34 protein-coding genes and 1 pseudogene are annotated in these 47065 nt (G+C 43.1%); 14 read left to right on the forward strand and 21 right to left on the reverse strand.

Annotation, left to right across the window (positions count from 1 at the left end; all coding sequences use genetic code 11):
• Window positions 1–124: 124 nt before the first annotated feature.
• The 8 genes and pseudogenes from F6K63_RS17680 to F6K63_RS17715 form a co-directional block, all read left to right on the forward strand.
• Window positions 125–736 (forward strand): annotated as a pseudogene (locus F6K63_RS17680) (zinc ribbon domain-containing protein); the annotation flags it as partial.
• A 46-nt stretch (window positions 737–782) separates the two neighbouring features.
• Entirely contained in the window at window positions 783–1052 is a 270-nt protein-coding gene (locus F6K63_RS17685; RefSeq protein WP_008191471.1) for a DDE transposase, read from the forward strand.
• 123 nt (window positions 1053–1175) lie between these two features.
• Complete coding sequence (locus tag F6K63_RS17690; protein WP_008191468.1) at window positions 1176–2810, forward strand: amidase family protein; 1635 nt, start codon at window positions 1176–1178, stop codon at window positions 2808–2810.
• A gap of 1022 nt (window positions 2811–3832) precedes the next feature.
• Window positions 3833–4717 carry an SDH family Clp fold serine proteinase gene (locus F6K63_RS17695; protein ID WP_287312784.1) on the forward strand — a complete coding sequence of 295 codons (885 nt, stop codon included), beginning with the start codon at window positions 3833–3835 and terminating at the stop codon, window positions 4715–4717.
• A gap of 545 nt (window positions 4718–5262) precedes the next feature.
• Window positions 5263–7863, forward strand: coding sequence for an endonuclease MutS2 (locus tag F6K63_RS17700; RefSeq protein ID WP_287312785.1), 2601 nt, complete (start codon window positions 5263–5265; stop codon window positions 7861–7863).
• A gap of 247 nt (window positions 7864–8110) precedes the next feature.
• Window positions 8111–8698 carry a DUF3038 domain-containing protein gene (locus F6K63_RS17705; RefSeq protein ID WP_287294286.1) on the forward strand — a complete coding sequence of 196 codons (588 nt, stop codon included), beginning with the start codon at window positions 8111–8113 and terminating at the stop codon, window positions 8696–8698.
• Between the two features lie 297 nt (window positions 8699–8995).
• Window positions 8996–10936, forward strand: coding sequence for a DUF4335 domain-containing protein (locus F6K63_RS17710; RefSeq protein ID WP_287312786.1), 1941 nt, complete (start codon window positions 8996–8998; stop codon window positions 10934–10936).
• A 402-nt stretch (window positions 10937–11338) separates the two neighbouring features.
• Window positions 11339–12115, forward strand: coding sequence for a class I SAM-dependent DNA methyltransferase (locus F6K63_RS17715; protein ID WP_287312787.1), 777 nt, complete (start codon window positions 11339–11341; stop codon window positions 12113–12115).
• 320 nt (window positions 12116–12435) lie between these two features.
• Here F6K63_RS17715 and wecB read toward each other — a convergent pair whose 3' ends face one another.
• Together wecB and dacB are read right to left on the reverse strand one after the other, a co-directional pair.
• Entirely contained in the window at window positions 12436–13602 is a 1167-nt protein-coding gene (gene wecB / locus F6K63_RS17720) for a non-hydrolyzing UDP-N-acetylglucosamine 2-epimerase (RefSeq protein WP_287248672.1), read from the reverse strand.
• Between the two features lie 47 nt (window positions 13603–13649).
• Window positions 13650–15236: a D-alanyl-D-alanine carboxypeptidase/D-alanyl-D-alanine endopeptidase gene (gene dacB / locus F6K63_RS17725; RefSeq protein WP_287312788.1), complete on the reverse strand. Its 1587-nt coding sequence runs from the start codon at window positions 15234–15236 to the stop codon at window positions 13650–13652.
• A gap of 171 nt (window positions 15237–15407) precedes the next feature.
• On the opposite strand from dacB, the gene F6K63_RS17730 reads away from it, so the two are divergent.
• On the forward strand, window positions 15408–15824 hold the full coding sequence (locus F6K63_RS17730) for a ribosomal maturation YjgA family protein (protein WP_008191443.1): 417 nt from the start codon (window positions 15408–15410) through the stop codon (window positions 15822–15824).
• Between the two features lie 124 nt (window positions 15825–15948).
• Here the strand turns inward: F6K63_RS17730 and F6K63_RS17735 are convergent, their stop codons facing one another.
• Both F6K63_RS17735 and F6K63_RS17740 read right to left on the reverse strand, forming a co-directional pair.
• A complete protein-coding gene (locus F6K63_RS17735; protein WP_267872132.1) occupies window positions 15949–16080 on the reverse strand; it encodes a hypothetical protein in 132 nt (43 codons plus the stop codon).
• Between the two features lie 4 nt (window positions 16081–16084).
• The gene (locus F6K63_RS17740) at window positions 16085–17059 is read right to left on the reverse strand and encodes a 2-keto-4-pentenoate hydratase (RefSeq protein ID WP_287265342.1); all 975 of its coding nucleotides are present in this window, start codon (window positions 17057–17059) and stop codon (window positions 16085–16087) included.
• Between the two features lie 639 nt (window positions 17060–17698).
• Between F6K63_RS17740 and F6K63_RS17745 the strand changes: the two genes are divergently transcribed.
• Window positions 17699–19348: a response regulator gene (locus F6K63_RS17745; protein ID WP_287267753.1), complete on the forward strand. Its 1650-nt coding sequence runs from the start codon at window positions 17699–17701 to the stop codon at window positions 19346–19348.
• 520 nt (window positions 19349–19868) lie between these two features.
• On the opposite strand, the gene F6K63_RS17750 is transcribed toward F6K63_RS17745, so the two are convergent.
• From F6K63_RS17750 to F6K63_RS17790, 9 genes are all read right to left on the reverse strand, one after another.
• Window positions 19869–20618, reverse strand: a complete 750-nt coding sequence (locus tag F6K63_RS17750) for a filamentous hemagglutinin N-terminal domain-containing protein (protein ID WP_287267751.1) — start codon at window positions 20616–20618, stop codon at window positions 19869–19871.
• A gap of 805 nt (window positions 20619–21423) precedes the next feature.
• On the reverse strand, window positions 21424–21582 hold the full coding sequence (locus F6K63_RS17755; RefSeq protein WP_287267749.1) for a hypothetical protein: 159 nt from the start codon (window positions 21580–21582) through the stop codon (window positions 21424–21426).
• A 734-nt stretch (window positions 21583–22316) separates the two neighbouring features.
• Window positions 22317–25904, reverse strand: coding sequence for a right-handed parallel beta-helix repeat-containing protein (locus F6K63_RS17760; protein ID WP_287312789.1), 3588 nt, complete (start codon window positions 25902–25904; stop codon window positions 22317–22319).
• Between the two features lie 364 nt (window positions 25905–26268).
• Window positions 26269–26703, reverse strand: a complete 435-nt coding sequence (locus F6K63_RS17765; protein ID WP_008191437.1) for a helix-turn-helix domain-containing protein — start codon at window positions 26701–26703, stop codon at window positions 26269–26271.
• 499 nt (window positions 26704–27202) lie between these two features.
• Window positions 27203–27982 (reverse strand): 16S rRNA (uracil(1498)-N(3))-methyltransferase, encoded by a 780-nt coding sequence (locus F6K63_RS17770; RefSeq protein WP_287312818.1) that lies wholly within the window; start codon window positions 27980–27982, stop codon window positions 27203–27205.
• A 636-nt stretch (window positions 27983–28618) separates the two neighbouring features.
• Window positions 28619–30019, reverse strand: coding sequence for a TldD/PmbA family protein (locus F6K63_RS17775; protein ID WP_287312790.1), 1401 nt, complete (start codon window positions 30017–30019; stop codon window positions 28619–28621).
• A gap of 403 nt (window positions 30020–30422) precedes the next feature.
• Complete coding sequence (locus F6K63_RS17780; RefSeq protein ID WP_287312791.1) at window positions 30423–31049, reverse strand: hypothetical protein; 627 nt, start codon at window positions 31047–31049, stop codon at window positions 30423–30425.
• Between the two features lie 200 nt (window positions 31050–31249).
• The gene (locus F6K63_RS17785) at window positions 31250–33316 is read right to left on the reverse strand and encodes an AAA family ATPase (protein ID WP_287312792.1); all 2067 of its coding nucleotides are present in this window, start codon (window positions 33314–33316) and stop codon (window positions 31250–31252) included.
• Entirely contained in the window at window positions 33313–33561 is a 249-nt protein-coding gene (locus F6K63_RS17790) for a hypothetical protein (protein WP_008191425.1), read from the reverse strand. Before F6K63_RS17790 ends, F6K63_RS17785 begins: the two co-directional genes overlap by 4 nt.
• A 358-nt stretch (window positions 33562–33919) precedes the next feature.
• Here F6K63_RS17790 and F6K63_RS17795 point away from each other — a divergent pair, with 358 nt between their 5' ends.
• Window positions 33920–35044, forward strand: coding sequence for an SGNH/GDSL hydrolase family protein (locus F6K63_RS17795; protein ID WP_044495733.1), 1125 nt, complete (start codon window positions 33920–33922; stop codon window positions 35042–35044).
• A 98-nt stretch (window positions 35045–35142) separates the two neighbouring features.
• A complete protein-coding gene (locus tag F6K63_RS17800; protein ID WP_131826842.1) occupies window positions 35143–35583 on the forward strand; it encodes a surface-adhesin E family protein in 441 nt (146 codons plus the stop codon).
• 128 nt (window positions 35584–35711) lie between these two features.
• Here the strand turns inward: F6K63_RS17800 and F6K63_RS17805 are convergent, their stop codons facing one another.
• From F6K63_RS17805 to hetZ, 7 genes are all read right to left on the reverse strand, one after another.
• Entirely contained in the window at window positions 35712–36626 is a 915-nt protein-coding gene (locus F6K63_RS17805; protein WP_008191421.1) for an MvdC/MvdD family ATP grasp protein, read from the reverse strand.
• Between the two features lie 506 nt (window positions 36627–37132).
• Entirely contained in the window at window positions 37133–37327 is a 195-nt protein-coding gene (locus tag F6K63_RS17810) for a hypothetical protein (protein WP_287312793.1), read from the reverse strand.
• Window positions 37328–37509: 182 nt separating this feature from the next.
• Complete coding sequence (locus tag F6K63_RS17815) at window positions 37510–38397, reverse strand: AEC family transporter (protein WP_287312794.1); 888 nt, start codon at window positions 38395–38397, stop codon at window positions 37510–37512.
• A gap of 118 nt (window positions 38398–38515) precedes the next feature.
• Window positions 38516–40780, reverse strand: coding sequence for a transglutaminase TgpA family protein (locus F6K63_RS17820; RefSeq protein ID WP_008191415.1), 2265 nt, complete (start codon window positions 40778–40780; stop codon window positions 38516–38518).
• Window positions 40752–41042, reverse strand: a complete 291-nt coding sequence (locus F6K63_RS17825) for a pentapeptide repeat-containing protein (protein ID WP_353737179.1) — start codon at window positions 41040–41042, stop codon at window positions 40752–40754. Before F6K63_RS17825 ends, F6K63_RS17820 begins: the two co-directional genes overlap by 29 nt.
• A 203-nt stretch (window positions 41043–41245) precedes the next feature.
• Window positions 41246–42349 carry a hypothetical protein gene (locus F6K63_RS17830; protein ID WP_287312796.1) on the reverse strand — a complete coding sequence of 368 codons (1104 nt, stop codon included), beginning with the start codon at window positions 42347–42349 and terminating at the stop codon, window positions 41246–41248.
• Complete coding sequence (hetZ, locus tag F6K63_RS17835; RefSeq protein WP_287250160.1) at window positions 42342–43505, reverse strand: heterocyst differentiation protein HetZ; 1164 nt, start codon at window positions 43503–43505, stop codon at window positions 42342–42344. Before hetZ ends, F6K63_RS17830 begins: the two co-directional genes overlap by 8 nt.
• 68 nt (window positions 43506–43573) lie before the next feature.
• Here hetZ and F6K63_RS17840 point away from each other — a divergent pair, with 68 nt between their 5' ends.
• Both F6K63_RS17840 and F6K63_RS17845 read left to right on the forward strand, forming a co-directional pair.
• Window positions 43574–44092 carry a hypothetical protein gene (locus F6K63_RS17840; RefSeq protein ID WP_008191405.1) on the forward strand — a complete coding sequence of 173 codons (519 nt, stop codon included), beginning with the start codon at window positions 43574–43576 and terminating at the stop codon, window positions 44090–44092.
• 327 nt (window positions 44093–44419) lie between these two features.
• A complete protein-coding gene (locus tag F6K63_RS17845) occupies window positions 44420–46420 on the forward strand; it encodes a glycoside hydrolase family 10-like protein (protein WP_044495731.1) in 2001 nt (666 codons plus the stop codon).
• Window positions 46421–46463: 43 nt separating this feature from the next.
• Here the strand turns inward: F6K63_RS17845 and F6K63_RS17850 are convergent.
• The coding region (locus tag F6K63_RS17850; RefSeq protein WP_287263543.1) for a DUF4351 domain-containing protein at window positions 46464–47065 on the reverse strand (602 nt) is incomplete at its 5' end.

The raw sequence follows: 47065 nt of genomic DNA on the forward strand, positions 1-47065 counted from the left end.
ATAAATGTTGGGAATTAGTTTATGCTTTGATGCGTTTAAGTCGTCATAAGCTCGATAATTATTTACGAGGTATGAGAGCTATGAAGCTTATACAGTCTACTTTTTAGCTCTCATGTCGCCCCCCCAGACATTTTTGACCTTTTTTAGTGAGACTTCTGTTGGTAAGATTGGGAATGGTGACTTTTCTCGGGTTCAGCGACTTTGTTCCCATCTCGATTGCCTTTTGTCAAAAATAAGTAAAGCAAAAGGCAAGCAGAAATATCGGATGAGAAAAGCGGCCAGACGGATAGTCATCAAGATCAAAAATCTGATCAACGAATTACATCACAAAGCTGCCCGATTCCTAGTAGATAACTTTGATGTGATACTGCTTCCTACTTTTGAAACTTCTGAAATGTCCAAAAAAGGAAACAGAAAAATCAGATCTAAAACGGTTCGCAACTTACTATCATTTGCTCACTATCGTTTCAAAGAGTTTCTCAAGCATAAGGCTCAAGAGACAGGGAAGTTTGTAGTTGACGTCTGTGAAGCTTATACCAGTAAAACTGTTAGTTGGACTGGCGAATTAGTAAACATTGGCGGTAACAAGACTATTAAGTCAAGAATTGATGGTCAGGTAATGGATTGACCTTTGGTCACGCTTCGCGAACGGGACATCAATGGCGCGCGAGGAATTTTTCTTCGCGCTTTGGGAGATACCCCCTGGCTGAGAAATCAGCTTGCATTGGCGGGCTAAGATGTACTTTGGTAGATTTTGGTAGCTAAAAAGTATCGGTAAACGAGTGCTCGACAAAGTCAAACAGATGGGCAAGGCGGTCTCGCGGTTGTATCTGATTTGGGTTGATGGAGGCAATAGTTGTGAGCCTTTGATCATGTGGGTCATGGATTTGTGCGGTTGGATGGTACAATTCTTACTCCGACCCCAACAGACCAAAAGCTTCGTACTGCTTAAAAAGCGTTGGGTAGTGGAGCGCACTTTTGGTTGGCTGATGGGATGCTGTCGATATGGTCAGAGACTTATGAGTTATTGGCTCAAACATCAGAGACATTGATTTATCTGGCTATGATACGGATCATGGATCGCCGCTTGGCCTAAAATTTGACCTCTGATCACTTGTGAAACATCCTCTTAGTTCAATCAGTAATATTCTTGATGCGGCAATTTCAATTTATATATGAAACAAAAACTGACCTGGTGGCAAATAGCTAAACAAGGGCTGACTTATCTTTTCATGTTAGGTCTGAGTACTTTTCCCTCAGAGGCAGTCGCTGAGACCTTTCGTCTCAGGGAAGCAACAATCGCAGAGATTAACCAAGCTTTTGAGAAGAATGCACTCACTTCCGAACAATTAGTGCAACTTTATCTCAATCGTATTGAAGCCTATGACGATCAGGGACCGAAAATTAATGGGCTAATTTCTATCAATAACAATGCCCTTAAAGAAGCAAGGGAGTTAGACCAAGAACGCCAGCAGAAAGGACCGCGAAGTCCTTTACATGGCATCCCCATCATTCTGAAAGATAACTATGACACTACCGATTTACCCACAACAGGAGGATCGGTGCTGCTGGAAGGTTCCTTACCCCCCGATGATGCTTTTACTGTTAAGAAGTTGCGAGAGGCAGGAGCCATTATTCTTGGTAAAGCAAACATGAGTGAATTTGCTGAATCCTATGGTAGGCTAGGTTACAGTTCCCTTGGGGGACTGACACGCAATCCCTACAAATTAACTCGTGATCCTTCGGGTTCGAGTGGAGGCAGTGGGGCTGTAATTGCGGCAAATTTTGCTGTTTTAGCCACCGGAAGCGATACTTCAGGCTCAATTCGTGGCCCTGCAGCAGTAGCAGGTCTTGTCGGTATCAAACCCACTCAGGGACTGGTTAGTCGAGATGGTATTATCCCCCTAACCCTCTCCTTTGATAGTGCAGGCCCTATGGCTCGAACCGTGACAGATGCAGCGATCGCTTTGGGTGTAATGGCAGGGGTTGATCCCAATGATTACCGTACCCTGGAAAGTGTTGGGAAAACATATAAGGACTACACCCAGTTTCTCAATAAAAAAGCCCTAAAAGGGGCAAGAATTGGGGTGGCGATTGATTTTCGGGGTGGGAACCCTGAGGTAGATGCTGCAACTGATGCAGCAGTTGCTAAGCTGAGGGAATTAGGTGCAACAGTTGAGTCGGTGGATTTCTCTCCCAAATTGGAAAACCTCTGGCCTTTCATGGAAGAGGTAACAGAGGCTGAGTTTGAACCCCAGATCGATAGTTACCTCAAAAACCTCCAGCTTCCATTCCCTGACACCCTGAGGGAAATGTATTCGATGAGCTTATCTAACCCATTAGTCAATTCAGAACAGGCTCTCAATCCCGGTCGCGTCGGAGGGTTTGGAGAGTCTTTAAAGCATCCAGAACTGGCTGATACCGAATATCTTTATATTCTCCATTTCGAGTTTCCCAGGGTTCGCCAGGAGATTTTATCGATTATGAATGCCCAAAATCTCGACGCGATTATTTGGCCCACCATGACTTGTCCTGCCGGTCCGCTCTATAATGTCGAGGATCCAACCTATCAATGTGCCTCAAATGACCCCTACATACCAGGGTACTTAGCCAATGTTTCTGGTTTTCCCGGCATTTCCGTGGCAATGGGCTTTACTGAGCAGGGATTACCCCTAGGACTGACTTTCTTTGGTAAGCCTTACAGCGAGCCTACCTTACTGGGATTCGCTTATGCTTACGAACAGGCAACCCAGTTTCGGCGACCTCCAACAACCACTCCCGCTTTGCCTGGTGAAAATTTTGACTATTAGTGGGTAACTGAGATGTTTTGATATCTAGGCAAGTACAGACCAAATTACAACTAACTGAGTATCAATGTACTAATCAACGTACTACTAGTGCTACTTTAGAGGGAATCGGAACTATTTTAGATGACCTGATTCAGCAATCTAGTAACCACCAATAAATCAATCGAAATCATCCACAAACCCCTACGAGTTATTGTAGGGGTTTTTATAGCACTAAGCATTAAGATGTTTGACATTTATAAACTCCGAAACCTAGTCCTAGGTTACTTTTGACTTCTGACTTCTCACTTGAGACTTGCGCGTAGCGCTATATAATCTCTCCAACCTCCGGAATGTGGGTTTAAGCATTCAGCCACAAGACTTAAGATTTCCTTGGGATTTTCGGAATTAGTAGGAGAACTCCCACAATCAAAACTTTAATTAGTAGTGGCGCACAAACAAGGCTGATAAACAGGCAAATTATCACAATTAATAATGATGCCACTTTCAAGATTTCTTCTGTAGTGTTCAGAGAAAGGTAAGTAGCTACTGCGGCAATCACCAAACTGATTAGTAAGGGCATATACTCAAGGGTTGAGTCACTAAATACTTATCAGGGTTAACCCTTAACTTTTATGACTGAGATTGGCTTTTTGTAACAAAACTTAACTTAAGTTAATTTACAAGAGTTTTGGCGTTGCTTAAACTACAGTTGATAGGACATACTATGATCAGGGCTTGCTGAAGACTTAAACACAGTCTGGGTTTCTCTAGCAAGGCATCAGCCCGTAAAACGTCAGCCGTCAGCCGTCAGCCGTCAGCCGTCAGCCGTCAGCTTATTTTATTCAACAGCTGTTAGCGTAGCTTGGTCATTCGCATAGCATGGCCCAAAGGCAAAGGCCAATGGCACCTCAAGTAGCGTGGGCGCAGCGCATTAGCTGAATGGTTACCGCAAAACCGAGCCAAAAAGACTAAAAATTAGCAATAAACCATCCTAAGCACGGGAAAACTAAAGGGTACAACTACTAGATAGCTGTAAGTGAGCGATGAACTTTAGCTTTAACTTTTTTGATCTGTTCTGGATTTTTCTGATCATCTCCTCGTTGCAGCCCTTGTGGCAACGTCGCCAGATGCAATTTAGACGTTTTCGAGCTTTGCAAGAATTCGAGGAGAACCGCAAAAGTCGGTTAATTTTACTGATTCACCGACAAGAGTCTATTAGCTTGTTTGGCATCCCTGTGTCCCGCTACATATCTATTGAAGATTCTGAACAAGTGCTCAGGGCAATCCGTCTAACTCCACCAGATGTTCCTATTGATCTTATTTTACATACTCCTGGGGGATTGGTGCTGGCTACAGAACAAATTGCTAGAGCTTTAATTCGTCATCCTTCTAAAGTTACTGTCTTTGTACCCCACTATGCCATGAGTGGTGGTACTATGTTAGCCCTAGCCTCTGATGAAATTGTGATGGATGCCAATGCTGTCCTTGGACCAGTTGACCCTCAACTAGGGAATACTGCTGCTGCTAGCATTCTAAGAGTTGTGGAGCAAAAGCCCCTTGAGGCTATTGATGACCAAACCTTGATGATGGCTGATTTGGCAAGTAAAGCCATTAAGCAGGTGCAACGTTTCGTGCGAACGTTGCTGCTAGACGATATCCCTAAGCAGAAGATTGACCCAGAACACATCGATAGAATTATTGACTTTCTTACTACTGGTCAAATCACCCATGACTGTCCGATTACTGTCGAGGAAGCCTCTGAACTAGGTCTACCTGTCACGGTTGGTCTACCTAAAGCTATCTATAAACTAATGGATTTGTACCCCCAACCTCAAGGTGGACGTCCATCGGTACAGTATATTCCTCTGCCCTATAAACCTACTCCTACGTTACCGGATACCACCAGCAGACCGTTATCGGACAAGTAGTAGAAATTTTTGATAATGGTGGAATGATGAGATAATCGGGTGAGGTGGATAAACTCAATTGCTCCACTCAGGACTCAGGACTCAGTAATCATTACTCGTACTGGGGCTAAAAACCTTAGGGAAGCCCTACCATACGATTAAACCATCTGAAGAAGGAGAATTTAGGATAAATCTGGCAGGGCATACATCAACTTATCCCAGCATATCCCAATTTGGTTTTTTTTTGTCTTTTTCAGATGGCAATTAGTAATTAGGTAAGCTATGATATATCATTTATCAGCAATCAGCTAGGAGCAATCAGCCATCAGCCATCAGCCATCAGCCATCAGCATATGCGCTACGCGCACGCGTGCGCGTTCAGCAATCAGCTATTCCCATTAGCCGTAGGCCAGGCTAAGGGAACGAGACTTTTGAATAAAATAAGCTGACGGCTGACCGCTGACTTCTGAATACTTACGTAATTGGTAATTTGATCAATCTTAACTTTCCCAGTCCTAACCGAATTATAGGATAATACAATTGAGGTATGCGTTTGTCTCTGAGCCTTGATTCAATCTGAAACCTTAGAACTACTGGAATGGTCCCGCCTGTGCCAACACCTGGCTACCTTTGCGGCTACTAAGCTGGGAGCCTTTGCGGCTCGTTATCTCCACCCCCCAGCAACTCAACGGGAAAGCCTAGACCTGCTAGCCCAAACCAAAGAAGCCTATCAACTGGAAACGAGTTTAGACACAGGACTAACTTTTGACGGCATCCAAGATATTGGTGAATCTCTGGATCGGGCAGAGCTCCAAGGCATTTTGTCTGGTGAGGAACTATTAGCGATCGCAACAACCTTAGCTGGTGTGAGGCGTCTACGGCGGTTTATTGAAGACCAAGAGGATGTAGAAATTCTGAAGGAACTGGTGGCTGACAGCCGCACCTACCCAGAACTTGAACAAGAAATTCACCGTTGTATCGATGACCGAGGCGATGTAGCTGACCGGGCAACCCCGAAGCTGGCAGGGATTCGGACTCAGATGAAATCATTACGAGACCGAATTTATGAAATCCTCCAGGGGATTGTCCAGCGTAAAGGGGGCGCATTACAGCAACAGTTAATTACTCAACGGGGTGATCGGTTTGTACTCCCGGTTAAAGCTCCCCAGAAAGATGCTATTCCTGGTATTGTTCACGATACCTCTAGTACCGGTGCCACCCTATACGTAGAACCGAAGGCCATTGTTGGGTTAGGCAATCAACTTCGGACCCAGCGGCGGCAAGAACAAGTGGAAGCGGAAGCAGTACGTCGTGCCTTGAGTGAACAAGTAGCAGCAGTTAAGGCAGACTTGGAACGGTTGCTGGTTGTAGCAACTACCCTAGATTTAGCTACCGCTAAGGCAAGGTATAGTCTGTGGTTAGAAGCAAATCCCCCTAGATTCATTGACCGCAATCAGAATGAAAGCATTACTCTGCGGCAACTGCGCCATCCTCTACTGGTGTGGCAGCAAAAACATGAACAAGGCACATCAGTTGTTCCGATTGATGTCCAGATTCAGTCCTACATTCGGGTAGTTGCTATTACCGGTCCCAATACTGGCGGTAAAACCGTTACCTTGAAAACCTTTGGTTTAGCGGCACTGATGGCAAAAGCTGGTTTATTTGTGCCAGCAAGGGAACCAGTAGAACTGCCTTGGTTTGAGCAAATTCTGGCAGATATTGGGGATGAGCAGTCTATAGAACAGAGTTTATCCACTTTCTCGGGTCACATTCGTCGGATTAGTCGGATTATTGAGGCGATAACTACCCCAAAAGAAGAGTTGCAAGTTGGCAGGGAGTTGCAAGTTGGCAGGTTGAAGGTTGTTCGCGAAGCGTGGCCACAAGGCCAAGGTTTTCCAGACAACATTCAACCGGCTAACCTTGAACCAGATAACCTTGGCCAAAAGGCCACGCTACGCGAACAATCGGCCAACATTCAACCGGCCAACATTCAACCGGCCAACCTTAAACAACCTTCAACTCCTCGTGCGTCACTCGTACTATTAGATGAAGTAGGAGCAGGGACTGACCCGGCAGAAGGTAGTGCATTAGCGATCGCATTACTGAAATACCTGGCAAACACAACACAATTAACCATTGCGACTACCCATTATGGGGAACTCAAAGCACTAAAATATCAAGACGAGCGGTTTGAGAATGCCTCGGTGGAGTTTGATGATCAAACCCTGTCACCAACTTACCGTTTATTGTGGGGTATTCCCGGTCGCTCCAATGCCTTGAGCATTGCTAGACGCTTAGGGTTAAACCCATCGGTGGTGGATCAGGCTCAAACCCTTTTGGGGGGAGCTTCGGAAGATGTGAATCAGGTAATTGCGGGTTTAGAAGCTCAACGGCGCACTCAGGAAACTAAAGCCCAAGAGGCCAATCAGTTACTGCAACAAGCTGAATCTCTCCATCAGAAACTCTCTGAACGGGCAAAACTTTTGCAGGAGCGGGAACGGGAATTGAAGCTTTCCCAGGAACGGTCTGTGCAAGATGCGATCGCAGAAGCTAAGAAAGAAATTGCACAAGTGATTCGCCAGTTGCAGCAAGGCTCCCAAACTGCTCAAAATGCCCAAAAAGCCACAAACGCTCTTAAGGAGATTGCCCAGCGTCAAATCCCAGCCGCACCGCCTCCTAAACCAAAACCAGGATTCCGTCCCAAAGTAGGCGATCGCATTCGCATTCCCCGATTGAATCAGACAGCTGAGATCCTCAGTGCCGCAGATAATGGGGAGCTAACGGTACGCTTTGGCTTAATGAAAATGACCGTTGCCCTAGCAGATGTGGAATCTTTGGATGGACAAAAACCCGAAAATGTGGTAAAAACTACATCAAAACCAGCTCCTGCCCCAACTCTAGTCTCGCCGCCAGCTACGGCTGTGCGCACCTCAAAAAATACCATTGATATTCGAGGAAGTCGGGTAGCTAATGCAGAGATTGACATCGACCAAGCAATATCTAAGGCGATAGACTTTGGAGTACTCTGGATTATTCATGGCAAAGGAACTGGTCGATTAAGACAAGGTGTCCACGCTTTCTTGGAACAGCACCCTCTAGTGGAGCGTTTTAAGCTAGCCGAACAATCTGATGGTGGGACTGGTGTTACCGTTGCTTACCTTAAATAAGTTAACAGGTTAGCCGGTTAGCGGGTTAACAGGTTAGCCGGTTAACAGGTTAGCGGGTTAACAGGTTAGCGAGTTAGAATGCAATGCGTGAACATTCAACCTTCTAGCCTTCAACCTTCTAACCTTCAATCTTCTAACTTTAAACCAAAGCTTTAGCAGCAGGAAACATACCTTAATCTTTGGTAGTCCTGTTTCCAAACCTGTAACAGCGACGGGTAAACCGAATTTGCTTTACTAAACTAAAATTATGGTTTCCACTGTCAAGATGCCAAAATCACCTCCTGCTTGGGAGGATTTGCCTCTGAGTCAAGCCGCAGACTCAATCGATCTCGATAATATCAAAACCCAGCTAGATTTAGTCTTGCTTAGTCTAGAAGCTCTAGCAGGTATTGGTTCAGAGGAGATGCTGCAAGCTGCTGCTGAATTAAATTTAGACTCAATGATCACAGACCGAGTAGCATTGTGGCGTCTGCGTCAGTCTAATCCCCTGCGCAAAAGTTCAGGAGGCCGGAAAAAGCTGGATGTGGAGGAAGCGCGATCGCTAGTTTTAATCATCTGTCACTTGGCTAAAAACCATCAAGAATTGATCCGTCGTGCGGTGGCTTTACTCGAACAAATGACACAACAAAACAGTGAACCTCATCGTGCTGCTTTATTAGGAGATTATTTAGATAACTTTAACAACACTTATCGAGAGCGGATGGCCCAAGAAGAAAAGGTATCAACTGATAACCTAAAGCAACTGGCTCTTAAACTATTAATCAATTTACTCTTCTATAGTGGTTCCAAAGGTCATCAGCGTTTATGGTTAGCCTTATTAGGTAAAGTATCTTAAGAATTGTATGCAGGAAAATATAGCATTTTTATTTGAGATGTAAAACTAGGATTAATGGGAACTTCGGAACAGGGGACTTCGGAACAGGGAACAGTATAAAATATCGATGCAGCGCCGACCTGAGGGGGGTTCGCCCACTCGCTATTGAATTAAGACTATCCGATGTTTTTTGGTGTTATGATAAATCAGCATTTGGTTTTATGATCTATTTGTAAATGCTATAGAAATCAACAATTAACGATTAACGATTAACAATTAACAATTAACAATTAACCAATGACTAATACATAATCACCAATGACCAACATAGTCCTGCGACGTTACACTCCTCCTACCTGTACCCTATCAATTTGGGCAAACCGCTCACCCTTATCCCGCTGGGTGGGGCAATCTGTGGTGAAGAAGTTGCGGTTTGAGTTGCGTTTTGATGACCCCCGCAAGCCAGAAGAACAACAGGTAACCTTACGAGGCAACGCAGAAGATTTAGATGTGTTGTATGAAGCGGTAGATGGCTATGTTCAGCACTTCCTTGAGCCGTCCCCAAAGCAACTGGTTGCCTCTGGAAACTCTAAGGCCGTAGGCCACGCTACGCGATCGGCTGAGGTTACTCCCTTAACTCTCCTAACTCTTCCAACCCCTCAGGAAGAAAATGCCACAGCAGTTCCAACTCAGGAAATCCATCTGCAATCGAAAGGGTTACTGAGCCATAGCCTGTTTCTAGGTAAGCTGGCTAATGAAGAATCTGGGTCAGTAGTTGATTTAAGTGCTACACAGCTGTTTGATCTAGCCACCGCTTTGGATGAATATGCGGCTGAAGTAGTATCCCTACCAAAACTCAATCAGCCTAGTTGGAAACCAGAATCATCCGGTTGGATGCGTACAGCAGCATCGATGCTGTTGGCAGTGGGTGTAACAGCAGCAGTGATTAAGTTGCTTGATAAACCTCAGCCTGTTGAGCAAGCGAAAACACTAACAACAGCACAATCACAAACAACAGCATTAGACTCCAGCAAGATTGGGAAAAAGCGAGCCATCTCCCAGGTTCCCCCAGCACCGAGCACTCCCATCCCAACTCCGTCGGTGCCACCCCGTCTGTCCCCAGGAACCAAGTTACCGCCACCGCCTCCTGTAAAGCCACCCTCTCCACCAGTACGCACTCCGCCACCGCCTCCCGTTAAGCGACCCTCTCCAGCACCAGTACGCACTGCGCCAGCAATAGCCTCACGCCCGAATTCACGTCCGATGCTCAAGATTGTTCCTGCTCCAGCTAGGACACCAGACTCTCCTAAACTGAGTGCTACTAGTTCTGGTGTTAGTCCTGTAGCTAGTTCTGTTACTAGTCCTGTAGCTAGTTCTGCTGTTAGTCCTGCTGCTGCTCCTGGGGCTAGTAACGGTGATGCACCTGTTTCTGAGGCTAGTAAAACCAATGTACCTACTGCTGATGCAAATACCCAACCCAAACCAACTCCACCCAGTCCCATCGCTGTAGTACAAACTGTGTCAGAATTGCCAGTGATTAAACCAGCGCCCTCTCCTACTGACGTGGCAACTCAGGATTCCTCTAGAGAAAGTCTATCGATCCCCACAGAAACAGTGGTAATCCCTGAGGCCGAGTCTTCTATTTCTTCTACTTCTATTACTTCTACTTCTACTTCTTCTAGGTCTTATACTACTAATGTGGCGGTTCAAGCCATCCCTGCTCCTCAACAGAATGTGTCCAGTCTCCAGAGAGGTTCTTCTACCTCTAGAATTATCGATCAAGCTGTGCCTGGACTAAATGTCGGGAGTAGCCCTGTTATCGATCAAGCTGTGCCTGGACTAAATGTCGGGAGTAGCCCTGTTATCGATCAAGCTGTGCCTGGACTGAATCTCCCGAGTAGCCCTGTTTCTGATTCCTTAAAACCATCCGAGCCTACCGTTGCGAATCAGATATCTCAAAATACCCTGTTGGATAAGATTTCTCAGGTAGCAGAAGCTAGACGATATTTCCAGGAGCGCTGGCAACCTCCCGAAGGGCTACAGAAAACCTTGAACTATAGTTTGTGGTTAAATAATAATGGTACAATCCGACGTATAATTCCCCTTGGGCAAGCAGCCAAAACCTATATAGATAACGCCCCCATACCTCTGATCGGTGAATCCTTTGTTTCCCCTTTAGAAGGGGAAGGTATACCAAAAATTCGGGTGCTGCTACACCCGGATGGTAAAGTACAAACTTTGTTGGAAGGGATGAATTGAGGTAATTAATAATAGGGGCTCTTGCTTACCACCTATTAGGTTAAATATAGGTTAAATATAGGTTAAATAGGTTAAATTCCTTCCTAGGATGTCCAAAACTATTGTTAGGAAATTTTGGACAGTATTTTTGTGTGCGCTCCCTAGCGCTCCTTTGGAAAATGCGGGGTCTCACCCTATTAACCTTTTATTTACTATGGGGAAGTTTAAAATCTAGGTATAACTATCTTGGCAGTTGTTTTAAGTAGCATTTTGGCATAGTAAGTCCGGATAAGCAAGTTAACTAAACTCTATATCTAGAGTCTTTGGGTAAGCCCTGAGTTGGTCTTGCGCTCCTGACGTTGGCTGTTAGGATTCTCCACCATTCACAATTCGTTTTTATCTGGGTTCAAACTGAAAGGAATCATGAAAGTTATGAAGAAGCATAAAATCCAATTTCCACCTACAAATGTTCGAGAGCTTGGCCAAGATGAGGTCTATTTTTACCTTGTTAATGGAGAATCCAGGGAGAAGATCCGTCTACATGACTATGACCGGATATTCGACGTTCCTGAATTATACGAGCAGGTTGTATATGAGCGTCTGAAGTGCCAGTCTCCATCAATTGTAGTGGATATCCTGCAGTCTGCCGTCTCTCAAGGGGACCAGAGCCTCAACGAGCTTCGGGTAATTGATCTTGGGGCAGGAAACGGGATAGTTGGTGAAAAGCTGAAACAACACGGAGTATCACGGCTCATCGGAGTTGATATTATTCCCGAAGCCCAGGCTGCTACTGAGCGAGATCGGCCTGGAATCTACGATGAATTCTATGTGATGGATTTCTGCAATCTCAGTGATAAAGATCGTGATGAACTCAATTCTTGGTCACCTAACTGCCTGGTTTCAGTAGCAGCACTTGGGTTCGGTGACATACCAGCAAAGGCTTTCTTGGAAGCCTTCAATGTAATTAGCGAAAATGCCTGGGTTGCCTTTAATATCAAAGAAACCTTCCTTGATTCAAGTGATGATTCTGGATTTTCACAGCTGATTCGGAAACTGATCTTCTCGGAATTTTTGGATCTTTATCATCTGAAAAGGTATCGGCATCGGTTCTCCCTCGAAGGTGAAAAGCTCTATTACTTTGCCCTAGGGGGCAAAAAAAATTCTGATGTTCCGCTCTCCTTAATAGACTCACTTGAATAGACTCACTTGGGTTGTCATCCTGACAGGGCAAAGCTATCTAAAATTCGGCTAACCGGGAAGCTAATATGCAGACAAACCGGTTATTGCCCAATAACGGGGATTACAACCAAATTAGTAAGCATATGCGCTACGCGCACGCTGCGCGAACAGCACTCAGCACTCAGCTTATTTTATTCAAAACCACCGATTGCGCTACGCGCACGCTGCGCCAACAGTAGCGTGCCCATAGCGCATAAGTACCTCAATGAGTGTGCCCATTCGCTTCGTGTGGCCATAGACCTTGGCCTTTGGCTGATAGCTGATATCTGATAGCTGAATGCTTACCCAAAATAATCCTCCACAATCTTTACTATACGCTCCGCCGCACGACCATCCCCAAAGGGATTAATGGCATTTGCCATCCCCTGATAAGCTACTGAATCACTCAACAACAAACTTGCCGCCCCCACCATCTGCTCTGGGTTAGTCCCTACCAACTTCCCAGTCCCAGCTGCGATCGCTTCCGGTCGTTCCGTGGTCTTACGCAACACCAGCACTGGCTTACCCAAACTCGGTGCTTCCTCCTGCAATCCGCCAGAATCAGTCATCACTAAATAACACCGTTGCATCGCTGCTACCAATTCCACATAATCCAGCGGTTCTGTTAAAAATACCCGCTCATGGTCACCTAACATTGCCCTTAGGGGTTCCCTGACCGTAGGATTACGATGGAGAGGTAACAATAATGCTGTATCTGGGAACTTATCTAAAATCTGGAGGAACCCCTGGGCTATATCTTCCAGTGGTTTCCCCCAGTTTTCCCGACGGTGTACCGTTGCCAAAATCGTCCGGTATCCTTCCCAATCTAAACCCGGAACCTCACACACTGGTTCCCGTTCAGCCACCATCAACAGGGCATCAATCACTGTATTCCCAGTTTTATGAATTGCGCCAGTCACCCCAGACCCCTGCAAATGCTCTACTGCTAGGGGAGTGGGGGCAAAATGTAATTGAGTAATCTGAGAAATCAGCCGTCGATTCGCTTCCTCTGGATAGGGATTAAACAAATCATTGGTGCGCAATCCTGCCTCCACATGACCCACCGGGATACGTTGGTAAAACGCTGCCAAGGCCGCAGCAAAGGCCGTAGTTGTATCCCCCTGCACAACTACCAACTGGGGCTGCAATTCCTGAAATAACTCCTCTAACCCCCGTAAACTCAAACAAGTAATATCGGTCAGAGTTTGCTTGGGCTGCATAATTTCTAAATCCCGATCCGCCCTCAGCTCAAACATCTGCATTACCTGGTCTACCATTTCCCGATGCTGACCCGTTAACACCACCTGAGTCTTAAATTTCCCAGAGCGTTGGAACTCAAGAATCACTGGAGCTAACTTAATTGCCTCCGGACGAGTCCCTAATGTGATACAGATTTGAATTGGAGACTTGGTTGAACCCTGATTTAGGGTCTCGGGTCTAAGGTCTGGGGGAATTTCCAGGGGTTTCATAATTATAATATTTCTCAATTGGGTGAGGTAGTTTCGTTACTCAACACTCAGCAATAACCCAGGCGAGTCAATAATAGAACAATTTCATCAATAGCACGAAGGAGTGTAGCAGCAGATTGGTCAGATTGATTTACCAGAATACTAAATACCAAAGTTTTATAGTCAGGAATATCAAGATAGCCGGATAAGGCTGAGACACCACTTAATGTACCAGTCTTGGCCTGGAGCTTACCAAGAGCTGCGGTATCACGAAAGCGATCGCGTAAAGTTCCACTAACCTCAGCCGTAGCCAAGGATTCTCGATAAACCTGAGCTAATGGGGTTTGTGCCATCAGTCTCAGAGTTTGTGCGATCGCAAACGGACTAGCTAAATTATGGCGAGATAGCCCAGACCCATCAGCCAGGCTATAGCTTTTTGGGTCAACCCCTAACTCCGTTAAGCTCTGTTGAACCGCGACCAGACCCAACTTAGGGCTAGACTCACTCCCTACCTCTGTTTCCAGTTGGTGCAATAATGCCTCAGCATACAAATTATTACTGTGCTGATTGATTTCCTTTAACAATAGCGCTAACGGAAGAGATTCTACTGCTGCTAACTCTCTGGTTGTTTGTGTATTGGTTATTTCTGTATTATTAACATTAGAAAGAAATATATTATTAACCTCTCTTCCCATCCCCTGATCTGATGATCTGACCATCTCAGCTGAACTGTCTTTTACCAATGCCTTAATCACACCAATTCCCTCAGCTTCCAGGATACGGCGGAAGGACTCTAGGAAATAATGGGCTGGGTCGCGAACTGCTAACCCCCAGAAGTCTGGTGCAGCATCTGCCGCCAGTTGACCGTTAATCACTAACACCGGCTCACCTAAAACTCCCATTATTTCTACTGAGTATGGTATTCCGGCCTTACCGGTAACAGCACGATTATCCACACGCCACTGTCTAGCCGCTATGGAATCACTCCAACTAACGCGCAATGGTTTACCAGGCTGTTGGGGAAATAGGGTTAGTCCAACAGTATTTTGATTGAGAATAAGTCGATTAACTGAAGCGCCATAGTATAGATAACTATCGCTCCACTCCCAGGTTGGATTGATAATACCATAGGGAGTATAGCCATCTTCTACAATTAACTGTTGCACCCACGTCACCCCTTGACCCTTTAGTTGTTGTGCCACATCTGTTAACTGGGTATTGGTTAAGCTTGGGTCTGCTTGTCCCACAATCCGTAAGGAAGTCAAATAGGGGCTAGTGCCAGTACCATAAACCGGTGTGCGAATCCGGTATTGCTGACCTAGTTGACGTAACGCTGCTGCTGTGGTAATGAGTTTGATATTGGATGCTGGAATAAAGAAACGTTCTGATTCAAGACTGTAGAGGGGAGCTGAGTCGGCTAAGGGTTGAATCAAAATACCCCAACGCGATCGCATAAATTCGGGACGACTGATTATGGCATCAATGGCTGTAGTTAAGTCAGCAGGACAAATCTTGTCTCCAAAGGATTTCGGTTCCTCAACTACTTCAACTGCTGCCGGTGTCGCCATCACCCCTTGCTTGATGACTAACTGTACAGCTAACCACAACAGCAGCAAAGTTATTGGTTTTCCCCATCGATGTAAGGGATTTGGCATAACTCACAACTCATAACTCACAACTCATAACTCACAACTCATAACTGAGGTACAGGCATCAGGCGTGGAACGGGCATCAGGCGTGGAATGGGCATCTTGCCCGTTTCCTGCCGCAACTCACAACTGACCTACTGACGCCCTCAGCACTCAATTCATTTGTCTAATCCGTTAATGACTAAACTATTAAAAATTACTCATCAACGCTGGCTCATTATCCTATCCCTATTGATTATCACACCATTAGGGATTCTTTCCAAGTATTACTCTGGTCTTGGAGAAAAATGGGTTCATGACTACTCTGGTGCTATTTTATATGAGATTTTTTGGTGTTTATTGATATTTTTTATTATCCCCAATCGCCAAGCAATAACCAGAATTACCTTAGTAGTTTTTAGCATTACCTGTGCCCTAGAATTATTACAACTTTGGCAAACCCCTCTCTTAGCCCCGATTCGTGCTTCCTTAATCGGTAAATTCATCTTAGGAACTACCTTTGTATGGTGGGATTTCCTCTATTATGCCATTGGCAGCGTCTTAGGTTGGCTATGGTTACGGCAAATCTCCCAGTTTCGGAAACTGATCAGATAATAGTAAATCCGCTTAATTAATCAGTAAGCATTCAGCCGTCAGCTGTCAGCCGTCAGCTTAAAATAAACCTCCTTCGCTATGGGAACAGCTGACATAAAATAGATTAAACTAATACTTACCTGTTTTAGTCAAAAGCTGTTCGCGCAGCGTGGGCGTAGCGCATTAACTGATAGCTTAATGCTGATAGCTGAATGCTTACCTCCCAACTCCCGACTCCCGACTCCCGACTCCCTATTCCCTTTATTATACCCGACATGATATTACTCAAAACTAACGGATATTTCTACCTTTTCTTTGGGATATAATCCAATATATTGAGCACGAATAGTAGTACCAGATTTAACAGGAACTAGGGGAGTCATGGAGCCTAAAGACAGTAAATCGCCTTTCTTCAAAACTTTACCTGATGCCTTCAAAGAATCTTTTAACCAAAGTACTACCTGTAACGGATTTCCTAATAAAGCACTACTTTTACCAACAGCTAACTCATTGCCAGCCTTATCTACAATTACAATCTTTATATTTTTTAATCGTTCTTCCCAATCAGGGGTAGCAGATAAAGGAATCGGTGTTCCTAAAACTCCCAAGCGAGCACCGACATTAATGGCTACCAAAGCAGGCCCATCAAGATTCACTTTTGGGTCATAAACTAAATCTGGTAGTTCCATGAAGGGAATGACGGCATCAAGAGCAGCTAAAGCTTCCCTAGGGGTAGTAGCACTATTAATCTCTTCGCTACCAACTCTAACGATTAAGTCTCCTTCATATACAGGTCGAGCACCGAAGTTGGCAGAGACAACCGCTCCACTGTTGAGCAACATCTTTTCGAGAAGTACACCTCGTATGGGTTCAGAGACTTTGAAGCGCTCTTGAGCAGCAGGATTAGTCAGTCCAGCTTTGTAACCTACAACGTTTCCTAAACTAGAGCTCAACTGTTGTACAAATTGGTCTTGCAAAGCCTGGGCTTGTTCAACGGTTAGCTGAGTCGCAACTCCCCTAGCTGGGGTTTTGTTGAGATAGCTAGTTGTCAATTCCTCCACCAGACGAGCATCAGGGGTTTGATCTAAAACTTTAGTAGGAGAGCTACTAGTTGAGTTGGAGTTGTTCTTAGCCCCAGTAAGGTTGCAGCTTGGCAGATATACAACGGAAGCCAATAGTAAAATTGCTAGGGAAATAGATTTGATATCTTGCATGGTGTTGCTAGAGCTGTTTTCAGGATTCAAACCATTTGGCATAACTCAAGAGCCGAAAATTGCTTCAGTTCAATTTTGTGGTGTTACTTATGAGTTACAGAAGGGGAAGTATACATATAGAGAATTGACGACCAAGAGGAGGTAACCATAAGCGTAGAGAAAAGTCTAGACAAAAGCCTAGACAAAGGGGGGATGATTTCAGCTTATCCCATGACTGAATCAATACACTAGTTGATCTCGACTTTCGGCGAGCTAATCAGCAATCGGTAGTGTTGACGGTTAACTGTTAACGGTTGACTGAATACACTCAGCCGTCAACGGAAAATCCTATTCCCTGTCTTCGAGGATCAGCTTCAAGAGATTATTAAGCCAAGTCAGATCATTTCCGGTGGAACACTGATCTCGGAACATCCGAAATGTGTAACTGGAGTGTGAGCGTCTCGCTGACTAGCCTATAGTCAGCTAACAAGATGCTTGCACTACACAATAACAAGTAACAAGTAACGAGTAATAAGTAACAAGTAACAAGTAACGAGTAATAAGTAACAAGTCACAATTTCCCTGAATAGGAAGTGATTAAGAGGTGCGCTTGACCTTGGCGAATTAAATTCGCCAAGGTCAAGCGCACCTCCGGACTTGCTATCATACCTTGGCGATTAGGAAATATATCAATAAGTGAAAATGAACCAATCACCAAACACTGGAACAATTTTAATCGTTGATGATAATCCCAATAATTTATCATTTCTCTACAAAACTTTGGAAAGTGCTGGGTTTCAAGTCAGAGTGGAAATGGATGGTGAAGGAACTATTGAACAAGTAGAGTATGAACCCCCTGATCTCATATTGTTAGATGTAAATATGCCCGTTATTGATGGATTTGAAACCTGCAAAAAACTCAAAAATAATCCAATATCTAAAGATATTCCCATAATTTTCATGACCGCGTTTGCTGATATAAACCATAAGATAAAAGGATTATCGTTAGGTGCAGTAGACTATATCCCAAAACCCTTTGAACAAGAAGAGGTATTAGCTAGAGTCAGGCTCCATTTAAAACTATATTTTTTGACAAAAACCCTCGCTGAACAAAATGCCTATCTCCAAGACGCTAAAGAAAAAGCAGAAGTAGCTAACCAAGCCAAGAGTGAATTCCTAGCTAACATGAGTCATGAACTCCGTACTCCCCTCAACGGTATTCTAGGATATGCTCAAATTCTCCAACGTGATGCGGCTTTAGCCGCCTCCAAAGGTGAACGAAATTTAACCGCCAAGCAACTCGAAGGCTTAAAAATCATTCAGAAAAGCGGTAGCCATCTCTTGACTTTGATCAACGATATCTTAGACTTATCTAAAATCGAAGCTGGCAAAATGGCACTGTATCCCACAGAATTTAATTTACTAACCTTCTTAGAGGAAGTTGTTGGAATCATCCGCATGCGAGCTAGTGAAAAAAATATTGTGTTGAGATTTGAACAAAACACTAACTTACCGACTGGTGTTAAGGCAGACGAGAAACGGCTCCGACAGGTACTGATCAACTTGTTAGACAATGCAGTAAAATTTACCGACCAAGGCAATGTAACGTTCAACGTTGGAGTGATTGAAGACCAAAACCCTACCTCCCTTGATCAGGGGAAAGATTCCCAAATCCAACATCGGACGATTCGCTTCGAGGTGATTGATACCGGGATAGGAATTAGCCCTCAACAATTAGAGACTATCTTCCAACCCTTTGAACAAACGGGGGATAGCAAATATCGGGCAGCTGGAACCGGCTTAGGCTTAGCCATATCTCGGCAGTTGGTGGAATTTATGGGAAGCCAACTAAACGTTAAAAGTGAGTTAATTAAGGGGTCAATGTTTTGGTTTGATGTTGCCTTACCTGTGGTTAAAGTTACCGAAGCAAAACGGAATATTGCAGGTCTTGTGATGGGTTACCACGGAAAACGACGCAAACTGCTAGTGGTGGATGATAACAAAGAAAATCGGTTGGTATTACTCAACATGCTTGAACCCTTAGGCTTTGAAGTGGTAACCGCAGAAAATGGTCAGCAGGGATTGGATGTCGCCATAGCGATCCGACCCGATCTGATTTTGACTGATTTATTCATGCCCGTCAAAACTGCTTTTACCATGGTGCCAGAAATGCGGGAAATACCTGATCTGAAAAATGTGCCGATCATTGCCCTTTCAGCCCGTACTTTTGAAATAGTTCAGAAACAGAGTCAGATGCTGGGCTGTGAAGGTTTTCTACCGAAACCCATTGACCAGGATCGGTTACTTGGTTTGTTGGAGCAGCTGTTGCAATTGCAGTGGGTTGATGACTGAGGTACTCTAAGAACAATTTTAGTAAGCATTCAGCTATCAGCCATAAGCGGTCAGCCGTTGGCTGATAGCTGACCGCACCTCAAGTAGTGTGCGCGTAGCGCATATGCTTACCTTTCCCTTTTAACCTTTAACTTTTTTGAGATTTATTAAGTCAGTGACATACTCCCACACGCTCATCGAAGATTACAGTGTGGGCTTCTTACCAACTCCAGCCATCACTATCGGCTTTCGCCGACGCGGGGCGCGTTCGGATACACGGGTTACTTTATTAACGACACGGGATGCCCCGACCCACCGGAACAATACAATAAGTTCTATTTTTTAGGCACGTAAGTGGCTGACAAACCAGCATTTAAGGCCGTAGGCCACGCTACGCGAACGGCTTTGTTTATCAGTACATATATTATAGCAATTTTATAATACCCTGTGCAAAATTCATCCCACACCTATGCTACGCATTAGGTGTGGGGCTTCTTTTGCCGGACAGCTAAAGTTTTTTTTTAAATACTATGATGTCAAATCATATCATGTCCAGGGTAAGCGCAAGAAAAAATTGCCCATAATGTGCATTGGCTGGATATCGGTTGATCGTGGCTCGAAGATTAGTCGATATCTTACTATCTTCGATAACCTCAACATCACCACCGAGTAACAACAGGTTATCAACCGCCAGCTTCTCCAACTTAGCTTGACTAGTAATATTACTGGGAATTTGATTAAAGAAGAACACATTAGGATTAACCGTCAGCAATGGCGAAGGCGGCTCTGGATTAGAAGCACTAAACACTCCTTGATTACCAAACCCAATCCCATCAGCAGTAGTGCCTACAAAAGAACCGGATACATCAAGCTTGGCATTCTCCCCAAACAAAATCCCCTTGGGATTAATCAAGAACAAATTTGCTCCACCATTGACACCCAAGGTGCCAAGAATATTAGAAGGATTCGCACCAGTTACCCGAGAAATAATATTTTCAATCCCAGCTGGATTAGCAAAATAAACCCTTTGCCCCTCTGAGACATTAAACTCTAGGAAACTGTGGAACAAATTGATATCCCGGATTGCTCCTCCTTTAATTAGATCAACAATTTCTCCATTTACTTGACCCGACCTTTGGTCAAACAAAGACCTTTCGGCGGTCGGTAACGTAGTATCAGGAGTAATCTGAGCATTAGCTTGCTTTACTGAAAATGCGTACGCTCCACTAATGGCTAAGCATAGCGCTAAACCTAACTGAGTGTTATAGCGTTTTAAGACATCTAATGTCATAGCTTAGATTTCTCCTGCTCCTGGGTCGAGTGTTTTTACTGCACTTAAGGTTAATCAATCTCTTGCCATCAATTAACCTAATTTTGATTAATCTAATTTTGATTAACCTACTGACAGCTGTTCAGTTTGATTGATAATGGCTTGAGGCTGTTATTCTCTGTGGAAATAATAATTTATGCTATTATACACCTATAGGTGGCAGCTATTGATATAAATTTTTGTTAAATTAGGTTAATTATGTTAAATTAGGTTAACCATTGCTACAGGTAATGCTGCTCCAAAGTGGCTGATAAATAACATCCAGTCATATCCAAAATTGCTGCAATTTCCAACAGTGAATCAATTGGGCTGAAACTCATTAAACTAGCGCTATAGTTAACCCCCGCCTAATCTGAGCAATTTTTATTAGCGCTATAGTTTAGGAATAGGATGCTAATAGCTAGCATCGCACGCTTATCGAAAATTGCTGAAATTTCCAACAGTGAATGAATTCGACTGAAGTTAATTAAGCTAGCGCTATCGTGATGATCCGAAATTGCTGAAATTTGCGACAGTCAAGATTATCGAAAATTGCTAGAATTTACGATAGTAAAGGATTTTCACCCTTTGTTGATTAACAAGGCGCGATCGCTATTATCCCAAATTGCTGGAATTTCCAACAGTCAACATTAGCCAAAATTGCTGAAATGTCCAACAGTAAAGGATTTTTACACTTTGTTGCTGTTGCTAGCGTGATCGCTATTATCCCAAATTGCTGGAATTTGCGGTAGTCAACATTATCCAAAATTGCTGTAATTTCCGGCAGTCAAGGATTTTCATCGAAGTTGCTGTTGCTAGCACTATCGTGATTAGCCAAAATTGCTGAAATGTCCAACAGTAAAGGATTTTCACACTTTGTTGCTGTTGCTAGCGCGATCGCTATTATCCCAAATTGCTGGAATTTGCGGTAGTCAACATTATCCAAAATTGCTGTAATTTCCGGCAGTAAAGGATTTTCACACTTTGCTGATTAACAAGGCGCGATCGCTATTATCCAAAATTGTTGTAATTTTTGATAACTATCGCGCGTTGCTCAAGCTAACGCGATGAAGCGAAGCTTCCGCTAAAAGCGATCGCGATCATCCCAAATTGTTAAAATTTACGATAGTAAAGGATTTTCACGGCTTTGTTGCTGTTGCTAGTGCGATTGAAATGCAGTCACGCTAAGCGATGAAGCGTTCGCAAAGCGTGGCCTACGGCCTCAGCTTCCGCTAAAAGCGATCGCGCCGACTCCAAAATTGCTGGAATTTCCGATAACTGTCGCGCATTGTGATTGCTAGTGCGATTGAAATGCAGTCACGCTACGCGATGAAGCGTTCGCAAAGCGTGGCCTACGGCCTCAGCTTCCGCTAAAAGCGATCGCGATCATCCCAAATTGTTAAAATTTACGATAGCAAACTAATTGGGCTAAAGCCTTAACTAGCGCTATAGTTATCCACAGCTTAAGCTTGCCAATGTGAATGATAGCGAGATCAACACCTCTTGTGTGTAGGCACGATCATCAAAAATTGCTGAAATATCCGACAGTCAACGAATTGGACTGAAAAAGTTATCCGAATTTACCTCATGTCATTAACCTATGCTTATTGATAATTGCCCAGTCTTTAAAACTGATTATACCTCAAAATTTAGGACATAGTTGAGGTAAAAATAATTTAATTAAGGCAATCTATCAATCTGATACTTAGATATTAACTTAGATTGCTTAAAAAGTGGCTTAAAAAGCCTACTTTGCCAGAGCAAACCCGTTACCAATGAAGCTAAACAGCTATAAATATTAAAACTTAGCAAAAAAGTTAATCCTAAATTTGCGCCTAATACTAGGGTGAGAGATATTATTTCGATAATATATTGTTTATTAAACCTATTTTTACGCAGTTTGTAAAATACAAATCCAATCACAGCTAAGGCTACAGCTATAGTAGGAGTAATTACCAAACCCCTAGCTATAGCTACAGGTAGGGCAATAGAAAGACTTAGTATACCAGCAATTCCTAAATAGAATGGTCTATTACTCCTAAGAATACAGCGACGAAACAATGGATTACATCCTTCTTCAATTTGAATTCCTGGAAAAGGATGGTTTTCAATTCGACAGCGACGGAAAGTAGGATTACTATTATTATTAATTTCCAAGCCTAGACTATTATTGCCATAAATTTTGCAGTCTTCTAGGGTTCCTAATCCATTGTCTGTAATCCAAATTCCGGTTTGTTTACCATCATAAATACGACAGCGACGGAGCGTGGGATGGCTAGCTTCATTGATATACACTCCTGAATAAGTATTACCATAGATGTCGCAGTCTTCCAGGGTTCCTAATCCATTGTCTGTAATCCAAATTCCGGTTTGTTTACCATCATAAATACGACAGCGACGGAGCGTGGGATGGCTAGCTTCATTGATATACACTCCTGAATAAGTATTACCATAGATGTCGCAGTCTTCCAGGGTTCCTAATCCGTTGTCTATAATCAAAATTCCGAAACTTTTACCATCATAAATACGACAGTTACGGAGCGTGGGATGGCTACCTGTAGTGATCTGCACTCCTGGATCAGTATTACCATAGATATCGCAGTCTTCTAGGGTTCCTAATCCATTGTCTGTAATCCAAATTCCGTTTTGTTTACCATCATAAATACGACAGCGACGGATAGTGGGATTGCTACCTGTAGTGATCCCCACTTCTTCATAAGAATTACCATAAATGTCGCAGTCTTCCAGGGTTCCTAATCCGTTGTCTATAATCAAAATTCCGAAACTTTTACCATCATAAATACGACAGTTACGGATAATGGGATTGCTACCTGTACCAATACACACTCCTGGAGCAGTATTGCCATAGATGTCGCAGTCTTCTAGGGTTCCTAATCCATTGTCTGTAATCCAAATTCCGGTTTGTTTACCATCATAAATACGACAGTTACGGACCATGGGATTGCCACCTGTATCAATAAACACTCCTGGAGCAGTATTGCCATAGATGTCGCAGTCTTCTAGGGTTCCTAATCCATTGTCTTGAATCCAAATTCCGGTTTGTTTACCATCATAAATACGACAGCGACGGACCGTGGGATTGCTACCTGTACCAATAAACACTCCTGGAGCAGTATTGCCATAGATGTCGCAGTCTTCCAGGGTTCCTAATCCATTGTCTTTAATCCTAATTCCGCTTCGTTTACCATCATAAATACGACAGTGACGGAGCGTGGGATTGCTACCTGTAGTGATCTGCACTCCTAGATCAGTATTGCCATAGATATCGCAGTCTTCTAGGGTTCCTAATCCATTGTCTTTAATCCAAATTCCGTATCCTTTACCATCATAAATACGACAGTTACGGAGCGTGGGATTGCTACCTGTAGTGATCTGCACTCCTGGATCAGTATTGCCATAAATATCGCAGTCTTCTAGGGTTCCTAATCCGTTGTCCATAATCAAAATTCCGAAACTTTTACCATCATAAATACGACAGCGATGGATCGTGGGATTGCTAGCTTTATTGATATACACTCCTGGATCAGTATTGCCATAGATGTCGCAGTCTTCTAGGGTTCCTAATCCATTGTGTGTAATCGAAATTCCGTTTACTTTACCATCATAAATACGACAGCGACGGATCATGGGATTGCTACCTGTATCGATATCAACTCCTCCGTAATTATTGCCATAGATGTCGCAGTCTTCTATAGTTCCTAATCCATTGTCTGTAATCCAAATTCCGGTTCCTTTACCATCATAAATACGACAGTTACGGATAGTGGGATTGCTACCTGTAGTGATCTGCACTCCTAGATCAGTATTGCCATAGATATCGCAGTCTTCTAGGGTTCCTAATCCATTGTCTGTAATCCAAATTCCGGTTTGTTTACCATCATAAATACGACAGTGCCGGACCGTGGGATTGCTACCTGTACCAATACACACTCCTGGAGCAGTATTGCCATAGATGTCGCAGTCTTCTAGGGTTCCTAATCCATTGTCTGTAATCCAAATTCCGGTTTGTTTACCATCATAAATACGACAGTTACGGACCATGGGATTGCCACCTGTATCAATAAACACTCCTGGATAAGTATTGCCATAGATGTCGCAGTCTTCTAGGGTTCCTAATCCATTGTCTTTAATCCAAATTCCGGTTTGTTTACCATCATAAATACGACAGTGACGGATAGTGGGATTGCTACCTGTAGTGATCTGCACTCCTGGATCAGTATTGCCATAGATATCGCAGTCTTCTAGGGTTCCTAATCCATTGTCTTTAATCCAAATTCCGTATCCTTTACCATCATAAATACGACAGTTACGGAGCGTGGGATTGCTACCTGTAGTGATCTGCACTCCTGGATCAGTATTGCCATAGATATCGCAGTCTTCTAGGGTTCCTAATCCATTGTCTGTAATCCAAATTCCGAAACTTTTACTATCATAAATACGACAGCTACGGATAATGGGATTGCTACCTGTAGTGATCCCCACTCCTAGACTAGTATTGCCATAGATGTCGCAGTCTTCTAGGGTTCCTAATCCATTGTCTGTAATCCAAATTCCGAAACTTTTACCATCATAAATACGACAGTTACGGATAATGGGATTGCTACCTGTATCAATAGACACTCCTGGATAAGTATTGCCATAGATGTCGCAGTCTTCTAGGGTTCCTAATCCATTGTCTGTAATCCAAATTCCGGTTCCTTTACCATCATAAATACGACAGTTACGGAGCATGGGATTGCTACCTGTAGTGATCTGCACTCCTAGATAAGTATTGCCATAGATGTCGCAGTCTTCTATTACTCCTTGACCATTATCTTTAATCTGAATCCCGTTACCTTGCCCATCATGAATACAGCAGCGATGAATAATGGGATTTGCTTTAGAACCACAAATAACTATACCACAGTCATAGGCGGTCAGATCACAATCTTCAAGAATTAACTCTCCCTTGGGGACACACACACCTACACTGCATTCTCGCAAAGTTAAGCCTCGCACTATTGCATAGTCTGTTTGCATCAGAATGCAGTTCAGATTAGTGCCCTCAATAACAATATCGGAGACTTTCCCATCTCCTAAAATTTCTAGAGATTTATCAATAACAATACTTTCTCTATAAATCCCTGGCTTTACTAAAATTCTGGTTTCAGGTTGGGCATTTTTAATCGCATCCGCAATTGTTGTGTAGTCAGCCCTATCCGATTTAGCAACAACTACGGTTTTATTTGAATTAAAATTACTTGTCACAGTCTAAAAGTCTTTTCGGTAAAACGACAAAAAATAACTTTATAAGCAGTTCCCAAGTTATTGATAGAAGAAGCGTCTCTCTTTCTATCCCAAATAAATTTTTATATAGATCAAGATTGCTGATGAAACTCTATCCTACATGCCGCAGGTATACTTATATAAGTAAATAGTATAGCAGTTTTTAATTGGGTGAAGTACTTTGCTTATCTTTTTAAGGCAGAAGGCAGAAATTTTGAAGGTCTTAAAAGCAATCAGCGCCAATAAAGTTTGACAAAATCTTACACTCACATGAGCGCTCACCCCAGATTGGGAGAACGATTCACCGCTAGTTCCCCTAAACAGACCCAAAAATAGTAAAGTCCCACTAGCCAAAAAGTTTGGTCAAAATTTCCACAGAAGGATCAACTTCCAGCCACACTGTAGCTCCACAATCCTTGGGACAATTGGGCTGATAAACCAACCGAGACGGTCCTTTGATTTCTACATAATGACCGTAGGTGTTGCGATTACCTTGTTTGACGGTTAGGACAGGCTCGTAGGTGTTGTTCTTTTTATTTTGCCTAATGACGTTCTGGTTGACATGAACGTAAGTGGCCACCTTTTGGAAACCTCTTCTCCAGGTTCCCTTTGGTCCACGGCGACCGGGACTGACCTTGGGCAAGCCATTAAATAGGGGAATTTGCCAAAATCTGCCAACTTTTTGAGCGCCCTTAATTCTGCCATTTTTGAGAAGTTGACGGACTCGTTGGACACAAATCCCTAGAAGAAAAGCTGCTTGGGTAGTTCCGACCACTGTCATTTTTTTTGCTCCTTTAATTAGCGCTATACTTAGCATAGCACATTATTTCTGGTTGTGGGAAATATTTACAAATTTTTACAAAGTGAATCAGGCAATTTAAATAGCGCTAGCTTTTTAGGGGTGGTAAAGACTATATGGGATGATTGGGATTAAGGTTTTACTATAGCGCTAATTTATTTGTGGGATTTATGGAAGCTATAGTATAACGCTAACCTTATTTAGGGCTTAAGGGATATATCAAGTAATTGGATTTATTTTTTAAATAGCGATTTAGTCAAGTCAAAAATTATCTAGCGCTATTTTTTAGTTAGTTTATATAGCGTTATAGTTTTGTAAAATTTGGTGATAAAATTTTATTAGCGCTACCCTTTTATAGGAGTTAAGGGTTGTATGGATTGATTAGATTTAATTTCACACTTAAACTAGCGCTATAGTAATTGAATTGAATCATGGACAAACCCAGTGTATTGGCTCAGTTGCGGATCATGTTGTCAATTGCTCAAGCAAAATTATCACCTTTTGTCTTAACTGATGACTCCGACGCTGCTGCTACTATAGACAAGCTAACAATAGGAGCAGTGATAGCTCGAAGAATGCGACTTCCTAGAGAAACAGCTATAAATCCAGCAGCAGTAGCTTGTTCTAGCTCTTGAGTTGTCCAACCACCCTCCGGTCCGGTAGCAATGACAATGCCAGGATGTTGAGCAGGGTCTGTTTGACCAGTATCCAATCCTAATCGTAAATCTAATAAGCAATTGAGTAGATGGGGAGCCTTTCCCCGAGCTACACAAATATAGCGATAGGCTTCTCGGGTTTCCGGTAAATGAAGACTATCGGAAAAGTCAACAGGTTCAAGAATTTTCGGCACAACTTCCCGTTCTGATTGCTCTGCTGCTTCTTGGGTGATGCGCCGCCACCTCTGGAGCTTTTGAGGACTAGGATTGAGTAAAGTGCGATCGCTTTTCAACGGCACAATCCGAGTCACTCCCAACTCCGTTGCCATCAGACAAATTTGCTCAAATCCACTCCCTTTAGGCATCGCAGCCATCAAGGTTACCTGTTTAGGCAATTCGGTTTGAATGTGCTCAGATGCGACAATTTTAGCTTGAGTCAAATCACCTTCTAACTCACTAACATACCAGCCACCCTCTCCATCCATAGCAATAAAGCGATCGCCCTTTCTCAGCCGCAACACTCTAATTAGATAATGCTGTTGGGCATCAGTTAAAACAATCCCTTGGTCTTGACGCTGTGCAGGTGATATCACCAACCGTTGCATAGTCATTACTGTTGCCGCAGTTGTAGGGAATTCCGGATTAAATAACAATCACAGAGAATAGGCTTCGATATTTTTGAATTTAGAATTTAGAATTTAGAATTTAGAATTTAGAATTTTGGCTCTTCAGTAGCTTTTATGCTAAAATTCCAGTTAAAAAACTCAGAAAGCTTAATCTACAGGGTAAATTAGGCTATTCAACATTTTAGAATTTAGAATTTAGAATTTAGAATTTAGAATTTAGAATTTAGAATTTAGAATTTAGAATTTAGAATTTAGAATTTAGAATTTAGAATTTTGGCTCTTCAGTACCTTTTATGCTATAATTGCCGTTAAAAAGCTCATAAAGCTTAATCTACAGGGAAAATTAGGCTATTTAACTGATAAAATTTTCTGAATACGGCCTTTGACCACTGTTATTTCCAGAGCCGCTTTTCCCTGTTACAGACTACAGACTGTTTATTTAGGATAACAAGTACGGAACAACCAGAATGTATAATTCATTCTAAATTCTAAATTTTACATTCTAAATTTTACATTCTAAATTCTTCATTCTAAATTCTTCATTCTAAATTCTTCATTCTAAATTCTTCATTCTGACAGACAACCTTCAACCTTCAACCTTCAACCTCCAAACCTTCAACCTTCAATTTCTCCACCAACTACCACATTCCGAATCCTTAAGCTTGGTCCTGCACAACCTACAGCTAAGCCGCTTTGTCCACCTTTACCACAGCCACCGGATTCATCCCAATAGAAATCATCACCAATAGCTTCAATATCAGCTAAGGTCTTGAACACATTACCAGAAAGAGTGACATCTCGCACAGGTTCAGCAATTTGACCATTGCGAATCATCCAAGCTTCTCCAGCGCTAAAGGTAAACATTTCACCATTAGTCATACCTCCTAGCCAATTTCGAGCATAGACTCCTACTGTAATATCATCGAATAAGTCGGCTACTGGAGTAGCTCCGGGTCCTATCCAAGTATTAGTCATCCGAACAATCGGGGGATAGTGGTAATTGAGACAACGAGCATTACCAGTAGGGGTTTCGCCTAACTTACCAGCAGTTTCACGGGAGTGAAGACGTCCAACTAATACACCATCTTTAATCAACTGAGTGGTAGTGGCTGGAGTGCCTTCATCATCGTAGAAATAGCTACCCCGGTGTCCTTGGGTCGCAGCTCCATCAAAGATTTGCAACTCCTTTGAGCCAAAACGACGCCCTATACTCATCACTTCTAGTAAGTCAGGATTTTCATAAGCCATGTCGGCTTCAGAAAGGTGTCCAAAGGCTTCGTGAACAAACAAACCAGTCAGGATGGGGTCGATAACTACTGTATAATTACCACCAGTTACAGGTGGTAAGGATAGAGCATCTACAGCACGTTGAGCTGCTCCATGGACTTGTTGATCAAGATTGGTCAGGTCGTCATAGCCTTGGCGAGAGCCAATGGTTTCTCTACCAGTATGGACACTATCGCCATTACGAGCAGTAGCAGCAAAACGCATTTCCAGATCTGCCCAAGATTGCTCTATCAAGGTACCTTCGGAAGTAGCAATGATGATGCGCTGGTTAACATCCCCATACCGGACAGAAGTAGTAGCAATGCTATTGTCATAACTTCTGAGAATTTGATTGTAGCGATCGCATAATGCTTTCTTCTGCGCCAAGGGAATTTGTCTAGGGTCTGTACCAGTCAGGGGTAACTGACAAACATCCTGTCTTGGTTCAATGGGAGCAAGGGTGGTTTCTTGATTACCCACAATCCTAGCTGCTGCGATCGCGTCTTCGACTCGTTCTTTAATAGCGCTAAGCTGGTTAAAACTCGAAAAACCCCATCCTCCATTATAACATGCTCTTACTTGTCCACCGATAGAAAGACCTTCACTAAGGGTTTCTATCTTGTCACCCCGTAATAAAATGCTAGTTCCTTCGGCTTCTTCTAAGCGAATAGCTAAGTAATCGACACGGGAGCCATATTGAGCAATTAGGTCACAGAGTAAGTTTTTGGTATCAGTTAGGACAATTGGCATAGTAGGGGAAAGAGCAAATAACTATTCTATTGTGCAATGAGTAGGGGCTCTAGTGCTATCGTAAGCATTTAGTCGTCAGCTTATGTGCTACACACACGCTACGCGAACAGCTTATGTTCTTTGTTTTACGTCATATCATGTTAAAACTTACACTATTATAGCATAATTTACCCCTTAGATTATTCAACATAAGCAGTAAGGTAAGCCTCAACCCTAGTCACTTCAATAATATTGACTACTTGTAACAATTAACCTTATTATACATAATTATCGACGTTATTCTAAATTTTAATTATTTCGATAATCATAACAATAAGAATTAGACCAATAATATTATTGCTTAACCCTTGATGTAGTGTCTATTTACTTACCGACTTTTCTTGCCACTATCCCAAAATTATCACTAACTTTCAGCAACAGATTGAGGGCGAGTGCTATTAATAATATGTGACATAATACCGAGCAGAGCCTCTAAATTACCAATAAAGTGTTCTTCTGACTCAATAGAAACCGAATTTTTTACTAATTTTATAAATTTCCAGAGGCTGCCAGTTGTTACTCCACCATAGATAAACGGAATAGGATTATTTTTGTGATCATTAAAAAGTTGAGCAGCAACCATTTCAGCAATACACTGAGGGATAGCGGATTTAAGGTTATCGTTTTTGGCTTCAACTAGAATAGCAATAGGAGCAGTAACCTCCAACTGTTCAGGAGAATGACTAATGATAAAATCACACCTACCGTTTAGCCCTTTACTTTTATCAATAGTAAACTCTGTCCCAGAGAAAAGGCTGATTTGACGGTTAAATTGCTTGCGAATTTCCACTAAAATAGGAGCAACAATCAATTCAGAGCGCGCTTTTTCCGTATCGATTTCCAATCCTAGAGGTAGGTTTTCTTCTAAAATCTCTTTCAATAAAGGACTAGGAGTAACTGGTTCAACTGATTCAAATAAGTTAACTCGTTCTTGAATCGATAGGTTAAATTGATGTTTGAGTGTATCTAGAGTAAATTCACTGTAAGACATGGCTTTAGCTCGCTATATGTAGCTGTTATCAATCCTTTGAGGTACTATCATAAGAATTCAGTGGTCAGCTGTCAGCCGTGAGCTAAAAGCTCATCCTACGCGAACAGCTTAAAATAAATCTGGAACAGGAGAATTTAATCATTCGATATTGAGAGTATTGAAACTATGGTAATTTGCCCATCTAAGCATATGCTGAATAGTTACTCATAATCTACCTCAACAATCTCAGTATATTCAAACTGATTTGCACTACGCCTTACCAAATCATAACGATTTCCACCAAGCTCAATAACATCTTCTTCACAATCAGACTTAGGAGAATTGTAAGTCAACACATACTCTTTACCAAGAAAAGAAAGTATCTCATCAGCCACTTCTCCTCGCCACTGAGTCTGAGTCACTAAAACTACTAATTGATTCGCCAGTCTAGGTAAGATATTAGCAATTCGCCGACGATAGATTTCATCCAAGCTTCCAAAGGGAGAATCCATTACAATAGGAAAAGTACTACTATCAGGTCCCATCAGAGAATGCTCTTGACTCCAATCCCTAACTCGGTCAATAATTCCCCCGATAAAGGATAAACTTAGAATCTGATTTTCTCCGGTAGACGCAGCAACTAGGTTTTCTTCCCCAAGAGTACTTTCTACTAAGGTTAACTCATACTTATCACTCAACTTAGGAATGTAAGGTGTAAAGGAAATTGAGATAAATATCTCCTGGACCCGCTTCTCCAAAGAAGTCCGAAACTGAGTTTCTAAACGTTCCCTAACTTCAATTAACCGTTCAATAGAATCTTGAGCAGCAGCAATCCGTCGCTGTATCAACGCCTGCTTACTTTCATTCATTTTGTGCTTAGCAATCTGCTTATCCTTTAAGTCAATGTCTGTATCCAACTGTTCAATTTGTTGTTGATTACCTCCTTGCTCTAGGGTTAGCTCCCGAATCCTAGTATCTATCTCATCCAATTGTTGTTGGAGATGACTGATATCCTCATCGGGAAAGTTACGTAACTTTTTCTTGATATCATCTAGTTGGGTCTCAATTCTAGAAAGCTCAGTTCTTCCCTGAGCAATAGTATCTTGTTGTTGGTCAACATCCTGCCAAAACTCAGGCACCTGTTGGTTAATTTCATCAACCTGGGAACCCATCCTTATTGCCGTTTCTTCCACTTCAGCCATTCCGGCTTTATCCATCCAGGCTGCTACTTGCTGATGAGCATGAGTTCCCTCAGTTAATTCTACACCACAGATACAGCGCTTGTGTTTAAGTAAATCCCCAACAAATTGCCGCTTAATCCCAACAGGTAATTCCCCTCTTTCCGTTATTAAGTCTTTGACAATCTCTTGAAAAGTTGAGCTTACCTCTGAGAGCAGCACCGTATAGCCACGAGTTGATATAGCTCGTTTCAAGATATTTTGGCTTTGTTTTAGCTGTTCTCTAATTAACTTTTCTCTAGCTTCTAGTTCATCCCGCAGTTGTTGTAACTCCTGAGCGCCACCGAGTTCTAATAACCGTTGACCAATTATCTTCTTTAGCTCATCTTGCTCCTCTAACTCCTGCTTGATTTCCCTTTGACGCTTGATTAGACTCTGGCTCTTCTTTTCCGATTTTCGCTGTTGTTTAAGCAATTGCTTAGTTTCAGAGTCGCCAATTAAAGACAATTCATAGTCTAAGGTTTTTTTCGCTTCCCTTAAATGTTTAATGGAGCGATTTAAAACTTCTACCCCTAGCAAGGTCTTGGTTGCTTCCGCAACTTCTGACTTTTTATCGGAGCGTACCAGTTGCTCAATTCGTTCCCCATCAAAAAAGAAGTATTGGTGCAAACTAGCTGGTAAAATTTGACCAATGATATCCTCGGGTAGTTGTTGAGGTAATAACCAGCGTCCATCATCTCCAGCGATTTGGAGATACAATTCTGTGTTACCTTGATCGACTCCTAACTCAGTTTTGTAAGTACGACATAGACGTTTGACTTGGTAGCGTTTATTATTATGTTCAAATGCCACTTCTACCCAACAGTCTACTGGTTTATTGAACTGAGCTTCAGCAAGAGCTCGCTTATTCAGCAGTTGGTCTTCTGAAGCAAAAGCAGCACTAAACTTTTCATAGAGTACCCACGAAAAAGCATTCAGGATGGTAGTCTTACCTGCACCATTATTCCCATGAATAATCGTAGTGTTTTGCTCGCCACTGGCTAACACAATCACGGGAGTCTTACCATAAAACTGACGAAAATTAAATAGCTGAATAGATAGCAGCTTCATTGAACTTCTTCCTTGACAATTCTCAGGATATCATCATTAATATTACGGGGAGTTTTCATATAGAGTTTATCCTTTTCTGCCTGCAAGACTCGCTCTATAATTCGGCGCACTTCTAGGGGAGCAGTGATAATCGGCTCCTGGACATCATGGAGTTCATTCTTGCTAGGAGAATAAGTAGAAGATTTTTCAGCTACTCTTCTGGAAATGACTGATGTAGCACCACTGGTAGAGTATCTAAATGTCATAACCGTATTTTTTAAAAAAGCGACTAACCTGTCAGATCGTGTCCGGTTGTTTCGGTAGTGTTATTTGTTGTTTATTTTAGTAATCGGTAAGGGTAAATAGGGAATAGCTTGGTAGTAATCACACTTACCAATTCCCGATTACCAATTATCAATTACCCACGCTTTACACTATCGATGTTCCCGGACATGATACCATATCCAGCCTGACTAAATTTATTGTAAGACTTTATTGTTTATTTATACTATAACCCAAAAATTTTGCCAGCTCTTAATAAAGAGAGTCACCCAAAGCAGTACTCTATCTCTGTAGGTTTTTAGTTTTCGATTGAAACCTGCCCACAATCACAGACAATCAAAAATGAAAAACGCAATTACGGCTTTCGGATTTTCTCTATTATCTTTAATGTTGCCCTCTGAAGCTAGGGCATATGATTTAGATTTCACTAATCTTTATGTGTTTGGTGATAGCCTATCGGATACTGGCAATTTGTTCAATATCAGTAAGGCAAGCAATCAGCTAAATCCCACTCTTCCCATCATCCCCCAGAGTCCACCCTACTTTCAGGGACGTTCTAGCAATGGTCCGATCTGGGTAGATTATCTAGCAGATGCTCTGGACATAGACCTGAAGCGATCTACTGATTTGTCGTTGCTGTTACCGGATTCCCCGATACTGTCTCCAATCACTATCACTCCCGATGGCCCTCGGGTGAGTTTTTTCTTCAATGGTGCGACGACTACTCAAAGCGTAAACTTTGCTTTTGGTGGTGCTGGAACCGGATTGGCTGGGATTGGTCAGTTCGGGGAGGTTGTACCGGGATTACTCACCCAAGTCCCAGGGTTTACCAATGACCTAATCGTATCTGATCAGATGGCTGACCCCAACGCCCTCTATATTCTGTGGTCAGGTGCTAATGATTACCAGAGTGTGGAACCTCCTAATCCTACTGAGGTCGTCGGGAATATACAGACAGCACTGAACTCCCTGTATAACTTTGGTGCTCGCAATTTCCTAGTGCTTAACTTACCGGATTTGGGAAAGATACCTCAATCACTGAGGCTAGGTAGTGCATTATCGACTCGCCTCACGGATTTGATCGAGCAGCATAACTCTGTGTTGGACTCCACCCTTAAGGTTTTGAGCCAATCATTACCTGACATTAACCTGATATTCTTTGATGAATATGACCTATTTAATCAGGTTGTGACCAATCCTGGAGACTTTGGTTTCACGAATGTGACGGAAACGTGCTTAGATCAAGCAACGTTGATTGCCTGTGCTAATCCAGACGAGTTTTTATTCTGGGATAGCTTCCACCCAACGACAGCTGGCCATCAGATCCTAGCGGAATCCACCTTAGCAGCACTTAAGTCCCAAGACAAGCCTGAATCTAAGTCTGTACCAGAACCAGTGTCTTCTGCTTCCTTAGGAGTGATAGGGCTTGCCTGGTTGCTTCGGAAACAGTTGAATAAATCCTGCTAGATTTTACTATTAAGTGTAACACAGTGGCAGCTTTCCGAGCTGTCACCGTTGATACTAAATTGATACTAAATAAATTGATACTACTATTGGTAAATTCTATGGGTAAATTTCTGTTAATCTTATCTGCGATCGCTTGTCTATCTCAGACTGCTATAGCTCAGACAAAACCAAGGCGTTGGGTCAGAGTCATGTCAAATGCTCAGACAGGCAATATCCACTACTTTGATGTCGATTCTTTGGTCACCACCACTGATGAAATGGGCAATCCCATCCACTCCTTTGATAGTAGGATAGTATTTGGTAATCCTCTCGAACCAGGAGTGTATTCTGCCATTATCACGGTTCAAGTTAATTGCCCTGAGCGTTCCATACGTACATCGCGTTTTGAACAATACGATTCCCAGGGTAGTATAATCAGCCGGGAAGAATCGGAGAATGATTGGTACACAATACCCACACCCGATACTCCAACGGTTCATGTCATGAATGGTTTTCACACCTTAGCTTGTAAGTCTAAGACTAATGTTGTTAACCGTTGACTGTTGACTGTTGACTGTTGACTGTTAACTTTTGACTGTTGACTGTTAACTTTTGACTGTTAACTGTTAACTGTTAACTGTTAACTTTTGACTGTGGAGTCGGAACTCTGCACTTTCCGACTCAGGACTCAATTGATATCACTGATCAGAAGATTAACTAATTCTTGGGTGATAGGGAAACCAGTTTGTTGCTCAAAGTGTAAAAACATCGGACTGGGGTTAGCTTCAAGAAACACGTATTCACCATTTGGCTTTAAACGCCAGTCAATCGCCGTCCACTGGAGCCAAAACGCTCTAGTGATAGCTTTACACTGCTGTTGCACGGTCTTTGGCAGCCTGACCGGAATCAATTGAGCATCGATATCTTCTCGAAAGTCAAGAGACTTGGAGCGAATTTCTGCCGAGTACATCGAGTCCCCAATTACATAGGTGCGAATATTGGTGCCAGGGATATACTCCTGTATAGTAACAGGAGAAAGCCGCAGGGCTAAGTTTAGTCGTTCAGGTTGTAGATGTTGTTCTGTTAAAAACTGGACATGAGCATCACCATAGACTGGCTTAAAAATTACTTGCTCATAAGACTTCGTAAACTTAATGATAGCGTCTGGATCATTACTAATTAGAGTATGGGGAATCGTTACACCCATTTGTTGAGCTTTGCTCAATTGTAGAGGTTTTTCCTTATGAAATTCATAAGCTTGCCATGAGTTAACCCAGTGAATTGAGGTTCCTTGCATCAACGTTCTTAGGGTACTCATAGCATCATTAAAAGCAACTCTATGCTGTAATGGATTTTTGATTGGGGGAATTTGAACTCCAGAAAAATTACGCCAAAAGATGCTACGAATATCTCTCAGACGTAATTGATAGCCATCGGATAGGGTGAGAATTCCATCGTTAGTGTGTGGCTGCCAAGATAGGCGTAATTTAGTAGGAAACAGAGAGGTATCGAGATAGTTTGTCTTGCCTCCAGCCTTAGTCAGAGCATAGTTGATATGCGCAGCGTGAGTATCTTCAGGGTTGCCCAAAATTAAAATATTCATCTATTGCCAAACAAAACGAACTAGTATTTATACTGTTCTGCTGATTACCCAAGTTCTTTTTTTGTTTCGGTTTACTAGATAATAGTGTGGCTAATCAAGTCAATATCATACTTTGTTTGGTAATAAATTGGTATTTTAAAACACACTCTAAGCCAAATTAATTTTGGTATACTATAAGTTATATTTCCCTGATCACAGGTAAATTTTATAGTTAAATACATCCTGATATTACTCCGAAAATATAGTGCACTCTGTTGACAAATTGCCTAAATGCTGAAAAACGCTGCTAATCGGTCCAGGGAATTGTCACTAGATGGCTTACCCCTTGAGGGCGACATTTCTCACTATAGCAATCCTATAGGATTGCTATATGCCCTAATCTTTATAATTACTAAAAAATTGGCAAGTGTGCCAATCTTGAGATTCTTTTCACTGGTAATGGTTTAAGGTCAATACCTGAGAGATGTTGTTTGTGTTCGATAGCAGTTAGGTTGTTACTCAAGGCTTCAAGCAGGTCTCCCCCTTCTTCTGACAAGGCGCTTTGTGCTTGCACCCCCTTCTTCCTCGATCGCGAAGGTGGTAATATTGCCATCTTCTCCAATTCCATCCGTAACAATACCTCCTTCTTTACATGAGCTTTGGCGAGTAGGGACATTTAAACTGTCGTGTTGAGCAGGTGGACTGGCAAGTTGAGTATTCATGACTGCTTTGAATTGCTGAAAGCGCTAGTTCAAAAAGATGGTCAGAGAAATAATCTCTGTATGTAACCATGACAAAATAACCTGGCTTTCGTAATCCAGATAATTACTGATCCTGTTAAATCTTTTACAATTCTATATCCGTTAATTCTCTACTTTAGCTCTTATTCATGGATAAATACTAACTAAGTAGTGGCCCACAAAACTAGGGGAAGAGAAAGGAAACTCACTAAGGTAGACAAAACCACTGTCCGTGCTACTACCGGAGCATCTCCCCCAAACTCAGTGACCAAGACTACCGTACTAATTGCTACAGGCATGGCACTTTGTAACACCAACACCTGTAAATTTAATCCCTCCAGTCCCAATGCTTGACCAACGGTATGGGCAATTAGGGGAGCTACCAACAAACGCAAGCTAGTCGCAAGCACCTCATACCGTCCTATTACCAAACGGGTGCGGGACAATTGTATCCCCAACACAATTAAATCGATAGGGATTGCTGCCATACCCAACTGGTGAATACCCTTATCTAGCCCTAAAGGCAGTTTTAAGCGCAATAAACGCCAGGTTAATCCTGCCAGCATTGCCCAGAGTAGCGGTAGTTTTAGGGTTAAGCGCACTCCAGAACTAATACTACCCCCTTTAAGTAAAGCGGGACAAATAGCAAACATCAACAAGGCAGCTGTGATCATGTAAACTATAGCGCGTTCTAAACCCGGTGTACCAAAGGCAAAGGAATTGAGAGGAAGCCCCAAGTTTCCAGCATTGGGAAAAATAGCAGCAACCATAAAGCTTTTTTGGACAACTGCTGGTAATTTCAACAGTTTGCCTAACCCCCAACTCAGTAGGTAAAGCAACACAGCGGTAATGATCAAACCAGCAACTAAACCAGTGGTGCTTTCGGTAGACAGTGTTGTGCGATACAAGCTGTCTGCTATCAACGCTGGTACGAGAATATAAAGAGATACCTGAGAAAGAGTTTGCTTGTCCAGAGATAACGTGCGACCAGCAATAAATCCAATCAGGATAATTAAACCGACCGAAACGACAGCAGGTAGAATAACAGTCATTAGATAAATACTGAGATGAACCCCATTAAAGCAAAAGTCTTTTTATTAACCGTTTAGTGTTGACCGTTGACTGTTGACCTTCAAGCAACCTTTAACATTCAACATTCAACCTTAAACCTTAAACCTTAAACCTATTTTTGCTAAACTGCTTCAGTCGCCGCCGCAGTTGTTTAATATTAGGTCTGTGACCTCCATAACGCCAACGGATATAAGCATGGGAAATCTGCTCAATGACCTCAGCGGATGCTTGAGGCTGGTCTTGACTTATACAGCTAGCGTACTCTAGGGGAGTTTGAGTCGGATGTTTGACATACCCTTTGGTTGCTAAAATCTTGATCATTTGCTGGTAAATCTGTTCCATTGGTGGCAATGTTGCCAACCAGAAACGATAGCGCCAGTTTTTCCACTGATGCCAACCTAGCCAGCTCAGAAAACCAAATGCGATCGCTAATATCAAGCCGCTCAACATACCTAACCAACCACTAGATACCATCTTCCACAATCCAACAAATATTCGGATAATGGTACCAATGGTGAAATGCCATAGGTTGCTCAGTAAACCAGTGATTGGTGAGGGGAGCCAACCTGCTACCCACTGCCAAAACTGCCGCAAGACACTAAAGGTTTGATATTGCTCGACGGAGGGGGGCAGCAATTCATGACCTGGGATGGGGTCAAAGGCAAACCAACCGTATTGAGGGAAATAAACCTCAGTCATGGCATAGGCATCAGTATTGCGGACGATGTAAAACCCGGTAAAGGGGTTAAATTCGCCAGTGCCAAATCCAGCCACTAATCGGGCTGGGATGCCTATGGAACGGAGCATAATCGTGAGGGTGGTGGAAAAGTGGTCGGGATAACCACCTTGATACTTGAAGAGAAAGGCTTCCACCAAATCTTGATTTTCTTCTAAAAAAGGGAATTGTGAGGGGTCTTGGGGGAGGCGATAACGCTGCTTAACCGCCTGGGCTAGATACAAGGCTTTTTCATAGGAAGAAGTAAGAGGTTTTTCTGAAGTGGCTAGGAGTTCTTCAGTACGTTGCCTGACCCTCACAGCAATTTGAGCAGGAATATCCAAATAGTAGTTTTGAATCGACTTGGGGTAGTTATCCCCAGCTTGCTGCAACTTAGTGCGATCGCGAAATGGAACTTCTGATATTACGGTATAGGTCAGTCCTTCTACTAAACCTAAAGGCGATCGCAAACTGCCTTCTGCTCCAATACCTATTTCCCGCGACGGAAAGAACAATTCGTTAGGATAGGCCAAAGCGGGAATCAGATTCGGCAATTCTGATACAGCTGTATAGGTTTGAATTACCTTTTTGGTTTGACCTGTGATCAAGGCAGGTAAGAGTTGGAAGCGATAGGACCAGCTTGGTCGAGTTATTTTCTGAACTTGATTATCCCGAGAAATTTCCCAACCCTGACCCGTGTAGTGGTCAAACGCTAGCACTCGCCAAAATCCCGGTGCTTGAGAACGCACCCGCATCACTACCTTAGGTTTGAGTTCTCCCCGCAGATTCTGGTTAATCTTGCTATTAAAGCCATAGTAAAATGTCTCATCCAACTCACCAGAACCCGTAGCGTTTTGAGAGTCACCACTACCATTTTCCCCTTGCTGTTTCCCTTCACTTACATAGCCAGGGTTAACAATTAACCTATTTTGTGAATCAAATCTCCGGTTTGCCATTTCCCCAGGAGCACTGACGGGATACATCTGGATTTGATAACCAGGGAAACGAGGCATCAGAGCAAAAATCGTTAACCCTAGCGCCATAATTACCCCGATGAATAAAATGAGACGCTTTAGGGGTATGGGTGAGGAGTGTGGATTAAACCAATATAATTTTTTACCTTTTTTTTCCGTAGATATACCCAAGCGTGACTGGTAATCCAGGACAAGAACCGGTAATGCGATCGCTAAAAATACTAACAACAGAGGGGCAAACGCCAGAGTCTGACTCACAGTACCAGCGACCCCCAACAGGATTAGCCCAATTACCATCGAATAGCCCAAATCCTTGCGGCGCGGCAAGTCAAAGCTATGGAGAATTTGCAGCTGAACTAACAACTGAGCTAGAGCTAAGCGGGTATCATTGAGCTGACTGAATACATTGCCCAAAAAGGCTCCCAATGCCAGCAACATCCCCAATGCCAGCAAGAATTTCAGAGCAATGTTACGTTGGCGACGACGATACCAACTCCAGGTTGCTCCCACAATACTTAAGGGTACTGCCCAAAGACTCCAGAAGGTAGATGCGGCGACATCAACAGCCACAATTCCTACTACTACCAGTGCCTGTACCAACACCCTTAACGAAATCGACTCCTCTGTAGGAGGCAATGGCTTCGCCTCAAGACGCTGCCAAAACTGACTCACCATGGTAGATGCGTGATAGGTTATATGTCAAGCTTGGAATGTTAAAGGTTGGAATGTTAAAGGTTGGAATGTTAAAGGTTGGAATGTTAAAGGTTGGAATGTTGTTGGAATGTTGAAGGTTGGAATGTTGAAGGTTGGAATGTTGAAGGTTGGAATGTTGAAGGTTGGAATGTTGAAGGTTGGAATGTTGAAGGTTGGAATGTTGAAGGTTGGAATGTTGAAGGTTGGAATGTTGAAGGTTATAACCTGCAACCTGTTCACCTATTCACCTGCAACCTGTTCACCTATTCACCTGCAACCTGTTCACCTATTCACCTGCAACCTGTTCACCTATTCACCTGCAACCTATTCACCTATTCACCTATTCACCTATTCACCTGCAACCTGTTAACCTGTTAAGCTGCAACCTGCAACCTGTTAACCTGCAACCTATTAACCTATTCACCTGTTAACCGGCAAGTATTCTGACTAATTTGTCGGGCAGATTGCAAAGGTCAAAGGTTTCTGTTCTCCATGATGGAAGCGAATCTCGATAGAACAAATCTGATTCGGTTGTAAATCATAGGATTCTACACTCAGGTAACCTGGATAGGTACGTTCTGCTTTTGCGGAGGCTTGAGGTGTACCTAGAGTTAAGCTACCACCTCTAGGCAAACGAGTGCTGACCCGTAGCTGAGACACACCATCTTCTTGATGATATTCGGCTCGCAGAGTCACTAAACCAGCACTAGTCTCCCACTGGCGCTCCACAGGAGTTTGATTTGGTGAAACTGGAATGGTCAGGGTGGTAAGAATTTCCTTAGCTGCTAACAGAGCTAAGACCATCTTTTGGTCATTGTTAGCTTCTTCGTAAGGTAGGGATGGCAGTAGTTGTTCTGTAGAACGGGCACTTCCCATCAAGATGGTGCCACTCCAGGAGTTAAGGGCATAGAATTCGTCCGGAAACAGCTTTTGAACTGCCCTAACCAGTTTAGCCCCTAGCTGATACTGGGAAGACACTGCCTCAGAGCAGGCTTCTAGCAATTGAGATAAAACGTTTTCTGGTATGGCAGTTGGTAAAGCCAAGTTAGACAACTGTGGCATCCAAAACCTAACTCCGGAAACCCAAGACTCTGCTATTGCGTCAACAATATCAGTTTCATAGTCTGACATTTCTGTCTCCCAAGGAAACAGAGGTGGGTTAAGTTCAATTTGAGCTTGTAGTTTGCGCTTCAATAGCGTCTGGAAACGATTTTGCACGGTTGACATCTCTCCCAAGTTGTAGCGGCGGATTTCACCGCCTAGTGTAAGGTCATCATGGGTGATCGATTCTAGTGAATCCACCCACATGCGGTCTAAAACCGCTTCGCCATTGTGATTAGGGACAATGTTCAAGTTTTCCAAGTCCAGTGATTCTGATAAATCCAGGGGATATACATCAAAGTCAAAATCCGCTGCTGTCGTCTCACCCAGAGGTACAGTATCGTTTACTTGACCGCTTGATGGTATTGAAGCAGCGGGACGGGACTCTTTTAGCCAAGCCATTAAGCGGCTATAGAAAGCGTCCATGTTGTTATCTATGTCACTATTCATCTTTAGATCTACCGGATCCGGATACTGAACTATTACGAATATCCCAGGCAATTTCGAGCAACTTAAACCATCGCTTCTGTGCCTGGTTTAGTGTACAACCCAAGGTCTTAGAAATTTGTTCATTGGAGTAACCTTGTTGTTTGAGTTTAAGTAATTCTGACTGTTGGGAGCTCAGTTTTTCTTGAAATCGTTGCCATTCTTTTGGTGTTAGCCCCAGATTTCGATCCAAATCTGCTCCCAGCCACTGATGTACTAATTCCCAGCGGTGAGACAGAGCAAACCGAATCAGATGATACTTAAACCGTTGTTGTAAATAGTCCCGCTGTCTGGGATTGATGCCTAAAATCTCCTCAATTTCCCTGGTTGGCAGGTCTTTCAGCCGCAGAGTAAAGTAATTTGCACAATCATGTTGCTGGCGTTCTTCGAGATAGGCAAATAATTCTTTGATTACAGTTTCCCGCAGGCTGGAGTCTAGGGGTTCAGAGTCTGATAACACCATTGCTTCCCGCACCTGCTGGATCGCCGCATCATTCCAAGTCGCATCTGACTCCTGTGCTGCTCCTTCCGCTGCTGTATCCATATCCACAGAGGTTTCTGGAGGTTGCTGTTGGGAAAAGGTTTGAGCACGTAGAATGACCAACTGTTGGGAACGGCGACCGGGTAAAGGAATACGTCGTTTACCATAGCGCTCTGTAAACGCCATATATTCTGATAGTTCCAGGAGGCTGCGGGGACGATAGGTTTCCTCCAGGGAGGTTTCCCGCCGAAAGGCATTTAAGGCTTCGGCATAGAATCCCTGTAAGAAATCTTCAATCATATTCAGCCGCGCCTGGTAACTGGTCGGCGTTTGATGGGGTGTAATGTAGCGGTAGATAATCGCACTAAGAGTACTCTGTAGTTCTACCCTTCCTTGGAGCGACCCCAGTTTGTAGTAATGACAAACTTGCTTGAGACGATGGTTAGCGAGGTTTTGAGCCCAGCTGTCCACATCCCCAGAGTTTTGAATCCGATTACTTTCATTGCAAATACGATTAACTTCATCAGCGATACGTCTTGCTACGTCCTGGCAGTTTTGCTTAGAAGCACGAGTGGACTGCCGGAGTTCGTTATACAGCAGTTCAAATAGTCCTTCCACGCCCAGGCAGACTTCCCTCATCATGATTTTCATTCAATAACGACCCTAACATACACGTACTCTCGACAAATTTGATTTAGGTTTAGACTATGTGCAGCCAAATTCCTCACCCTATAGCTCCTATGGAATTAGACGAACAAATTAACAATTTGATTGATAATGCCCCACAAGATGGAACGACGCCTCAATCGATTGAAGCGATCGCTCCAGTACTCAAACTTCTGGCGGAACAACTAAACCATCTGGAATATTACATTCTCCAAAATCTTGACCAAGGTTGGGTGTTGACTACACTGAGTAATCGTGCTAACCCTGACCTGGAGAAAAATGTTATTTATGCTTTTCCGACTGTTCAAGATGCTGCCAATTTTCATTCTGATTGGGATCCTCAACTTATGGCGTGCGGGGTGCCAGTCACTCACATTTTGTTTCAGATGTTGGCAATCGACACCGTCACTAGTACTGTTTTCTTTGATACACCTGGTAATTTAGCGGTTGGTTCAGAGGTCTCTCGAGAGGACCTACGAAATTTAATACAAGCTCAACTACAGCAAATCCGGTCAGCACCCAAGTCAGATTCTAACAATCAACCTCCTGACATTGCTTAAGTATGGCTTCACCAAAGCAGGGGATGACTGGATGAGGGGATGACTGGATGAGGGGATGACTGGATGAGGGGATAAGACACGGAAGACTATTGAATCACGCATTATTACCATCACCCCTGATCACTTCATTACTGATCCGGTCTCATCTAGGCACTTTTGATGCATGATCATGCATCAATATAGTTCTTTCGTGCCATCACGACCTCTGGCCATCTCCCCATCGGTGAATTTACTATCTGTAAACGCAACTTGGTATTAATTTGCCACTTGCTATAATAGTGCGGCTAAAATTGCGGTTAAGCCCCCAATATGCCTAGCAATAAAACTATGGTAGCTTCTTTTACTGGCTTCCCTGATACGGAAAATCACTGGGCAAAGCCATTTATTGAAGGTTTAGCCAATCAGGGAATGATTAGCGGTTTCCCTGATGGCAGATTCCGACCTAATCTACCCATGAATCGATCTCAGTTTGCTGCCATATTAAAAAACGCTTTTTCCCAACCCGAAAAACAACGATCTGCTCCGAAGTTTATTGATGTATCACAGAAACACTGGGCTTTGGAGGCGATTCAATATGCTTACGAAACTGGCTTTATGTCGGGTTATCCTGGTAATCGCTTCCGCCCAGACACTAATCTGGTTCGAGTGGAAGCCTTGGTAGCGATCGCAGCTGGCTTGAACCTTCCCTTGAGTGAGATATCGGATGTACAGATAGAGCTACCCCAACTCTATCAAGATGTGGATAAAATTCCTGGTTATGCCCGAGACAGGATAGCCACCGCTACGGATGCTAACATAATTGTCAATTATCCCAATCCCAAGCGACTGCGACCCACTCAAGTGGCAACTCGTGCTGATGTGGCAGCGTTTATCTATCAAGCTTTGGCGTATTTGGGTCAGGTGCCAGACCTAAACTCAAAATACACGGTTGCTTTCCAAACCACTAGGGAGGTTAGCCATCAGCGAGAGTTTCGGGGAGTTTGGGTTGCCAGTGTCTGGAACATTGACTGGCCCTCTGAAAAGGGTCTAGCTGTAGAAAAACAGCAAGAGGAACTGATCGAGATTATTGACCGGATTGAGGAACTTAACCTCAATGCTATGTTTTTCCAGGTACGACCGACGGGAGATGCGTTATATGCCTCAGAATTAGAACCTTGGAGTGAATGGCTAACAGGTACCCAAGGGCAAGCACCAGAACCGTTTTACGACCCGCTGGAGTTTGCGATCGCAGAATGTCACAAACGCAATATTGAACTACACGCCTGGTTTAACCCGTTCCGCGCTGCAACAGGATCACAAGTTTCCGCAAAAGTCAAGCCTCACATCAGCGTTACCCATTCAAACTATGTGTATCAACACGGTAAACAATTGTGGATGGATCCAGGAGTAAAAACAGTTCAGGACTGGACTTATAACGTGATTCTGGATGTAGTGGGTCGTTATGATGTCGATGGGATTCATCTGGATGACTATTTCTATCCTTATCCTATCAAAGATCAAGATTTTCCTGATCAAAAAACCTATGAAGCTGATCAGGAAGCTGGGGGTGAACTGAGTTTGGGGGATTGGCGCAGGGACAATGTGAATAAGATGGTTGAGCGTCTCTACACTGGCATTAAAGCTACTAAGCCAAAAGTTAAATTTGGGATTAGTCCCTTTGGAATTTATCGTCCTGGACAACCTCCTCAAATTAAGGGATTAGATCAATATGAAGCTATCTATGCTGACCCGAAAAAATGGTTAGAAGAAGGCTGGGTCGATTATATTGCTCCTCAACTTTACTGGCGCATTGAGCCTCCTGCCCAAAGTTATCCGGTTTTACTGCAATGGTGGACAGAAAATAATCCTAAAAATCGACACATTTATTCTGGGAATAGACTCAGTAAGTTAGATGGAGAAGAGTGGCCGATTTCTGAGTATGAAGAACAAGTTGAAATTAGCCGCGATCTAGTGTCTCAACTCTCCCTAGGGAATATTTTCTATAGCATGAAAGTATTCACAGAAAATCGTTTAGAGGTGGTTGACCAGTTGAAAAGCTCTATTTATTCTGAACCTGCTGTTGTTCCTACTATGGAGTGGTTAAAGACTGAGCCACCTAAGACACCAGGTAATGTCAGAGCAAGAGATGGTAAGCTAATTTGGCAGAAAGTTTGTGATGGAGAGATTTGTTATTGGACTCTTTATCGACAACAAGATGGGGTTTGGAGGTTGTACAAAATTCTGAATTCAGCCACGCTAGAGATAGCGCTAGAGTCGGGAATCTATGCCTTGTCAGCAGTGGATAGGATTGGGAACGAAAGTTTAGGAGTTGTGGTATCGTTGGGTTAAAGGTTGTTCGCCCTTGGCATCCCTATTAGGGTAGGTTCAATGGTTAAGGCAGATGTTGGCTAAACTCATCTAAAGAATTAGCTGTTAATGCCGTTGTCATTAAGGTGTCCAGTTGTTGGATATTTAAGCCTTGTATTGTTTCAGATATCTTTGAAGGAATCGTTCCAAATCGTAGTTGGAGTATTCGCTCCAAGTTAGCACGACGTTCTTGTTGAATGCCTTCTAATATCCCCTCTTCTCTACCCTGTTTTATGCCCTCTTCTCTGCCCCTTAATTCTCCGACTGCCTCTGCCCCTTCTAGCATACTAATTTCATACCGTTTATCTTCCAGATATTTCTGATAGGCTGCCTTTTCTGTATTCGGTAGACTCTCAATCCTCAGGTTTTTATTGGCTTGGGCTAATCCCCTGGCTTGGAATTCCTCCTTGATTTCACTATTTTTCAGGAAATATATCCATTCATCCAAACTGTTTCTAGTCACATCATTAAACTGTTTCACTCTCAAGATGTAATATTCGGGAAATATCTGGTACACCTGCTCAATTTTGAACAACTCCTTCTGGAGATTTGATGGCTCTAGTCTATCCTGGATATGACGTCCGATAAAATCTAATTTCCCCTCATATATGTAATCTTCTCCTTGGC

This window comes from Moorena sp. SIO1G6 (assembly GCF_010672795.1).
Classification (GTDB): Bacteria; Cyanobacteriota; Cyanobacteriia; order Cyanobacteriales; family Coleofasciculaceae; genus Moorena; species Moorena producens.

Coding starts and splice junctions, on each gene's coding strand:
- F6K63_RS17800 (WP_131826842.1), top strand. CDS start 35,143: ATGGGTAAATTTCTGTTAATCTTATCTGCGATCGCTTGTCTATCTCAG.
- F6K63_RS17690 (WP_008191468.1), top strand. CDS start 1,176: ATGAAACAAAAACTGACCTGGTGGCAAATAGCTAAACAAGGGCTGACT.
- wecB (WP_287248672.1), bottom strand. CDS start 13,602: ATGAAACCCCTGGAAATTCCCCCAGACCTTAGACCCGAGACCCTAAAT.
- F6K63_RS17840 (WP_008191405.1), top strand. CDS start 43,574: ATGTGCAGCCAAATTCCTCACCCTATAGCTCCTATGGAATTAGACGAA.
- F6K63_RS17810 (WP_287312793.1), bottom strand. CDS start 37,327: ATGAATACTCAACTTGCCAGTCCACCTGCTCAACACGACAGTTTAAAT.
- F6K63_RS17730 (WP_008191443.1), top strand. CDS start 15,408: ATGACTAAACTATTAAAAATTACTCATCAACGCTGGCTCATTATCCTA.
- F6K63_RS17805 (WP_008191421.1), bottom strand. CDS start 36,626: ATGAATATTTTAATTTTGGGCAACCCTGAAGATACTCACGCTGCGCAT.
- dacB (WP_287312788.1), bottom strand. CDS start 15,236: ATGCCAAATCCCTTACATCGATGGGGAAAACCAATAACTTTGCTGCTG.
- F6K63_RS17765 (WP_008191437.1), bottom strand. CDS start 26,703: ATGACAGTGGTCGGAACTACCCAAGCAGCTTTTCTTCTAGGGATTTGT.
- F6K63_RS17710 (WP_287312786.1), top strand. CDS start 8,996: ATGACCAACATAGTCCTGCGACGTTACACTCCTCCTACCTGTACCCTA.
- F6K63_RS17780 (WP_287312791.1), bottom strand. CDS start 31,049: ATGTCTTACAGTGAATTTACTCTAGATACACTCAAACATCAATTTAAC.
- hetZ (WP_287250160.1), bottom strand. CDS start 43,505: ATGAGGGAAGTCTGCCTGGGCGTGGAAGGACTATTTGAACTGCTGTAT.
- F6K63_RS17830 (WP_287312796.1), bottom strand. CDS start 42,349: ATGAATAGTGACATAGATAACAACATGGACGCTTTCTATAGCCGCTTA.
- F6K63_RS17845 (WP_044495731.1), top strand. CDS start 44,420: ATGGTAGCTTCTTTTACTGGCTTCCCTGATACGGAAAATCACTGGGCA.
- F6K63_RS17750 (WP_287267751.1), bottom strand. CDS start 20,618: ATGACATTAGATGTCTTAAAACGCTATAACACTCAGTTAGGTTTAGCG.
- F6K63_RS17795 (WP_044495733.1), top strand. CDS start 33,920: ATGAAAAACGCAATTACGGCTTTCGGATTTTCTCTATTATCTTTAATG.
- F6K63_RS17820 (WP_008191415.1), bottom strand. CDS start 40,780: ATGGTGAGTCAGTTTTGGCAGCGTCTTGAGGCGAAGCCATTGCCTCCT.
- F6K63_RS17775 (WP_287312790.1), bottom strand. CDS start 30,019: ATGCCAATTGTCCTAACTGATACCAAAAACTTACTCTGTGACCTAATT.
- F6K63_RS17735 (WP_267872132.1), bottom strand. CDS start 16,080: ATGTCGGGTATAATAAAGGGAATAGGGAGTCGGGAGTCGGGAGTCGGG.
- F6K63_RS17705 (WP_287294286.1), top strand. CDS start 8,111: ATGGTTTCCACTGTCAAGATGCCAAAATCACCTCCTGCTTGGGAGGAT.
- F6K63_RS17740 (WP_287265342.1), bottom strand. CDS start 17,059: ATGCCAAATGGTTTGAATCCTGAAAACAGCTCTAGCAACACCATGCAA.
- F6K63_RS17790 (WP_008191425.1), bottom strand. CDS start 33,561: ATGACATTTAGATACTCTACCAGTGGTGCTACATCAGTCATTTCCAGA.
- F6K63_RS17715 (WP_287312787.1), top strand. CDS start 11,339: ATGAAAGTTATGAAGAAGCATAAAATCCAATTTCCACCTACAAATGTT.
- F6K63_RS17745 (WP_287267753.1), top strand. CDS start 17,699: ATGAACCAATCACCAAACACTGGAACAATTTTAATCGTTGATGATAAT.
- F6K63_RS17785 (WP_287312792.1), bottom strand. CDS start 33,316: ATGAAGCTGCTATCTATTCAGCTATTTAATTTTCGTCAGTTTTATGGT.
- F6K63_RS17815 (WP_287312794.1), bottom strand. CDS start 38,397: ATGACTGTTATTCTACCTGCTGTCGTTTCGGTCGGTTTAATTATCCTG.
- F6K63_RS17695 (WP_287312784.1), top strand. CDS start 3,833: ATGAACTTTAGCTTTAACTTTTTTGATCTGTTCTGGATTTTTCTGATC.
- F6K63_RS17770 (WP_287312818.1), bottom strand. CDS start 27,982: ATGCAACGGTTGGTGATATCACCTGCACAGCGTCAAGACCAAGGGATT.